Source organism: Bacteroides gallinarum DSM 18171 = JCM 13658 (assembly GCF_000374365.1).
GTDB classification, from domain to species: Bacteria; Bacteroidota; Bacteroidia; order Bacteroidales; family Bacteroidaceae; genus Bacteroides; species Bacteroides gallinarum.
Genome location: NZ_KB894136.1, coordinates 1 through 57671 on the forward strand (window position 1 = coordinate 1; position 57671 = coordinate 57671).

Below are 57671 nucleotides of genomic sequence, written 5' to 3' on the forward strand. Positions count from 1 at the left end.
AGGCCTGCGGCTTTTGCCATGCGTTCAAACGGGAACACTGAGTGAAGCCTGCCAAGCTCACTCTCATTAAAACTTTTGCGGTATTTTTCCAGAACATCAAATTCTGTGAAGCCCAAAGTTGGGTGAATTTCGGAAATATTTTGTATCTTAGCCATATCTTAGTCGGGGAATTTCCCCCGTTTTGGCCTTCAAACCTTATTTGCGGGGGAATACCTAAAGATACAAAAAAGCCAGCTAATTCGCAATATTTTGTGTATGAATTAGTTGGCTGATTTTATATTATTTACTGAATGTCCCTAAATAAGGTCAGAGTTCGCCGCGGATTATACGGAACTCTGACCCACTCTCATCTTTCCATTTATGCAATACGTACCACCTTCCTGTTTCATTTACCCGCCACACCGGGGCATTTCTTTAAAACAACTTTAGGCAATACAATCCTGACCTCTCCAGAATTGCTATCCTGCTTTCTCCAGAACACCACAAAGTTCACGGCAGCCTTGTGCAATCCGTATCCCTTTTCCTGCCACACCCTGATTACAGACTGAAACTTCGAGGAAAAGCGCAATACCTCGTTCTTATCGCTATCCGAGCATCCTTTCTCCGTTAGCAGTAACGGACTCCCGCTTCTCAACCTCCCGATTAAATCCTGCCGGAAAGGATACAGAAAGAAATCGAGCCAGACATCCGTGTGCTCCAATGAGAAATACAAATACTCCGGCACAGGATATTCATTGGTATCTACCTGAAAACTCGCATACTCCTTAGGCATGAGGCCGGCATAATAATCATTCAGATGTACCGACAAAAACTGCTTGCTACGGGTAATAGCCACATAAATCTCACGCAACCGGCTGGTGTATTTCTTGCAATCGTCATTCAACAACAGAAAGACGTTCTCGAACTCTTTTCCTTTCGCCTTATGAATAGTAGAAACATTTATCTCCTCACCCCTGAAAGTATAGAAATCCTCCAGCCTGGATTCGAACAGAAAAGCCTCCCAGTCCGAACGGTACTTCCGCTCCTCATAAAGCGATTCGAACTTCCTGATGATATTGCAGCAAACCTCCATGGAAGAAGCATTGAAAAACCTTTCTCTCAATCCCCTTTTCGCCGACTCCCACCGTTCTGCATCTATCAGGCAAGTATTTGCAGACAATCCCAGCAAGCTATTGAAATAATGAATTTCATCCAAATCGGTCAAGCGGAAGCCGTCGTTCGACTGAACGAGCCTGACGGGCATCCCCCTCTCTTTCAAAAGAAAGGCAATCAGCATGGCATCCTCATTCGTCAGCGTGAGCACACAAGTACTACCCGCCAGATTACTTTCGCACACATCCCGCACCAAAGGGAACACCATATTAGCCGATTTATAATGCGTGATGTGGATAATCCCGTCTTGCAAATCCTTGGAAATAACAGGCGAAGACTTCATCCGCCCGGCCAGCCGCGTTATAAACGCCCCCGCAAACTGAACCAGATTATTCTTGCTACGGTAGTTCGTCAGCAACTCGTAAGTATGCGCATCATACTTATCGACAAGACTTTTCATATACCGCGAATCGGAGCCGCGGAAGCCGTAGATATTCTGGTCGTCATCCCCCACGGCAATCACCCTGAGCTCCTCATTCTTCTCGATAAGCGCCTCTACCAAACCGAACTCATGCGACGTCATATCCTGCGCCTCATCCAACACCAATACGGTCTTGGTAATCCGGTTCTTCTCGACCTCGCCGCTCCTGATTCTCCTCACCGCATCCTCCACCACCGACTCAGCCCTTTTCAACGTACCCTGGCATCCTAACAAATCGAAACAATAAGAATGAAAAGTCTTTATCTCGATATATCCGACGGCATTACCGATTAACTTATACAACCTCTCCCTGAACTCACCGGCCGCCGCCCTCGAGAAAGTAAGCATCAGCAGTTGTTCGTGCTTCACATCCTCCATGAGCAACAGCGATGCCAGCTTATGGACAAGTACCCTCGTCTTACCGCTTCCCGGGCCGGCCAATACCACGATATGCTTCGACGAATTATCCTTGACTACCGCCAACTGCTTCTCGGACAACTCACCGAATACCTGCATATATTTAGAGCGCGTCATCTTCATCCCTATCTCATGGCGCCTGTTACCTGGGAAATACTTCTGTAAAAACGAAGCGTTATTAAGATTGAAATAATCATCCACAAACTGCAAGGCCGCCTGATAATCCTCCACCATTTTCTGCGCATACTCACCCACAATATGAATCTGCTGAATCTTGTTTTCATAAAACAGCTCCAACTTCCGGTAATCCTCCTGCTTATACTTTATCAGGTTATTAAGGATTATCCTATTGATGTAAAGCTTGTTATAAACCACCAGAAAACCGCCTTCAATCTGCAAAGCGCCGATACGCGAAAGATAGAAAAGCGCATCCTCCACATCCTCTGTCGAAACCGCCTGCCGAAACAAGCTTCCCCGCCGCCTTTCCTCCTTCTCGAATTCCTCTTTCAGTTCCAGCACGGAGAACTCTACCAGCACCTCCTCCCGGGATATTTCATCTTTATCACCCGTACCGGCCTTACCGAACAAGGCATTGATTATGAAATCCGACAATATATACCTGCGTTCCGCCTTTTCCCTGAATCGACTCCGGTTCTGTTCCGTCAGCACGATAGCGACATGGTTTTTCGCCGCATCCTGGTATTCGCGCTTCAACCAATCCTTTTCCGCCCAGAAGTTGATAAGCACCTTCAACTTATCGGGACTGACACTCCTCTCCATAGCCTGCTCCGCCTCCTCCCTCAACTCCTTCAGATTGTAGAGCCCTTCCCTTTCGGTGAAAGAACCGAGCAGGAACTTATCCAGCCGGTTGAAGAAACGGACTATCTCGAGCGAACGGTTGCACGACTCCGTCCGCTTTATATAAGCAGTCAAGTCCTGGGCATCGGCCAGTATTTTTTCCTCGCGCAACAATGTCACTACCTGTATCACATCCTCCCGGGTGATACCCAAATGGTCCGATATATAGTCTATTCGCGCTTCCGGTATTTCATTATTCAGATGCTTCCGGCTTTTGGTAGCTATCAGCTTCTTGATGATACGGATAGCCTGTTCCTCCTGCTTCCCGGAAAACCTTCCGGAAGCATTAATCCTGTCAATAGCTTCCTGGGCAGTCCTCGCCATAATGCTATTGGCAAATACACGCGGCATATTCTGGCCGCGATGTATATACCCCGCCTCCTCCAAGGCAGCGATAGCCGTGGTTACACGCGTTTCTATGTCGGCTATGTTGTCGTCCCACCCGGCCCTGCGCGCTATCTCGAGTGCAGACTGCGAAACGGTAGAACGAAAGCGGGTAAGCTCTTTTATCGCTTTCCACACCTGCTGTATCTCCTTCATATGCAGCTTCGTCTGGTTCAGCAAGATGAAGTGCTTGTTCAAATCCTCCTCATCGAAAAGAATAAAACAATCTGCCGTGATATGCTCGTCTCTACCAGCCCTTCCCGCCTCTTGCACATAATTCTCCAAAGAATCGGAAATCTCGTAATGCACCACAAGCCCCACATCCTTTTTATCCACTCCCATACCAAAGGCAGAGGTCGCCACCATAACCTGCACATCCCCGGCAATAAACGCATTCTGGTTATCCGTCTTTTCGCGCACATCCATTTTGCCATGATACGCCCTCGCTTCGATTCCGTCCTTCACCAACTGGGCGGCCAGCCCCGAAGCGGTGCGGGTACGCGAAACGTAAACGATGACCGGACAGGAATGCGCCTCTATAATCTCCCTTAAACTATTGTACTTCTCGCGCTTGTCACCGCGTTTGAATACCTTGTACCTCAAATTGGTACGGCTGGAACCGGCACGGAATAACTCGAAGTCGATATTCAACTTCACCTTGAAGTACTCCTTGATATCTTCTATCACCTTCTGTTTGGCCGTAGCCGTAAAACAAGACACGGGAATAGGCTCCACAAGCTTCTTTTTCTGTTGCAACTGCTTCAGAAAATCACCGATATAGAGATAATCCACCCTGAAATCCTGCCCCCATGCCGAGAAACAATGCGCCTCATCTATCACGAAACGGACTATTTTCCGTCCCAGTAACAACCTCTCGATGCTTCTCGAACGCAAAGACTCCGGAGAGATGTACAACATGGAGGCCGAACCGTCCTCTACCCTCTCGAACGAGTTTGCCCGCTCCACCGGGTCCAGCAGTCCGTTTATCGTCACAGCCTCCGTAATGTTATGTTTGCGCAGGTTGTCCACCTGGTCTTTCATGAGAGACTGCAAAGGCGAAATAACCACAGTGAGCCCCTTTACCGTTTCCCCGCACATAAGCGCCGGAACCTGAAACGTAATGGACTTGCCGCCTCCCGTAGGAAAGACGGCCAGTATAGACTTCCCTTTCACCGCCGCATCCACTGCCCCTGCCTGCAACGGCTCATTATTATAAAGCCGGTAAGAGCTGAATCCGAAATACTTTTTCAGCCCTGAATAAATATCGAAAGCCTTATTGCAATAAGGGCATCCCGCGGCACAATGCGTATTCCTTAACCGGGTCATCAGCCTGTCTACATCGGGAAATGCATGAAGCACCCACGGAGGGGTAATGGAATAGCGGTCTTCGCAATCTATCAAAGCCAATGTATAAGCCAGTTCCAGCGGATAACGCGCAGCCATTCCGGCCAGCGGAGCCGACTCGCAAATCTTCCCGCGAAACCTGCAACGCACTATATCCGGTAAACTGCCCGCCCTATCCGGATGATAATTTATAAAATGAAAAAAAGCGCCGAATTCAACCGTATCTCCCAGCAAGGAGTAATAAATGAACTGCAGGTCGTCGTCCAGCTTTTCAAACGCATCGACCTCTTCCCTAAACAATTCAAAAGCCTTTACCGAATCATTAAAAGGGTTATTGATACTATCCGTAAGCAATTTATCGTCTTTCAGGAGGCGGTGGTAAGGGCGTTCCGGAAATAACAGCGGAGACAGATAAAGGGTATCTATTACCTTAGGCAAACGAAGTGCTGCCTTCTCATACAAAGGAGCGAGATAAGTCAAATCGTGTTTCAATATATTATGCCCTCCCATGTACTCCACATTGCCCAGGAAATCGAGCAACTTTCCGAACGAATTCTCGTGAAAGCCCGCCCCGTCGCTGCGAACGGCTCCTATATCCTCTATCTGCAAGCAACCGGGAACGGTTTCTAAGTCGACAAATGCTATGTTCTTCATAAAAAGAGTCTATTTTACAAAGAAACAAAAGAAAAAAGATAATAGCAAATACTTCCGCTGAAAATACGTCGGCGCCGGGTTCCCATGGGACTGCTTCCGTTCCCACAAGGAGAAACGCCCGTTTCCATAGGGAGAAACTCCCGTTCCCATAAGGGGAAACCGGAGTTCCTATGCAGGGAAACGGGAGTTATTGTTAGTGGGAACGGAAGTTTCCATGCCTGGGAACGGGAGTTCCCTACCGGTAGGAAACTGCAACATACTGCCGTACAGAGTTATACCGTACGTAAAGGCACGGCAGATATGCGGTATCCGAAGGGTTAAAGGAGAGGGGACGGAGAAAACGGTCAATATCCCCAATCGTATCCGTCTACATATTCGTCGAAATAGTCGTCGAGCTGCAAGCCGAGGGACTTTGCCTGGCGAATGATATACTGCTGCGCGGCGGGATTGATGAGGTATTCGCCCTTACGGGCAAGATAGTAATTCTTGCGTCCGAAGTAAGAGATAAGACGCAGGCGGAACGTACCCGCCACATTGACCGTCAGCAACCCTGCCGTACGGGTAAAGCCGCGGGCATAGCGCACCGTCGTATCCGGGCAGTAATATTCGCACTTTCCCTTCATCGACGCCAGCTTTTGCGGAGTGAGCGTAGGCAGGAACGCATATTGCAGGGAGGCATGCTGCAAGGCTATGTGGCGCAGGCAGGTAGCGCTTTTCGGGCAATCGGCAGATGCACATACACCGAAGTTATAAGGAATCTGCATGGTTTCCGGGTTATTCATTTCGTTACGGATTAGTTTGTTTCAGCGCTTCATAAACAGCCGGATGCAGGAAGTAGCGCACATCCCTGCCCTCCTCCATAGCCCGGCGGATAAAGGTAGAACTGATTTCGAACAAGGGCGAGGAGGCCAATTTAGCGTTGCGGGGCAACGAATCCCCGTTTACCGCATAACCCGGACGGGGATAGATAAGGATAGGGTTTTCTGCAAGAATACGTTCCGACTGATACCAGCGGAGAAAGAGCGCCCAGTTGTCGGAGCCGATGATAAGGTGGAAAGTATCCTGCGGATAAGCCCGCTTCAACGCGTCGAGCGTACGGACGGTATAGGACGGGCGCGGCAAGTGGAATTCGAAGTCGGAAGCCCGGAACTTCGGATAGCCCGCAATAGCAAGACGCACCAGCCCGAGCCGGAATTCGTCGTCCATGAGCGATGCCTCCTCTTTCAACGGGTTGTGCGGGGTTACCATGAACCACACCTCATCCAGCCCTTCGTATTCGCAAAGGTAGTTGGCGAGTGCCAGATGCCCGATATGTACCGGGTTGAACGAGCCGCTGAAAATTCCTATCTCCATTCGATAAACTAAAGTTGAGGGTTGACAATCAAAACAAGAGGGGGCGTCAGCGCTTCCCTTTCAGGCGTTTCCAGCAGCCGTAGACGTTGGCTCCGCTTATGCCCATGACGATGAGCATCGCCACGGCAGGAGTATACTCCTTCAGGTTTACGTTCAGTACCGCCAGGACAATGGCGCCCAGAAACAAAACGATGTTCAGCACTAACAGCACCTTGTTGGCGCCCGGCGACAATTTTACGCTTCTTCTCTGTTTCATCGGTTCAAGAGTTCAGGAATCGGGTGATTACTTTCAATGCTTCCGCCTTGGCAGTTTCCAAATCGTCGTTCACAATCACCGTATCGAACTTGGGGGCGAAGCCAAGCTCGTATTCGGCTTTCGCCACACGGCTCTCTATCACGTCGGGCGCATCCGTACCGCGACCTATCAGGCGCTTGCGCAACTCTTCCACCGAGGGCGGCTGGATGAAAACGGACAAGGCGCGCTCGCCGTAGAACTTCTTGATGTTGCAGCCGCCCACCACATCCACGTCGAACACTACGTTCTGTCCGGCAGCCAGTTGCTTTTCCACCTGCGCCTTCAACGTTCCGTAGAAACGGTCTTGATACACCTCCTCGTATTCCAGGAACTCGCCGTTGGCTATGCGGCTCCGGAACTCATCGGGGGTGAGGAAGAAGTATTCCACGCCATTCCGTTCCGTACCGCGCGGCGGACGGCTGGTTGCGGAGATAGAGAAAGCCAGGTTCAGGTTCTGCGTCAGCAGGTAGTTGATGATTGTGGACTTGCCCGAACCGGAGGGAGCGGAGAATATGATAAGTTTGCCCATTGTATATTTACATTACATTCAGTACTTGTTCTTTAATCTGCTCCAGCTCGTCCTTCATCTGCACCACGATTTTCTGCATCTCGGCATGGTTGGACTTGCTGCCCAGCGTATTGATTTCGCGCCCCATTTCCTGTGCGATGAAGCCCAGCTTCTTGCCCTGCCCTCCCTCGCCGCTCTCGAGCGTGCTGATAAAGTATCTCAGGTGGTTGGAGAGGCGCTGTTTCTCCTCGTTGATATCCAGTTTCTCGATGTAGTAGATAAGTTCCTGCTCCAGGCGGTTCTTGTCGTAATCTATGCTCAACGTCTTTTCGAGGGCATCGGTGATGCGGTCTTTGATTTTGCCTACCCGCTCCTGCTCATACGGAGCGACCGTTTCGAGCAGACGGGCGATATTCGCAATTTTCTCCCGGAACTTCTGTTCCAAGGCAGCTCCTTCCTGCTTGCGGAAGTCGGTAAGATGCCTCACCGCTTCTTCCACCGCCCGATGAGCCACCACCCATTCTTCGTCGCTCAGCTCCTGGACTTCGTTCTTCGTCATCACGTCCGGCATGCGCAACAGGGTGGCGAACCAGTCGGCGGGCTCGGGAATGCCAGCCGCCGCCGAAATCTCTTTAATCCGTTTATAGTAAGCCTCTATCAGTTCCTGGTTGATAGGGGTAGCCAGTTGCTCCGCATCTTTCTTTTCAATCCAAAGGCTGAAATCCACCTTGCCGCGTTCCAGCATCTTGGATATCTCGTTACGGATTTCCATTTCCTTCTCCCTGTAAAGCGGGGCGATACGGGTGGACAAGTCCATTGCCTTACTATTGAGCGATTTAATCTCGACATTGATTTTCTTATCGGACAACTCGGCAGTCGCCTTGCCGTAGCCCGTCATAGATTGTATCATAATGTTATAGTTTTGCGCAAAATTACACGATTATTTTAATTAGTGAAAATAATCACGTAAATTTGCCACAATAAAATTCAGAAGAACAGAAGCTATGTCATATATCTTGCATATCGAAACGTCCACGTCGGCCTGCTCCGTAGCCGTGAGCGAGGACGGGCAGAACGTTTTCAGGAAGGAAGACCTGAACGGGCCTTCACACGCTGTATCGCTGGGAGTATTCGTGGACGAGGCGCTGTCGTTCACCGACAGCCATGCCATGCCGCTGGATGCGGTTGCCGTAAGCTGCGGTCCCGGCTCGTACACGGGGTTGCGTATCGGCGTGTCCATGGCGAAAGGTATCTGCTACGGCCGCAACCTGCCCCTTATCGGGTTGCCTACCTTGAAGGTGCAGTGCGTACCGGTGCTGCTCTACCACGACGAATTGCCGGACGATGCGCTGCTGTGTCCTATGATAGACGCCCGGCGCATGGAGGTGTATGCCGCCGTGTACGACCGTGCGCTGAAGCCGGTGCGCGACATTGCGGCGGATATCGTGGACGAGAACTCATACAAGGAGTTCCTGGACAGGCAGCCCGTTTACTTCTTCGGCGACGGTGCAGCCAAGTGCAAGGGGAAAATCGTACATCCCAACGCGCATTTCATCGACGGCATCCGTCCGCTGGCAAGCATGATGTTTCCGCTGGCAGAGAAGGCTATCGCTGAAAAGGATTTCAAGGATGTGGCTTACTTCGAACCGTTCTACCTGAAGGAGTTCGTGGCGAGCCAGCCCAAGAAGCTCCTGTAACGGCCGGTAAGCGCCAATCATTACTCACTGAATCATTAACCGTTAAGAAAATGCAATATAACACTCAACAAAAACGGATGCCCTTGCCCGAGTACGGCCGCAGCATCCAGAATATGGTAGACCATGCACTGACTATCGAAGACCGCTCCGAGCGCCAACGTTGCGCCAACACCATTATCAACATCATGGGGAGCATGTTTCCGCACCTGCGCGATGTGCCCGACTTCAAGCATAAGCTTTGGGACCACCTCGCTATCATGGCCGACTTCAAGCTGGATATCGACTATCCCTACGAGATTATCCGCAAAGACAACCTGAACACCAAGCCGGAGGCAGTTCCCTACCCCAGCACCAAAATCCGTTACCGCCACTACGGCCGTACCCTGGAAGTGCTGATTCAGAAGGCTTGCGAATTTCCCGAAGGCGATGAGAAGCAGAACCTGGTAGCGCTGATTTGCAACCACATGAAGAAGGATTATATGGCGTGGAACAAAGATACTATCGACGACCGCAAAATAGCCGACGACCTCGAAGAGCTCTCCGGCGGCAAACTGCAAATGACCGATAGCCTGCTACGCCTGATGTCCGAGCGGATTGAGCAGAACTACCGTCCGAAAACGAATAACCAAAACAACAGGAACAACAATAGGAATAATAAAAGAAAATACTGAATTTAAAGCGATTAGCGGTTAACAATTAGTGATTAGCGTTTATGCCATACGACATCACCACGCTGCCACTAATTATTAACAGCTAATCACTAACCGCTAATCATTAACCACTACTTTCATGGCCTCATTTGTAATAGAAGGTGGACATAGTCTTTCAGGAGATATCTATCCGCAGGGAGCGAAGAACGAGGTTTTGCAGATTATCTGCGCCACGCTGCTTACCGCGGAAGAGGTGACGGTGCACAACGTACCGGACATACTGGACGTCAACAACCTTATCCAACTGATGCGGGATATGGGTGTCGCGGTATCGAAGAAGGGTATCGACACGTACAGTTTCCGGGCAGCCGATGTGGATTTCGCCTATCTGGAAAGCGACGAGTTCCTGAAAAGGTGTTCCAGCCTGCGCGGTTCGGTTATGCTGGTAGGCCCTATGGTGGCACGCTTCGGCAAGGCTATGATTTCCAAGCCGGGAGGAGACAAGATAGGACGCCGCCGGCTGGATACGCATTTCATCGGCATACAGAACTTGGGGGCGGAATTCGCCTACAACGAGAAACGGGAGGTTTACGAAATATCCGCACAGCGGTTGCAGGGCAGCTATATGCTGCTGGACGAGGCATCCGTAACGGGAACGGCGAACATCGTCATGGCGGCGGTGCTGGCAAAAGGCAAGACGACCATTTACAATGCCGCATGCGAGCCTTACGTACAGCAGTTATGCCGTATGCTGAACCGCATGGGTGCCAAGATAGAGGGTATCGCCTCCAACCTGCTCACTGTGGAGGGGGTGGACGAGCTGCACGGAACGGAACATACGATTCTTCCGGACATGATTGAAGTGGGGAGCTTCATCGGCATGGCCGCCATGACGAGGAGCGAGCTTACTATCAAGAATGTATCGCACGCCAACTTGGGCATCATCCCCGACAGTTTCCGACGGTTGGGTATCAAAATGGAGCAACGCGGCGATGATATTTATGTGCCGGCGCAGGAAACCTACCAGATAGAGTCCTTTATCGACGGTTCTATCATGACGATTGCCGATGCGCCCTGGCCGGGTCTTACCCCGGACTTGCTGAGCGTATTGCTGGTGGTTGCCACGCAGGCGAAGGGTAGCGTGCTGATTCATCAGAAGATGTTCGAAAGTCGCCTGTTCTTCGTAGACAAACTGATAGATATGGGTGCGCAAATTATTCTGTGCGACCCGCACCGCGCCGTAGTAATAGGGCACGACCACGGTTTCAAGCTGCGCGGCGGCAATATGACTTCGCCGGACATCCGTGCCGGCATCGCCCTGCTGATAGCTGCCATGAGCGCCGACGGCATCAGCCGTATCCACAACATCGAGCAGATAGACCGGGGATACCAGGATATTGAAAGGCGGCTGAATGCGTTGGGTGCGAGAATAACGAGGATATGAAGATAGAGGCGGTAGAGCGGCAAAGCCGGTGAAACGGCAGGATGTGCGATAAGCGATAAGGCGGTAAAACGATATGATACGAAAAGAAGAAGTATATAAGATAGGTATATTCAACAAGCCTCACGGCATTCACGGAGAGTTGTCATTCACCTTTACGGATGATATTTTCGACCGCACGGAGGCGGAATACCTTATTTGCCTGCTGGACGGGATATTCGTGCCGTTCTTCATGGAGGAGTACCGTTTCCGCTCGGACACCACGGCTCTCGTCAAGCTCGAAGGAGTAGATACGGCAGAACGTGCACGCATGTTTACCAATGTCGAGGTGTACTTTCCCGTGAAGCATGCCGAGGAAGCCGGGGCAGGAGAACTCAGTTGGGATTTCTTCGTGGGTTTCTGCGTGGAAGAAGTGCATCACGGCAAACTGGGCGAGATTACGGAGGTGGATACCTCTACCATTAATACCTTGTTCGTAGTGGATTACAAGGGGGAGGAATTGCTGATTCCGGCGCAGGAGGTTTTTATCGCAGGCATCGACCGGAAGCATAAAGTTATCACGGTAGACCTGCCGGAAGGGTTGCTGGCTTTGGACGAAACGGAAGAAGTGTAAAACGGCAACCGGGAACGGACAACCGGACGGCAGGACGGCGGACGGACGCCACCCGGAGGTGGTGAGTATTGATTGAATGAACGATAAACAGTTAAACAAGAGTTTATAAGTGACGGCAAATAAGAAGAAAAAAAGAAGAAAAGCTTTCTGGAGTAATATCAAGTTCAAGTACAGGCTTACCATTACGAATGAGAATACCCTCGAGGATATTATCACGCTACGTGTATCCAAGCTGAACGGTTTCTCCGTATTGCTTTCCGTGCTGACGGTACTCTTCCTGATTGCTTCCCTGATTGTCGCTTTCACCCCGTTGCGCAATTACCTGCCCGGATATATGAACAGTGAAATTCGTGCCCAGGTGGTAGAGAATGCCTTGCGGGTGGATTCGCTCCAGCAACTGGTAGCCAGGCAGAACCTATACATCATGAATATCCAGGATATTTTCCAGGGCAGGATAAAGACCGACACGGTACATTCTATCGACTCCCTTACCACCGTGCGGGAGGATTCGCTCATGGAGCGCACGCAGCGCGAGGCGGAATTCCGCAAGCAATACGAGGAAACGGAGAAGTACAACCTGACAAGCATCACCTCGCGCCCCGAAGTAGACGGACTGATATTCTACCGTCCTACCCGCGGCATGATTTCGTCTCCTTTCAATGCAGAGAAGAAACACTTCGGAACGGACATAGCCGCCAACCCGGGAGAAAGCGTACTGGCTACCCTGGACGGAACGGTTATCCTAAGTACTTATACCGCTGAAACCGGTTATCTAATCGAGGTGCAGCACAACCAGGACTTCGTATCCGTTTACAAGCATTGCGGTTCCCTGCTGAAACGGGAGGGCGATAGCGTAAAAGGCGGCGAAGCCATTGCTTTAGTAGGCAATACCGGACAACTGACTACCGGTCCTCACCTGCACTTTGAGCTATGGCACAAAGGAAGAGCTGTCAATCCGGAACTTTACATCGTGTTTTAGCAGAAAGGCGGGAGGAAGTATCAGATTATAGAAGGTATAAGAAAGAAAACATAAAACATAAGATAGAAAGTATAAAGCATTAAGATATAAAGTATAAAGTATAAAGCATTAAGAAATAAAACATTAAGAAATAAAACATTAAGAAATAAAGCATAAAATAAAAATCATAAATCTAAAATCATAAAATCCCCAATCTTATCCAATGAAGAAACAAATTGCCATACTCGGCTCTACCGGTTCAATCGGTACGCAGGCGTTGCAGGTTATCGAGGAGCACCCCGACCGGTACGAAGCCTATGTGCTGACTGCCAATAACCGGGTGGACGACCTGATTGCCCAGGCACGCAAGTTCAAGCCTGAAGCGGTGGTAATAGCAAACGAAACGAAATACCGGCAACTGAAAGATGCCCTTGCCGACCTGCCTATCAAAGTGTATGCCGGCGAGGATGCCTTATGCCAGATTGTAACGGATGCCTCTATCGATATGGTGCTGACCGCTATGGTAGGCTATGCCGGACTGAAACCTACCATGAATGCCATTCGTGCACGCAAGATAATAGCCCTTGCCAACAAAGAAACCCTGGTTGTGGCGGGCGAGCTTATCAACGACCTGGCACGTTTCAGCGGCACTCCTATCCTACCGGTAGATTCCGAACATTCCGCCGTATTCCAGTGTTTGGCAGGAGAAGCGGGCAATACCATTGAGAAAGTCATACTGACGGCTTCCGGCGGCCCGTTCCGTACCTGTACAATGGAGCAGCTCGCCACCGTGACTAAGGCGCAGGCCTTGAAACATCCCAACTGGGACATGGGAGCCAAAATCACGATAGACTCCGCCTCTATGATGAACAAGGGTTTCGAGGTAATCGAGGCGAAGTGGCTGTTCGGCGTACGTCCCGACCAGATAGAAGTGGTGGTGCATCCGCAATCCGTCATTCACTCAATGGTACAGTTCGAAGACGGGGCGGTGAAGGCGCAACTGGGCATGCCGGACATGCGCCTGCCTATCCAGTACGCATTTTCCTACCCGGAACGTCCCAAAGCGTCTTTTCCGCGGCTGGACTTCCGGCAGTGTACGGAGCTGACCTTCGAGCAGCCCGATACGGCACGCTTCCGCAACCTGGCGCTGGCATACGAGGCGCTGCACCGTGCAGGAAACATGCCGTGCATCGTCAACGCCGCCAACGAAGTGGTGGTGGCCGCTTTCCTGCGGGACGGAATATCGTTCCTCGGCATGAGCGATGTCATTGAAAAGACAATGGAGAAGGTGTCTTTCATACAGAAACCTACTTACGAGGATTATGTGGCTACCGATGCGGAAGCCAGGCGGATAGCGGAAGAACTGACCGCATCCGGCAGTTTCCGGTAACCGCGACAGGTGAATAATAAATTGTAAATCATAAAACAGTAAAAACAGTAAATTAGTAAATTAATGGAAACATTCTTGATTCGTACCCTACAACTCATAATGAGCCTTTCGCTGCTCGTCATTGTCCATGAAGGAGGGCACTTTCTTTTTGCCCGCTTATTCAAGACACGAGTAGAGAAGTTCTGCCTTTTCTTCGACCCGTGGTTCACATTGTTCAAGTTCAAACCGAAAAACAGCGAGACGGAATACGGCATCGGCTGGTTGCCTTTAGGCGGGTATGTGAAAATTGCAGGTATGATAGACGAGTCCATGGATACCGAGCAGATGAAACAGCCCGTGCAGTCGTGGGAGTTCCGTGCCAAACCGGCATGGCAACGACTGTTGATTATGGTGGGCGGTGTTCTGTTCAACTTCCTGCTGGCATTATTCATCTATTCTATGATACTTTTCACCTGGGGAGATGAGTATGTACCTTTACAGAAAGCCCCGCTGGGTATGGACTTCAACGAAACAGCCAAAGCAATAGGCTTTCGTGACGGCGATATACTGGTATCTGCCGACGGTGTGCCTTTGGAGCGCTACGGTGGCGACATGCTGACAAGCATCGTCGATGCACGCCAGGTTACCGTACTGCGCAACGGGCAGGAAGCCTCCGTGTATATCCCCGAAGATATGATGGAACGCCTGCTTGCCGACAGCATCCGCTTCGCATCGTTCCGCTATCCGTTCGTAATCGACAGCATCGCACCGGGACGCCCCGCCGCACTTGCCGGCTTGCAACCGGGCGACAGCGTTACGCAACTGGACGGGCGCAACATCGCCTACTTCGACTTTAAGGAAGAGATGCTGAACCGCCAGAAGGCCGCAACTCCCGACAACCGTCTTATCTCCCTGACTTATGTAAGAGCCGGAGTGACGGATACGGTGACGCTGGCAACGGATTCTTTGTACCAGATAGGTATCGTGGCGTCCATGCAGACGGACAGGCTGCTGCCCGTTGTGAAGAAGGAGTACGGTTTCTTCGCATCTATCCCCGCCGGAGTAACTCTGGGAGTGAATACCCTGAAAGGATATGTGGGGCAGATGAAGTACCTCTTTTCCAAGGAGGGCGCCAAGCAGCTCGGCGGTTTCGGAACAATCGGCAGCATTTTCCCCGCAACATGGGACTGGTATCAGTTCTGGTACATGACGGCATTCCTCTCCATTATCCTCGCTTTCATGAATATACTGCCTATTCCGGCATTGGACGGCGGGCATGTCTTATTCCTGATTTACGAGATTGTAGCGCGCCGCAAGCCCAGCGACAAGTTTATGGAACGTGCGCAAATGGTGGGTATGTTCCTGCTGTTCGGCCTGATAATCTGGGCAAACTTCAATGATATACTCCGGTTCCTATTCTAAAACGGCAAGACATAAAAAGACGGGGATGTGTCAAAACTCCCCCTTTACCGAAATCACCCTCGCTACAACTGACTGTGGCGAGGGTGATTTTTAGTTTGTGAGAGTTTCGACACACCCTCGTTTTTATTGAGGGGGGGTGCCGAAGCCACCCGCTTCTTTTATAGCCTTATACCAAGTGTGCAATCCACTCCTCGCGGTCGCCCGGCAGAAGGTCGATAACCGGAATTTCGACCATTGTGTAGCAGCCCGGCTGCTGGCGCATGGCGGCACGCGCTACGCATACCAACACCTGTGCGGTGAGGGCGGGGTTATTGATACGCATGTTGAACTCGAACAGTTGGTTCTGCGTCTTTCCCGAAACGCCTTTACGGGTAAGGTTCACACCGTGCCCCATATCGAGCAGCGCGTCCACGCTCGGAACGAGTTTCACGTGGGTTTCGTCGTTTACGAAATATGGGTCTGCCTTGATAGCGGCGGCTACCTTGTCGAATTCGTATCCCTCTTTCAGTTCGATATAAACCATGCGGCGGTGTATTCCCGTACCGGTAGGAATGGTCATCGAGAGGGCTGCTTTCACGCCTTCAACGGCTTTTACCGCTACCGTATGCCCCATGCTCATGCCCGGTCCGAAGTTGGTATAGGTAATGCCTTTCGGTGCAATGGCTTCCAGCAAGGTGCGCACAACGGAATCGCTCCCCGGGTCCCAGCCGGCAGAAATGACGGACACGGTGTTATGTGCCTTTGCCTCCGCATCCAACGTGCGGCGCAATGCCGGGATACCGGTATGGATGTCGAAGCTGTCTACCGTATGGATACCTAATGCCAGTATCTCCTTGGCATATTTTTCGACACTGCGGGTAGGGGTACAAAGGATAGCGACGTCTACGTCCTTCAATTCCCTGATATCTTTCACTACGGAATATTCACTCAACTCTGCCGGGCGGTTCTCTGCTCCTGCACGGCGCACTACTCCGGCGATTTCAAAATCGGGAGCTGCTTGCAGCGCCTCAAGTACATAATGTCCGATATTGCCATATCCAACAATGGCTGCTCTTACTTTTTTCATTCTTTTATCGGTTTTAGTTATCAACTTTCTATTTTATCGGCACAAAAGTAAGCATTTTCATTTATATCTTAGTATAGAAGCCTGCAAGTTTCACAGAGTTTTTTCTTTTTTTAAAGACTAAAAGTCGATAATAATTCCTACATTCGCAGGCAAAGAGTAACAAGACGGTAAAGCGACAAGGGTTTACCGCGCCATATTCGTAAACATATGATAGAATACATTAAAGGTGAAATTGCCGAGCTCGGTCCGGCAAACGTAGTCATAGACTGCAACGGCCTGGGATATGCCGCAAACATTTCCCTGAATACGTATGCTGCCATACAGGGGAAAAAGAATTGCAAATTATACATTTACGAGGCTATCCGCGAAGATGCCTACGTTCTTTATGGCTTTGCGGACAAACAGGAGCGTGAATTATTCCTGCTGCTGATTTCCGTATCGGGTATCGGCGGCAATACGGCACGCATGATTCTCTCGGCCTTATCGCCGGCAGAACTAATCAATGTCATCAGCACGGAGAATGCCGGCCTGCTGAAAACGGTAAAGGGTATCGGCCTGAAAACAGCCCAGCGTATCATAGTCGATTTGAAGGATAAGATAAAAGCCGGAGGAACCGCTGCCGGAACAGCCGGCATGACCGGGATTTCCTTTACCGCCGCCAATGCGCAGGTACAGGAAGAAGCCGTAGCCGCCCTTACAATGCTGGGGTTTGCGCAGGCTCCCTCGCAAAAAGTGGTAACGGCCATTCTAAAAGAGGATGCCGATGCTCCGGTAGAGCAGGTTATCAAACTGGCGCTGAAAAGACTGTAACTCTTACATACATAGTATTCACATTAAAGCAAACAAACAATGAATCCAGCTCCCATTCTCATGAAACAATGGCTAGGCGCCAATGAACGTACACGCATTCTACCCGGCGACCAATGGTATCTTAATTTTGCCGTAAAGCTTCTTCCGGCAGTGAAACAGTCCGTTTTGTTCAAAGGAAACGACTACGAACAGAAGGACGCTGCGATTTCGCTCTGCATGTATTTTCAGGACGCCATAGCGCAGTCGGGAGGCTGGAAGACATTCTCCGGGCTATATCACTCGCTGTATGGCACGTACCTGCCTTTTTACCGGTTGTCCGGCGACTATGTTCCCGATGAAATCAACCGGGAAGATGTGGCATTCGTACTGTGGACGTTGAAATCGCAGTTCGCCCTGTACGAGGAAGGGTCGTACACGCTGCAAGACCCGCACGATAAGGATTTACTGGCTTTAGCCCAGGAGGCGTACGAACTCATGGACGAGGCTTTCGAGGACGCTCCTATCAATGAGAAACCGTCCTCGTCCTTGTGGGTAATGGGTCCCGACTTGTTGGATATGCCCGTAACTCCCCTGCCGGAAGTCGTACCCGGAACAAAATTAAGCAAGGATGCGGAACGTTGCCTGGAATACAGCGGAGGAAAACCGTTGCTGTACTTCGCCACTTACAAAGAGTTGTGCCGGTTCTTCGTCGAAGTATTGAAGTGGGAGAATTCTCCCTCTGCCCTGCTGCCCGACCTGCAATATAAAAAGGAATTCGTGATATACGCCAATGCCAAAGGTATGCTGGTAGCCCATAACGTAGCCGCCTATTTTTGCGAGGAGCACAATCCGATGTACGATGCCGGGCGTGCCGCTGCCGAAGGCTACAAACTATTTTGCCGTCCGGGAGCCTGCCCGTTCGACCTGGTAAAGTATGGAATGCTCAAGGGTATATTGCCCGATGTACAGTTTCCTTTCCCCAACGGCAAAGAAGTGCTGCACGGGAACTGGGACTTTATCGCCCGCTATTATCTATGCGAGTATTACGAGGGAGAGTAGAAAAAAAGGTGGTAAGGCGATGCTTGTCATCGCTTTCTTACCACCTTTTCCGTTTTATCAAAGCTCTATGATTTCTTCTTTGCAGAGTGTCAGCTTTTCCAGCCCTTCCGCCGTTACAGCCCAGGAGTTTTCGATTCCCACAGGGCCTATGCCGGGCAAAACGATTTTGGGCTCCAGCGCAAACACCATACCGGGCTCCAGTTCCTGCTTCATACGGGGAGCCAGTACAGGCATTTCATTTATCTCCAGCCCGATGCCGTGTCCGATGAATTTCGCTTTCTGGCCGACTCCCATAAAGTAGTCTGCAAAACCTGCCTTGGTTATTATCTCGACTGCTTTGTCGTACATATCCTCGCATACAGTACCCGGCTTAGCCATTGCAACGACGGCTTCCTGTACTTCTATGCACGCCTGATGTGCGGCATATGCCTGTTCCGGCAACTTGCCGACAGAGAATACGCGGCTCATATCTCCCATATAACCGTAGAAGTTTCCGCCCATATCCACCATGAAGCATTGCCCTGCCTGCAAGAGCGTACCGCTTACGCCACCGGGCAACGACGGGTCGAGTCCCTTGCCACCCAAAGCAAAATCGTACGGAGAGGGAACGGCAGCATTGTCGCCTGCCAAAAGGCTGCCCATAAAGATTTCCATACTCTGCCCGAATACCCGGAAAATACCCAGGCAACCTTCCAGGCGCATCAGCCGTTCTATCTCGATAGACAACTGGCGGTCTGTCATTCCCGGCCGGTAAACGGAGGGTATCTGCTCGTACGCCTTCGCATGAGCAGCGCCGGAACGGCGGAACATTTCTATCTCTATCGGTGTCTTTACGCTCCGTGCCCGGCGAATCAGTGCCGTACCGCAAGGCACGACCTCCGCTTCGGGAAAACAGGCGGCCAAGCGGTTGTACTCCGTAAAAGGCAGCTCGTCGCCTTCCAGCATCAATTTTGCCGGCAGGGGCAAGCCGCATTCTTTCAACAAGCCGGGCAGTTGTTCCGGCTTGCGGAGGGGATGTACATGCTCGCCCTCTATATCGTTGGGGCGTTTTATGAACAAACGTGCAGGGGCATCCAACGGCAGATATAGATAGCCGCTGACAACGCGTCCGTACGTATAGATTAAATTTACATTACAAGTGATAAGAGCGGCATCGATTCCCTGTTGAGCCATGAGGGCACGTATCTTATCACGTCTCAGTTTCAATTCCGGTTGTAACATTTCTTGGTTATTTATGATTTTCGAGCAGCAAAGGTACTAATTTTAGATGCAACGAAACCATTATTCGGGCACATAAATAATCTCGCCGTTATCCAGCTCGTAAGCAATCCCCACCTTTTTACCTTTTTTGCCGCTTTTGGCATCCTGGTTCTCCGACGGAGTGTACTTATTGATTTTCTGGCCTTCTTTCGTAATAATCTCCATGTTCTCTTTTCCGGGATTCTTTACCATGGTGAAATCTTCCTGGCTGAACATTTCGGTCATATTGTAACGGCTCACCAATGCCACCATCAGCGCTACGGCAAATACCATTGCAACGTCGAAAAGGTTGCTTACCACGCTCATCGGGTCGCTGTCCTCTTCTTTTCTCAGCAAACGTCTTTTCATTGTTCTTTCCGGTTTTGGTTCAACAATTCAGAGAGGAATTCGAGATTAGTCATGTCCTGCAAATACCAGCGCTGCTTGACTTGCTGTGTTATAAACCCGATAGCACTGGAGAACAGCCCGACAACCGTAGTGGCGAATGCCACCTGCATATTGTATGCCATTGAAGCGATGTCGCCGGTAGAAAGTCCTACAAGTGCCGGACCCATTGGTATCAGCGTTCCCATTAGTCCCAGCATCGGTCCCATTTTGGTTAAAGTCTTGGATATTGCCAAGTCTTTGTCCGCTGCTATTTCAAAATCGGCCAGCAGACGTTGCACGTGCGCCGGGCTGTCTTTCATCTCGAGAATACGGTGAATATAAGTAACCACTAAAGAGCTGTTCTTCTTGGGGAGGTGTTCGCCTAGCCCTGAAACGGTTTCAGGGGTCAGCGCATCCAGCTCCTTGCGCAGCAGGGCATCGGTCTTACGGATAGCCAGGTATTGCCCGAAGAAGTTTCCGATGAGCAAGACCGAACGTCCGAAAAGAATAATCAACAATACGATAACAGGAACCAGGAGGCCTGTAGATATCCAGTAGAGAATGTCTGAAATGTAATTCATAATTTTTATTTAATTAGTTAGTTTGTCTTTTCAATTTCACTTTTCTTAAAATCATTCCAACGAATGCACCGGCAACAAGCAGGATTACCAAACCTGCCAATGCTCCCCAGTCTACCTCGTCTATTCCTTTCACTGCCGTACGGCCGTTGACAGTAGCGATAATTCCCAAAATGGCAATCAGGGCATTAGCGAGGAAAAGCAATTCCAGCCGAAGTTCTTTTTCGGGCAGTAGCCAGCGCAAAAGGAAGCTCCCGGCAGGTATCAATACGAATACCGCCGCTGCCATGCTCCAGGCAATCAGGGAAAAGGATGCGCCGGGAAAGGAGAATATCAATGCGACCAAGCCGCAGAACAGTACCGGAAATACTAAAATACCCGGAAACCAGCGCAGTGCCTTGTAAGCCCATAGCACGCGTTTCTTCACAGGTCCGGCACTTTGGATATGTGCAGCCAGCATACAGAAGGTCATCTGTAGAACCACTTCCACGCTCAGTACAACGGAGGTATCGAGCATCAGGGCAGGATTAGCCAGCCAGTCGGCAATCTGGGTTTTGGACTGCTCGATAGCATAAGGCCACATCAGCCCTACGAACAAGGCGCAGATGACGGATATTACCAGTACCGACCTTAATTTACGATAAGTTTGCTTCAACATGAAGTTGAAGCAAACCAATATCATAAGTACAAAAACAACTGTCTCCATTATTCCTGTAGTTTTTTACGACGATGACGGACGAGCAACAGCAGTACGACGATAGCAAGCACTACTACCAAACCTACTATCGTATTGCTCAGTACATTGGTCTGTTCTTCTGCGGTAGAAGATACCTCCTCTTTTTTCATCACCATTCCTTTCTTGTCGTCGGATGCGACAGCTTCGCGTATCTGGGTGATGTTTTTCTTATATTCCGCCGCTGCCTGCGCATCGGTTTTCGAGGCGATGAACTGACGCAACTTGGCATTGTCGCAAACAAAGCCGGAACAGGAGGGTTTGTACTTATTGACCAAATCGGTATGCAGCTTGGCTATATCGGCTACTTGCTGCTCGCTGGCTTTCCACATTCCCTTGCGCACAGTTTCCAGCATGACGGCGGTCATTTCTTCCAAAGCTGCCGGATTCTGTTTCTCGAAATATTCCTGCAAGCCCAAACCGAACTTATCCTTTACGTACACATTATATATCTCATCCCACATTTCCTTATCGATAGCTTTGGGCTTCATCACATTCCAGCCATATGTGTTTTGTACAATCTCGGCAAATGTATTCGCAGCACCTGCTTCTCCTTTCATTTTCTCCTTGATATAGGTAGGATTGAAGATAGTCGTACGGCTCTCCACTCCGATAGCTTCCTTGACCTCCTGCATGCGGAAGTTGTTGCGGTTGCGGTAATCGCTCAGGTAAGCATCCGGGTCTTTTCCCGTCACATTACGGACAGCCAGGTTGAGCCCGCCCATAAACTCGTACACATGGTCGAGGCTCAATGCTCCCCACGTATTGCTCTGGCGGGGCTGTATCACTGCATCCGTACGTGTCAGCGCAGCTTCGAAAGCGAATTGACGGAAGGCTTCCCAGTTCTTTTCACTGCCGTAGTAAGCTCCCATATTGTTCAAATAGGTATCTGCTATTTCTTTCTCGCTTTCCCAACGGTCACCGCTCATTACCATACCTTGAATACCGGTTCCATAACCGCCGTTAGCTCCTCCGAACACGCGGAATGTCGAAATCTCCCTGGCATCTTTAGGAGTCAGGCCTTTTTCTATCAACACCCGTTCTGCCTCGACCACTCCGGCGGCTACCTGGTTTTCGTACTGGTCGTCTTTTGCATGGGCAGCCATTTCTACCGCGCGGTTAATAAGGAACAGGCGGGAAGCTGCAATGTCCCTCAACTGCCCGCTCGTCTGTACTACCACATCGATACGTGGGCGTCCCAGCTCTTTCGAGGGGATGAGCTTCAAATCCGTAACACGGCCGAAAGCATCTCTCAGAGGTTCCACACCCAACATATAAAGTATCTGGGCGATAGTGGCTCCTTCCGTCTCGATGAACTCGCCGCTCCACAACGTATAGCTTACTTTACGGGGAATGCTATCGTTGTGCCGGCGTTTATACATCTCGATTGTATTATTTGCCAACTGTATGCCTTTCTCCCATGCCGCCTCGCTCGGGGTAGCCTCTGCATTGATTCCGTAGAGGTTGCGTCCGGTAGGCAAGGTATTGGGATTTACTATCGGGTCACCTCCCGGTGAAGGCTGGGTATATCCGCCGTTCAACGCATTCGTCATGCTGAGTAGTTCTTTTTTCGGACTTTCTATAAGCTCCTTTTTATATTCTCCGACATTTTTAATCGTGCGCTCGACTTCCATTACTGCCAAAGCAAAAGTGATTTCTTCTTTGGTATATTCTACGGCAGAAGGCATTTTCTTCATTGGGGCTTTCTCTCCACCTTCGGCTTTCTTCCCTTTTGCCATGCTTTCTTCCATTTTCTTCAAAGCTTCCGGACTCGTCCCCATTTTCTTTGCAAGTGCCATTACCTTTTCAGGGTCCATGCCTTTAGCCATTTCCTTCATCTTTTCTTTCATAGCAGCCGATATCGGAGCTTGGGAGGTTTTCGCACCTTGTGTACCGGCCGTTTTCTTGTCTCCTGCCGAAGCTCCGTCTCCCATAGCCATCATCATTGCCATCATGCCCTGCGGCGCATTACGCGATTTTTCTATCTTCCGGGCTTTGGCAAGTTCGTCGGGCGTGATATCCGCCACACGACAGATGAGTTCGTCCGTTCCCAAAGCCGGGTTAGCCAGCAACCGGGTTACTAAAGCACGGGCGGGATTCAAATAATGCTGCGTGAACAAAGCGCGGTGTTTCACCGTTTTTTCGTCGGCGCGTTTGCGGAGTTTGTCCAGGGCAAGCAGGCTGTATGCAATCGGTTCGGTAGCCATGGCGTACACGCTGCTCTTGATACGCGCATCTTCATAAGGAACGCCCATTGTATAAAGCTGTCCCGTTATTTTCTCCGTAGCCAGTTCCTCGGCAAAGTTCTCGATACGCAAAATCTCGTCTTCCGTATAAGGAACGGTGAGTACGCTGTCCAGTTCCAGTTCGCGGTGGATACCCAGTTTCACCGCCGCTGCTTTCACCGCCAAGGAGGCACGGCGCAAATCGGCTTCACTGCGCGTATCTTTCCGGGCTTCGTCTTCGTGCTCGCCGCAAGAACAAGCGCCGGTGGTATTATTGTATATCTTGATTTTTTCCATTAGCTCGCGATAGATGCCACGGACGCTGCTTTCAAGAAACGGAGGGGTAAGGTAGGACTGCAAGCCTGCATATGCCCTGCGTTTGGCTATCATGCCTTCGCCCACATTTCCTATCGAATAGATATAGAAATGAGGCAAAGCGCCTACCAACCGGTCAGGCCAGTCGTTACTGCTCAAAGCAACCTGTTTCTTCGGTGTAAATTCCAGACTGCCATGAGTACCGAAATGAATCAGTGCATCGGCCTTGAAACCGAACTGCGTCCACAAATAAGATGCAATGTAAGTGTGAGGAGGTGCGGCATCCGTGCCATGGGCAATCTTAAACGCATTGTCTCCCTTTCCGGCGGCATTTTGCGGTAACAGCACCACATTCCCGAACTGTAAGCGGGCGACTCCCAGGCGTCCGTCGTCGGTAGCCATGTACTCACCGGGAAATTCTCCGAAGGAAGATACTACCTCTGCATATTTTTCCGGTCTGATTACTTTCTTTACCCAGCTTTCATATTGTTCTTTGGTAATCAGTTCGGGACGCCCGTTCTTCATGAAGTTGTCGAAAGCTCCTTCCGCATACGTTCCGAACACAGCTCCCTGTGCCTGTATCATACGTTCCAGTTCTTTGGAAGAGGCTGGCAAGCCGTCTACCTTATATCCTTCTTTCTTCAAGTGAACCAGCAGGTTGTAAAGCGAGGGGGCGACTTCCATGCCGGCGGCAGCCATTGCATTCTGTCCCGGGCCTTTATAATAATAAATCGCTACGCGCTTTTCATTATTGGGCTTGTTCTGCAACCCGATATAGTTATTGACCGTCTCTACAAAAGTCTCCAAACGCTCGGGAATGGCAAAAGCATGTTGCAACCCTTCTTCATCCTTATAATGTCCGAACAGGGCAAAAGGACGGATAGCCCCGTCTATTTCGGGGGTTACGACACTCTGCGAGAGAAATCCGCCGCTCATTCCCATTTTGTCATTCTCCCATTCTTCTACGAGCCGGTTTACATTCAGCGGAGTGAACAACGGGATATTCTGTTGTGTCAGGTAGTCTACGATATAGTCTCCCATGCGTCCGTGTGCCATATTGATAACTGCCGAAGGGGATACCGAATCGATATGGTGCTTGCTAATGAAGCTTTTCATACTCCGCACCGGATAAACGACATTGCCCGTCTCTTCCAATTTCCGGATAAGGTCCGCCGGTTCTCCCATCATACCTGTGATTATGATACGGGGAGCTCCCTCTTTCAACAGCCCGTTTTCCTGCAGGAAAGCATTGTACTCGGCTACCGTATTGAAACCGAGTTCTTCATCATCCGGCTTCTTCGGGTCGGCATGATATATCATATCATTGGAACGTTCTATCACAGCTTCGGGTTCGTCTACCGACATAATCTTGCCGTCGATATGTTTACGCACATAGTTCAGCATGCTGCGATAGTTGCGGCGTCCGCCATTCCCCAGGTAACTCCTCAATGTGTCGGCTTGAATGGAGTCCAGCGAGATTATTTTATTGGCAGGATTGGTTGCGGAAGTGGTCAGAATGGGCAAGCCGCCGTCGGCAGCCTTCTGTATCTGTGCACGCTGTTCTTCCGTTATCCTCATTCCCATGGCATTGATAAATACCATGTCGTAGGAAGTCAGTTTATCCAGTTCGTCGGTACTGACTTCTGCTATCTTTATAAACGAATTATCATTAGCCTTGGATATTTGTCCGAGACTAATGACTTGATAATTGACAAATGCTACTCTTGTGGAACTGAACCACAAGTTCCAGACACCTATAAGCAGCAACACGAGGACGACTGCACAGCCGCCCCCCAGTAGTTGTTTTTTCTTCATATCAATATTTTAATATTTATAACCCGAACATATCAGCAATATTAAGATTTACGGTTCCTATTACACTGATTCCTTTTTGCGGAACTTGCAGGGAACTATCGGCAGCCTTGTCTTTATAATTGAACAGGTTGTCGATACCCAGATTGAGGGATATGCCTTTCGGAAGGGTAACCCCGGTATTCAACGAGCACATCGTACGTGCATCGTAAGTGGTTATTTCATAGGCATAAGTACCGTCGTCATTCTGGTTTCTGGTATAAGTATCGAACTTTGCCCCCCACTGCCCGTTCAGCGAACAGTTAAAACCTATCTTTCCGAACTTATGCGAATACATGGCATTGAAAGTTGCCGTATGCGGACGTACCAAAGAAGCATTCCGCCCGTCGACCTCTTCGTAATCGTTCGTATAGGCATAGGAACCGGTCAATATCAGCCCGAAACCGAAACGGTAGCGCAAAATAGTCTCTAAAGCCGTGGTTTTGGCGTTATCGGCATTTACATATTGCATGTCGCTCGAACCGTCGCCCAATGACATATAGGCTATCTTGTTCTTGAAACGGTTGTGGGCAAAAGAAACCGACATGTTCAGCCCTCCCTTGGTAAACTCGCCGGACAGAGAGACTTGATTGCTGGTTTCCGGTTTCAAATCCGGATTACCGTACAGCATGAACCAACCCATACCGCCCATATCGTATGCCTGGTAGAGTTCTTTCAGAGAAGGCGAACGGAACCCTTGTGCATAACCGGCACGGAAAGAGACATGGTCGCAAAAATGCCACAGTAAAGAAACCTTCGGAGTGACATGCCAATGATATTTCTCATGATAATCGGCACGTACTCCCGCCACGATATTCAGCTCATCGAGGATATCCCAGTCTTCCTGCGCATAGAAAGCATACAACTGGTTGTTGACATGGGAGCTGTCTTCCAGCATATAATGTTTCAAGTATTCGAAGTTACCTTCGAACCCGACACTGATAGTATGCTTACCGAATGTTCCGGTATAATCGATACGCGGCGTCTGCTTGATATTACGGTAGTCCGTGGTTTTCTTTCCGGATAAGAAATAATCCTGGCTTTTCTGATAATTGTCATAAACATACCCTATTACAAGCTGCTGTTTTTCTCCGGGAAGATACTTTACCTTACCGCTCAGAGCATAATCAAGGAATATGTCCTGGTACATCTTACCCTCACGCTTGTCGCGTTTGTTATGGTAAAACGAACCTTTCAAATCCGCACTTAATTTCTCGTTGCAGGTATAGCCTATTTTTTGTGAGAAATCCCAGATATTGTATCCGTAGACCGTAGTGGAACTGGCCTCAGCCTGTTCCGCTGCCGTGGAGCCGTCGCTTCCTTCCGTTACAGTGGTCTTACCTACCTCGTCGCCTATCTCATAGGTATCTTTTGTGCGGTAGGTAAGGCTGGTATAGGAAGTAAGGCGGTCTTTCTTAACACCGGCAGAAGCTGTATATTTCTGCCCGTTGGAACCGGCATAACGCGCATTCAAATTTCCACTAAAGGGGCGATTGGCTGTCTTTGTAATGATATTGATAACCCCTCCCAAAGCATTGGAACCGTAGATTGTAGACTGGGCTCCCTTAATGACTTCTATACGTTCAATGTCGTCTACATTGAAACGGGTGAAATCGACATTATGGTCGGCTCCCTCGCCACTTACACGTTCGCCGTCTATCAAAAACAACATGTACTCTCCGTCCATACCTTGATAAGATATCTCAGGCATCTGGCTCATGGAGTTATACCCAATCTGCAAACCCGGCAGCTCGTATTGCAGCAAAGTTTCGACATTCATCGGATTGAGCGCCTGAATTTCCTTTTGAGAAATTACACGCGTCAGCACAGGCACTTCCTTCAACGGTTTTTCAATAAACGAACCGGTTACTACCACATCATTCAATTGATTGGAAGAGGGCACTAATCGGATATGCAGCCGGGACGGACGTACAGCCGAAACTGCCTTTACCTCCTGAGGCTCGTATCCTACGAATGAAACCAACAGCGTATATTCCTTTGCACTTTCCAGACGGATAACGAATTCGCCGTCGCTATTCGTACCAGCTCCGAAAGTAGTTCCCTGTACCCTGACCGTAGCTCCAGGCATCGGTTGCCCGTTTTCATCTACGACATCTCCCAATATGGAATAGCGATAACGGTCGCTATCCCTTTCATTCACTTCCTCTGCAAAGACAGTGGACGCTGCCACTGTCAATAAAGAGAGCAAGAAACAAAGAACTCGTTTCATTCTTATTTAATCGGGATGAATTCGTAATTGAATGTAACAAAACCGCTCTTATTCGTTTCAGAGTTTCCTGCAACCGTAAATTGAAGTTTCGCCCAACTTCCGTCCTTGCATTTTAAGACCATTACATGCTTTGTCGGCTCATAAATAGTAGGAGGCATACTACCTGTTTCCGTCTTTTTCACCCAACCGCACAGCACTTTGTTCACAGTTGCAGTTTTAGCGTAACCGACGTTGCCTTGCATCATTTTGCTCATATCGGTAATAATGGCATATTCTTCATCCTCGTTTGTTATGCTTTCATCTGCTTTATAGTCTCCTTCGGGCAACTCCGTAATTTCATCCATATTTGTTTTCTCCGTTTCGAGAACCATGCCGCCGTTTGTTTTTATCTCATAACGGTGTATGGCGATATGCCATTCGATGCCGATAGTTTCCTCCGCTTTTGGCTCGCTTACAGAACCATCCGTATAAATCCACTCGCTCGTATCCAAATGCGTTTCCGTTTCTCCCGTCTCCAGGTTTATATAAGTCCATTTATCATAGGCGGATACATCCAAATTCGTTTTCGTATTCTTAATTCCGTCTCCCCATTGATTACCCTTATCGTCATCATCGCTACATGCTGCTCCCAGCAAACCGATGGTCATCATGACCAATACATTTTTAATCTTCATTTTACCTTATTTCTTTTTAGCGTTAATAAATTAATTTTCACGCTGCAAAATTAGATAGTATAGATAGGTGGCGCAATACCAACAAATAACTATATTAATAAGATAAAAAAAACAATAATACCCACAAATAGTAAAAAAGTGCTGCCTGCACCTTCACAGGCGCAGGCAGCACAAACCACAAATACAAATACAACTAAACAAAGTTTTTCCTTAGATGATACCCTGCCCCATCATGGCGTGGGCTACTTTCATGAAACCGGCAATATTAGCACCCTTCACATAGTTGATATAACCGTCGGGCTCTGTTCCGTATTTCACGCACTGGGTATGGATGCCGTGCATAATGGCATGCAGTTTCTCATCCACTTCGGCAGCGCTCCAGCTAAGGTGCATGGCGTTCTGTGACATTTCCAGCCCGCTGGTAGCCACACCGCCGGCATTCACAGCCTTACCCGGCGCATACATAATCTTATTTTCAATAAAGAGGTCGATAGCTTCGGGGGTACATCCCATATTGGAGATTTCGCCTACACAAGTTACCTTATTATCAATCAAATGCCGTGCATCTTCGCCGTTCAGCTCATTCTGCGTTGCACAAGGCAAGGCTATATCGGCCTTCACTTCCCACGGACGTTTGCCGGGAACGAATGTAGAGCCGGGGAATTCGTCGGCATACGGAGCTACGATATCATTGCCCGATGCACGAAGTTCCAGCATATAATCTATCTTTTCGCCGCTGATGCCGTTGGGGTCGTAAATATAACCGTCCGGACCTGAAATCGTAATGACTTTAGCTCCCAGTTGGGTAGCTTTGGTAGCAGCACCCCAGGCTACATTGCCGAAACCGGAAATGGCGACCGTCTTACCCTTAATGTCGATGCCTTTGGTTTCCAGCATCTGGTGTACGAAGTACAACCCGCCGAAACCCGTTGCTTCGGGACGTATCAACGAACCGCCGAACTCCAGTCCCTTGCCGGTGAAGGTTCCGGTAAACTCGCGCGTCAGCTTCTTATACATACCGAACATATAGCCCACTTCACGACCACCTACGCCGATATCACCGGCAGGCACATCCATATCCGGTCCGAGATGACGCCACAACTCCAGTATGAAAGCCTGGCAGAAACGCATAATCTCGGCATCACTCTTACCGCGCGGAGAGAAGTCGGAACCGCCTTTGCCGCCACCCATAGGCAGGGTAGTCAAAGCATTCTTGAAAGTCTGTTCGAAGCCCAAGAACTTCAAAATGGACAGGTTTACGGAAGCATGGAAACGGATACCGCCCTTGTACGGGCCGATAGCGTTGTTGAACTGTACACGATAACCGAGATTAGTCTGTACCTCGCCCTTATCGTCTACCCATGTAACGCGGAAAGTAAAAATACGGTCGGGCTCAACCAACCGTTCTATAATCTTCGCTTTCTCGAACTCTGGATGCTGATTGTAGATATCTTCGATAGAAAGAAGTACTTCCTTTACGGCTTGAAGATATTCAGACTCGCCGGGATGCTTTGCCTCCAAAGAGGACATGATACGTTCGATATTCATAATATTACGTTTTAAAGGTTTTTACCTCGTCAGCTAATTGTCTTCCGGACAAAATGTCAACGAATTACACTGCAAATATAGGAAAACTTTTCAAACCACCTAAACTTTATGATAATATTTTGATTAAATAATAATAAAACGTCAGATTAGAGAAAAAAGAGAAATCGGAGGATAACGAATCGCCCTGCGGGATACACCCGCGCGTACAGCCTAATTCTTCATCCTTCCTTCCGCTTTCTTCATTTTAATTGTTACTTTTGTCCTCCGAACGAATAAACCATGAGAGAACATGCTTAGCAAGTTTAAATTAAACCAGTTATATTTCAAGGATACGCAATTTGCCAACCTCATGACGCGGCGTATCTTCAACGTGCTCTTAATCGCCAATCCTTACGATGCTTTCATGCTGGAGGACGACGGACGCATCGACGAAAAAATCTTCAACGAATATACGTCTCTTTCCCTGCGTTACCCGCCGCGTTTCACACAGGTATCCACCTACGAGGAAGCATTGGCGCAACTGTCGTCCATGCCGTACGACCTTATCATATGCATGCCGGGTACGGGAGACAACGAAGGGTTCGACGTGGCACGGAATATCAAAGGGCAATACGGGCATATTCCTATGGTAATATTGACGCCGTTCAGCCACGGTATCACCAAGCGCATCGCCAACGAAGACCTCAGTCCGTTCGACTACATCTTCTGCTGGCTGGGAAATACCGACTTGCTGGTATCTATCATCAAGCTAATCGAGGATAAGATGAACCTGGAACACGATGTAAGCGAAGTCGGCGTACAGGTCATTCTCCTGGTGGAAGACGGCATCCGTTTCTATTCCTCTATCCTGCCCAACCTCTACAAATTCGTATTGAAGCAGAGCCAGGAATTCTCTACCGAGGCATTGAATGCCCACCAGCGCACACTACGCATGAGGGGGCGTCCTAAAATAGTCCTCGCACGTACCTACAACGAGGCAATCAGCATATACGAAAAATACAAGAACAATATACTGGGAGTTATTACAGACGTCCGTTTTCCCCGCGTGGAACGGGGCGAGAAAGATGCACTTGCAGGCATAAAGCTATGTGCAGCCATACGTAAGGAAGACCCGTTCGTTCCATTGATTATCCAATCTTCCGAGTCGGAGAATGTCTCATACGCAGCCAAATACGATGCGGCATTTATTGACAAGAACTCCAAGAAAATGGACGTAGACTTACGCCGCATCGTTTCGGACAACTTCGGTTTCGGCGACTTCATCTTCCGTAATCCCGATACTATGGAAGAGATTGCCCGTGTCAAGAACCTGAAAGAACTCCAGAACATCCTTTTCGCCGTACCGGCGGAATCGTTCCTTTACCATATCAGCCGCAACCACGTCAGCCGCTGGCTTTATTCGCGCGCCATGTTCCCCATAGGCGAGTTCCTGAAACCGATTACATGGAACAGCCTGCAGGACGTAGATGCACACCGTAAAATCATCTTCGAAGCAATCGTGAAATACCGCAAGATGAAAAACCAGGGTGTGGTGGCAGTCTTTAAGCGCGACCGTTTCGACCGTTATTCGAATTTCGCCCGCATCGGCGACGGTTCATTAGGCGGCAAAGGGCGCGGCCTGGCATTCATCGACAATATGGTGAAGCATCACCCGGAGTTCGATGAATTCGAAAATGCCCGCATCGCCATACCCAAGACCGTAGTACTCTGTACGGACGTATTCGACGAATTCATGGATACCAACAACTTGTACCAGGTAGCCTTGTCCGATGCAGACGACGACTTGATTTTGCGCTATTTCCTGAAGGCCAAGCTACCCGACCGGCTGGTCGAGGACTTCTTTACTTTCTTCGACGTAGTAAAGTCGCCTATCGCAATCCGTTCGTCCTCCTTGCTGGAAGATTCCCATTACCAGCCATTCGCCGGCATATACAATACTTATATGATTCCTTACCTGGACGACAAGTATGAAATGCTCCGTATGCTCAGCGACGCTATCAAGGGAGTATATGCCTCTGTATATTTCCGTGATTCCAAAGCCTACATGCAAGCCACGAGCAACGTCATCGACCAGGAAAAAATGGCCGTTATCCTGCAGGAAGTGGTCGGCAACCAATATGGCGACCGCTATTATCCCTCCATGTCGGGGGTAGCGCGCTCGCTCAACTACTACCCTATCGGAGACGAAAAGGCAGAAGAAGGCATCGTAAACCTGGCACTCGGCCTGGGCAAATATATCGTAGACGGTGGCATGACCCTCCGTTTCTCTCCCTACCACCCCAACCAGGTACTGCAAACCAGCGAAATGGAGATTGCGCTCAAAGAAACCCAGACCCGTTTCTATGCGCTCGACCTGCGCAATGCCGGTCATGCCTTCTCTATCGACGACGGTTTCAACCTGTTGAAGCTGCACGTAAAAGAAGCCGAAAAAGACGGTTCGCTCAACTACATCGCTTCCACTTACGACCCATACGACCAGATAATCCGCGACGGCTTATATCCGGGCGGCCGCAAGGTCATCACCTTCGCCAATATCCTCCAGCACGACGTATTCCCGCTTCCCCGCATCCTGCAACTGGCGCTGAAATACGGGCAGCAGGAAATGCGCCGTCCCGTAGAAATCGAATTCGCAGCCACCATGAGCCGTGAAAAAGATAAAACCGGTACATTCTACCTGCTTCAAATCCGTCCGATTGTCGACAGCAAGGAAATGCTCGATGAAGACCTCACGGCTATCCCCGACGAAAAGGTACTGCTCCGTTCCAACAATTCACTGGGACACGGAATAATGAACGAACTGCAAGACGTAATCTACGTAAAGACCGACAATTACAGCGCCTCCCACAACCAAGAAATAGCCTGGGAGATAGAGAAGCTGAACCAGCAATTCCTCGACGAAGGAAAGAACTACATCCTGATAGGCCCGGGACGTTGGGGCAGCAGCGATTCATGGCTCGGCATCCCCGTGAAATGGCCTCATATCAGCGCAGCACGTATCATCGTAGAAGCCGGGCTGACAAATTACCGTGTCGACCCCAGCCAGGGAACGCACTTTTTTCAGAACCTGACCTCTTTCGGAGTAGGTTACTTCACTATCAATGCATTCATGAACGACGGTGTATACAATCAGGACTTCCTGAACGCACAACCCGCCGTGCATGAAACCGATTACCTGCGCCACGTACATTTCGGACATCCGGTAACAGCCAAAATGGACGGAAAGAAAAAACAAGGAGTAGTATTGCTGCCCGAACCTTGACATCCGATTATTAAAAATAAGCTAAAAAATACATTTATCAACTCTTCTTTTTTTGTAGGAAATGGGACAAATGATGTCCCATTTTTCATTTATCGCTGTAAAAGAGAGCCTTACACCGTTACTTTATCGTCAGGATTTTATATCTTTGCAAACAGGTTTCGAGTTTTAACAGGTAAAAAAAATAATTAAGTAGTGTCAATGGGCAAAATATACACCACCATTCTGACCCTGTTTACAGTAATAAGCATCACATTATCGGGATGCGAACGGGATGACGGACAAATATCGAACCGAGGCAAGATTAATCTGAAACTGACCGCCGATGCAAGTGTGGAAAGAACGGTCACACGCGTTGCTGCAGGCGAAGCAGCGCTACCCGATACCGACGACTTCTCTGTTGCAGTTCTCCAAAATAACAATGTACAGCTCTCATGGGATAAATATGCCGACTTTACAGACGGCACAGAGCTGCCTGCCGGTAACTACACACTAAAAGCCGCTTACGGGAACATAGAGACGCAAGGTTTCGATGCGCCGTATTACGAAGGCACGGAAGATTTCTCTATCAAAAAGAATGAAAGCACGGATGTATCGGTTACCTGCTATCTTGCCAATGTGAAGATTACAACGGAATATACCGACCTCTTCAAAGAGTATTTCACAGACTATACTGTAAACATACGTCCTGCCGGTAGCCCGGATATATCATTCGATAAGGACGAAACACGGGCTGCGTATGTAAAACCGGGTAAAATCACTGTCTACCTGTCCGGAAGCAAGCAGCAAGGAAGCAAGGTTACATTCGAAGCCGCCACCATAGATAACGCCAAGGCACGCCAGCACTACCGCTTGAAATTCGATGTGAAAGCAGGCGGAACGGAACTGCACATATCCTTCACGGACGAAACGGAAAGAGTGCCGGTAACTATCGACATATCGGACGAGGCTTTAAATACCCGTGCCCCGTTCTTTACCCCGACGGGGTTCGAACCGGGAGTAACCCGGGAATTGATAGAATGGACGGAACCCGAATCCACCCTGTCAGCCCTCTTGACAGCCCGCGGCGGAATATCCAAATGCGTGTTGATAACTCACTCCCCTTCTTTACTGAACAAAGGGTGGCCTGCCGAAATCGATTTGGCCGAACCGGACCCGAGTATCCTTGCCACCTTACAAAATTTAGGACTGGCATTAAAAGGATTAAGCGCCAATATCGATAAAATGGCGGTAGTAGACTTCACCAAAGCATTAGCCAACCTGTCTTACTCGGAAACGGAGGCAGAAAATACATTCACTCTGATTGCAACGGACAAACTCGGCAAAGTAAACGAAGAACCCTTAATACTCAGAATAAAGTCCCTATCCAACGGATTCGACGTGGCGCAGCCCATGAATGCAGGGCGCGGCAGCACATCCGTACTATTGACCGTTACCCTGAAAGGAGACATCTCCCGGGTCGAATACCGATACCAGGCATACGGCTACTGGCAATCCCTAACCCCTACGAACGTGAAAAGCGATGAATACACACATCAGGTAACGCTTGCATTCAAGGACGGCCTGCAAGAACCACAACAACTGAAAGTAATTGCGGGTGACAAGGAAAAGACCGTAACGGTAGAAATCGGCGAATCTTCGTGCTCGTTATCCGCACCCGAAGGAAACGTCTGGGCAAAGTCGGCCACAATCTACCTGACCGGAGACACGGACGGAACAACGGAATTCCTGAAAACAGTCAAAGACATCACCGTACAATGCAGGAAAGAAACAGGGGACTGGTTCTCTCCGGTACAGGAGAAGGTAAAGAACACAATCGAGATTACCGGATTAGAACCCGACACCCGCTACACCTTTAAAGCAACCATAGGCGGAACCAACACGATTACCGTCAACAACGAAGTAACCTTAGAAACGGAAGAAGCTTTGCAGATACCCAACTCCGGCTTCGAAGAATGGTACACGGACTCCGACACGCGGTGGTCTGCCGGGACGTTCGGTAATTTCACCCATTACTTCTACTACCCTTACAGTAAGGATGCCACCGACATATGGTGGAATACGAACAACAAATACTCCCAGGCATGGACCGTAGCCCCCGTACAAACGACAACCTGCCCCGCTGTAATCTATGTGAAAGATGCCAAAAGCGGTAACAAAGCGGCTGAAATTCATACAGCCGGCTCCGGCGGGGAATATTCGAGCACCCCCAGCTCCATGTACCCCCAAAGCGCAAGAGCCGGACGTTTATTTATAGGAACCTATAACTGGAACGATAAAAAAGAAACCGTAACCACGGGACACGCTTTCGCCTCCCGGCCTCGTGAAATGAAATTCTGGTATAAATACACCCCCTACCAGGCAGATAATTTCAAGGTCGAGATAGAGATACGCAGCAACGGTAAAGTCATTGCAAGCGGCTCGTACATACCGGATGCCACAAGCACCGCAGACACCGAATACCGGGAAGGAAGCATCACCCTCGACTATAACGGCCATATGGAAAAAGCCACCGGCATATACGTCGATATCCTGTCGACTACCAAGACCTCCTTTACCAGCGACGACTTGCAGAAAGCCGGAACTATCGACCTGACGGACTGTGCAACAGGCTGGACTACACACTTAGGCAGCCGCCTCAAAATAGACGATTTAGAACTTATATACGAATAACGGAATATGAAGAAGCCAATCACCTTATTTACCCTCGTCCTTTTTGCTATCCTTGCGCTCCCGTCCTGCAACCGCGAGCAATGGGGAAGTGACCCGGAAGTTTCCGGTAACACAGACAACCGTGCCGAAGGACAAATAGGGCTGTCCACCCTCAAAGTTTCGGTAAACGAACATGCTTCCGCCACTGTTACCCGTGCAGAAGTCGGCACGGACGATTTCATTATCCGCATTTACGATATAGATAAGGAAGGGAAAATGGTGCAGGAATGGAAATACAACGAGATACCCGAAATATTCACTTTAAAAGTCAGCCATTACAGCATCACGGCAATGTCTCACGAAGTACAGCCGGCAGAGTTCGAGAAGCCCTACTACTTTTCCAAGCAAGACTTCGAGATAAAAGAAAATACAGTAACCGATTTGAAAGAGTTGGTTTGTTCCCTGAACAACATCAAAGTAAGGATATCCTATGAAAACGACCTCAAAAACTTGTTGGGCGACGACTCCAAAGTCAACGTTTCCATAGGTGAAGGACGTCTGGAATACGCGAAAGACGAAACACGCGCCGGCTATTTCAAGTCTATCGGTGAAACCAACATACTCATTGCCGACCTGAATGCAACCGTCCAGGGAGAGAAAGTAACCATGTCCAAAGCATTCATCGACGTGCTGCCCGGTGAAGAACGCATCATAAAATATTCGCTGAAACAAGACAGCGACGGCGACGGCGACAACGGAGAGATTGGAAAAATCGACATACAGATAGATGCCACGTGCGAAGTTGTAGAGAAAGACATTACCATAGACCCGGGCAACGAGGAGCCCCTCCCCGACCCCGACCCTAATCCGGAACCGGAACCCGGTCCCGCAACCCAACCGACTATCACCGGCAAAGGCTTCGACATCACCAAGAGCATAACCATACCGCCCGGCACTTCCATGGACAACCCCTATCCCGTAATCGTAAAAATCGCAGTGCCGGAAGGCATCCGGAACCTGGAAATAGGGATTACCTCCGGCAGTACCGACTTTGCAGGTGCCATTGCCGACCTGGGACTTACGAATTTCGATTTGGCAAATCCGGGGTCGTTAACCGATACGCTTAAGAACTTAGGCCTGCCCTACGGAGACGCAGTAACCGGCCAGACCGACATCGATTTCGATATCAGCGGATTCACCGGACTGCTGACAGGCTTCCCCGGCACTCACCGGTTTACCCTGAAAGTTACGGACAACAAAGGAAATACGGCATCCGCTATCCTGGCGCTTATCGTAAATTGAGCAAAGTACGATGACAAAGAGGCGCTTATCGTAAATTAAGCAAAACACGATGACAAAGAAATACTTTAAATACCACCTGCTATCCATAGCGCTGATTTCATTCATCGCCTGTACGGAGAGGGATACCCTGGGCGGGGAAGGGACACTTCATCTGAAAGTCGGCGTTACCGACCGGGTGAAAGTCACTACCCGCACCATGACCGACGAGCTGCAAGACTCCCTGCAACGCCATTGTACAATCGGCATCCTCAACGGAAAGGGAACCGTCCGCCGCTATGAGGGAACGGACGAACTTCCGGAAGCCCTTTACCTCGCTGCCGGAAGCTACACGGCGCAGGTAACGGCAGGAGATTCGGTTCCCGCATCCTTCGAAACCATATACTATAAGGAAGAACGCCCCTTCGATATCAACAGCGGAGAAACCACGAACCTGGAACTGACCTGCGGTATAGCCAATACAGTAGTGGCAGTACGGTACGATGAAACATTGAGTTCCGTTTTCCAGACTTATAAAGTTACGGTTTCCACAACGGGCGGAAGCTTGGACTACCTTCCCGAAAGCAAAGACTCTATCGGCTATTACATGCTGCCGGCAGACGACAACAAGCTGCTATGGCATCTGGAAGCCACTATGCCCGACGGCACGGGCTACACAAGGAAAGAGAGCATTCTGGACGTAAAACCCGCCTACCGTTACGACCTGTTCTTCAACTTCGTGCCGACCGACTACAAGGACGGCGGCGGCACGGTAGAAATCAGCGTCAATGCCAACCCGATAAGGGAGATTACCGACGAAGTGCAAATCTACCAACGCCCGGTTTTCCGCGGCGAGGACTTCGACATAACATCGTCCGCATTCTATGAAGTAGGTATGGGCAAAGAGCTGTCGTACACAGTAACCGCCACATCCGTGCTCAACGAACTGTCCATGCACTGCGAACAATTCACGCAATGCGGGCTTCCCGCCCGGATGAACCTTATGAAACTGACGGAAATGGAAAGAGGACGCCTGGAAACCGCCGGGCTATCATTCAAATCCGAATACAACGCCGGCAACAGCGTGGGCATTACACGCGTAACCTTCTCCGACGACCTGATGAAGAAAATCACCGGAAAAGAAGGAACTTACAACATAACACTGCATGCAACCGACGCCCGCGGCCGTACCAACGAAAGAGTGCTCGCCATATCCGCCTCCGATGCGGTGGTGCTGACTAAAGATGCCGCAGAGGGCGATATATGGACTTCGAAAGCCGTCCTGCGGGGTGGTCTGATGAAAGACACTTCCGACCCGCTGATATTCCGTTACCGGACAGCCGGCTCATCTGCATGGAAAGAAGCGCCCGCTACGCTAAACGGTAAGGAAATGACAGCCTCAATCACCGGATTAAAAGTAGCCACCACCTACGAATACGTAGCGGTAGCCGGCCCAAAAGCCTCCTCCGTAGTTTGCAGGTTCACGACCGAAAAGGCAGCCCAGCTTCCGAATGCCGGGTTCGAGAACTGGCACGGTTCCAAACCCACCTACGTCTATGAATCCGGCGGAACGATGTTCTGGGATACCGGCAACCACGGTTCGCAAAAGGCCGGTACGGACATCACTACCGCAGACGGTTCCGTAGCGCATAGCGGCAACTACTCAGCCAAGTTGGAATCCAAGTTCGCCAGCATGTTGGGCATCGGGCAATTCGCTGCCGGCAACATATTCTCCGGCAAATACCTGGCTACCAACATGGACGGTGTCGTCGGGAACGGCGTACTGGGCTGGGGACGTCCGTTCGCCTCCCGCCCCACAGCGCTGCGCGGATATATACGCTACCTATCCAATACGGTAAACTACAACAATAAATGCGAATTCATCAACCAGGGTGACCCGGACATAGGAAGCATCTTTATCGTGCTGGGCAACTGGCCGGGCGAGACTTACGGCGGAGAAACATGGCCGGTAGTAGTCAAGACCAACTACAAAAACCTGTCCCAAGCCCAGTTGTTCGATGTAAACAGCGAATACATCATAGGTTACGGTGAAAAGAACTTCACTGCCTCGACGGAAGGAGAAGGAATGATTGAATTCGACATCCCGGTCGACTACCGTTATACCAACCGGAAACCGACAGCTATCATCATCGTAGCCTCATCCAGCAAATACGGCGACTATTTCAGCGGCGGAACAGGAAGTACGATGTGGCTCGACGACCTTGAATTAGTTTACGAATAAAATCATCCGTGAAGTGAAACAAAAAGCAATCATCATAGCATTAGCCCTGGCAGCTATCGTATGCGGCAAAGTGCGGGCGCAGGAGTTCAAGCGCCAAATAGAACAAAGCACATTCGTGCCTAAGGGACAGTGGATAGCGGGAAGCTCGATATCCTACTCCGAACATACCGAGGACAACTACCAGTTCCTGATTATCGACGGCTTCAAGTCCGACGGCTATACATTCAAGGTCAGCCCCCTGGTATGCTATGCATTTAAGGACAACATGGCAGCCGGCGGCCGGTTCGCATACAGCCGTTCATTGATAAAATTAGACGGCTTGACGCTGAACATCGACGACGACAACCAGTTCGACATCAACGATTTGTATCAGTTGAAACATACATATTCCGGCATGCTGATTCTGCGCAACTACATCAGCCTGGGCAAAAGCAGGCGGTTCGCACTATTCAATGAAACCCAATTGGAATGGTCGGGCAGCCAGTCCAGGGTGATAAACGGAAAAGACGAATCCGTTACCGGCACTTTTGCCACTACCACCGGAATGAGCATCGGAGCAGCTCCAGGCATCGTTGCATTCATCAACAACTATACTGCCGTAGAAGTCAGTATCGGTGTGCTCGGGCTGAATTTCAGCAAAACCAAACAGGTTACGAACCAGGTGTACCAAGGCGAACACTCGTCGAACAGCGCCAACTTCAAGATAAACTTATTTTCCATAGGGCTGGGACTGGCCTTTTATCTGTAAACGAGGATGAAGAAGCTACTTATATATATGGTGTACATCATGGCGGGCACGGGAGCGGCCGGCGCACAAGAAATGCGGCAGGCAATGCCCCAAGCGCAAGACTCGATACGGGTACACACGGTTTACGTACACGACACGATATACATCGGGCGGCCGGCAGCAGAAGCAACCCGACCGGACAGCTCGGAGATTATCTATACCAAACCAGTCGGACGCTTCGACCGGGGAATTATCAACTACCGCTTTATCCCCAAAAAGAAATGGGTGGGCGGGCTGACATTCTCCTATATAAACTACGATGGCGAAGACAGCCGGATGCTCTTTTCATTGATAAAAGACTTCGATTGCAACTTCCGCACACTGTCCGTCAAACCGTTTATAGGCTACGCCTTTAAAGACAACATCGTAATCGGGCTGAAAACCGGCTATAACCACACCGTAGCCGACCTGGGCAACATATCGCTGAGCATCGACGACGATTTGAGCTTCGACCTCAAAGACATACGCTACTCGGAAGACTCGTACAGCATCGCCCTGTTCCACCGCTCGTACGTAGGGTTGGATAAAGGCAAACGCTTCGGCTTCTTCAACGAAAGCTCGCTCTCCTACACCAACGGAAGCAGCACCTTCACCCGCGGAAGGGACGAAACATTGAAACGCACGGAAACCACCATACACGAGATACACCTGGGGCTGAACCCCGGCGTTGCCGTATTCATAATGGAGAATGTATGTGCCGAGATGTCGTTCGGCGTCGTCGGATTCAAGTACAGGATAGAGAAACAAAAGAACAATGAAGGCGAAGTAGGAAAGCGCAATACCAGCGGTGCAGACTTCAAAATCAACCTGTTCAACATCAATATAGGAATTACACTTTGCTTGTAAAATCAATGAAGAAAATACGTACATATACAACCGGACTGTCCCTGGCACTGGCAAGCCTGCTGGCCTCGTGCATCGAGAACAATGTGCCCTACCCCACTATAAAGCTCGACATCACCGCGCTCGAAGTAGAGGGGCAGACCGCCGGCGCGGTTATCAGCACGGAGAACCGCACGGTGACGGTAACCCTGGCCGACACCGTAAACATGAAAAAAGTATATATCAAGAAAGTGGAAATGACGGAAGGCGCAAGGAGCATCCTGCGCCCGGATACCACTTTCGACCTGACAAATCCCCAAACGGTTATCCTATCCCTCTACCAGAACTATCCGTGGGAAATCATAGCCAAGCAACCTATCGACCGTCGTTTCGTGGTGGAAGGGCAAATCGGCGAAGCCGTTTTCTACGTAAGCGAGAAAGAGCGGAGAGCTATCGCCTACGTAAGCAAAGAACACGATTTGTCCGAAATCAGAATCAAGGAATTAAAGTTAGGGCCTACCGGCTCCACCATACACGGCTACGACGGCAGCTCTGCGGTAATGAACTTCACGGGCGGGCAGCCGCAAATCGTAATCGTCACCTACCGGGATATACTGGAAGAGTGGACGCTCAACGTATTCGAGACGGATGCCGTTAAGCTGACGGCGGCAGACGGCTGGGTCAATGTAGCCTGGCTGTACGGAGAAGGGCTCGAAGGCGAAGACAACGGTTTCGAAATACGCGAGGAAGCCACCGGAGAATGGCAGAAAGTCGATGCCTCCTATATGATGACTACCGGCGGAACCTTCTCCGCCCGTATCCCCCACCTCAAAGCCTCTACGACCTATGCCTGCCGCGCCTATTCGGGAACCTCCGTAAGTACGGAAAAGACCTTTACCACTACAACCGCCGTAGAACTGCCCAACGCCTCCTTCGACTACTGGAGCATGGACGGCAAAGTGGCTAACCCGTGGGAGGAGAACAGCACGCCGTTCTGGGACACCGGCAATACAGGCGTAACAACCGCCAGCCAAAGCAACTCCACCTCTACCGACGACACGGCCACAGGAAGCGGCAAGGCAGCCAGACTGGAATCGAAGAACGTAATCGTGAAATTTGCCGCCGGCAACTTGTTTACAGGTAAATTCGTCAAGGTAGACGGCACGAACGGCATCTTAGACTTCGGCCAGCCGTTTACGGGACGCCCCACGAAGCTAAGGGGATACTACAAATACACCACCGCGCCTATCACCGATTTGCCCAAGGAAGGCAGCCAGGACTATACGCGTTTCCAGGCCTACAAAGGGGTGCCCGACACATGCGCCATTTACATCGCCCTGGGCGACTGGAACGAGCCGATAGAAATACGTACCCGCCCGGAAAACCGGAAGCTGTTCGACAAGAACGACGAACATGTCATTGCCTATGCCGAACTGTACAACGGAACTACGACTACGGAATACAAGAAGTTCGAATTGAATTTGGAGTACCGTGCCACCGACCGCGTACCCACCTACATCGTCATCGTATGCTCCGCAAGCAAATACGGCGACTACTTCGTAGGCGGCAGAGGGAGTACGCTCTGCGTAGACGAGTTCGCCCTGGATTATGATTACTGACAATAAGAGAATATGAGAAACGGAATGCGATACATATTGATACTGTGCCTGTTCTTCGGGAGCATAAGCTGCCAGAAAGACAGCTTGCAGCCTCCGGGCAAAGGCAAAGGACGGCTCGTGCTGAAAGATGTAGAGATTTCGGTAGAAGCCTCTACGGAAGTAATCACCCGTACCCCAAGCACCTTTACAGCACCGGCAGCCTCCGAATTGACATACCGGGTAACCGACACGCAGACGGGAGAAACCGTATATGACCGGACGGGAGAGTTTACGTCATTAGTATTGGACGAAGGTTCCTACCGGTTAGAAGCATCGTACGGAACGGAAACTATGGGAACAGCCCCTTACCTATATGCCGCAACCGAGGAATTCCAAATTGTAAAGACTACGGAGATAGTCCGAAGCCTTTCTGTAAAACTATCGTGCGCAATCGTACATCCGGCAATAACGGACAAGCTGCTCGAGCAGTACAGTATATACAAGATAGAGGTTTCCGACGGAACAACGACGCAGGAAATAACCAACAATACCGACTTCTTCGTACCGGCAGGCAAGGATTATACACTGACGCTATCAGGGACAAATGCCTTGAACGAAGCCCAATCGAACTCCTGGGAACTGAAGGGAGTACTTGCAGCCAACCGCTATACACTGAACTGCAATCCGGACTTGCCCTCGTTCACCCTGCCGGAACAGGCGGAAGGAGACGTATGGAGCACATTCATATACATTACCCCCATGACGGCAGCCGATATGAGCTCCAAACCGGAAATGACGGAAAAGGTATTGGCTAATATCGTGTACGAAGCTTCGTCGGACGGGACAAACTGGATACAAGCCGTCCACGACAATGGAAAAACCGTTATAAAAGAGCTTATCCCCGGCAGCCGATACACTATCCGTTCGCGTTTCGGGGCTGTTACCTGTTCCAATGCGCAGATTGTAACGACAGAACAAGCCCGGCAATTGGAGAATGGAGATATGGAGACATGGGAAAAAGTAGAATTTGCAAAAGCATATGATGATTACTTCTACGACTATTTTTTAGGAAGCCAATCCAATCATATATGGGAAACCAACAATACCGAAGGTCTAAATGGTGCAACAACCCATGCAACCAGTAATATAGGAACTTATTGGAGGTGGTGTGCAGGAACCCAAAGCACCTCCGATGTATCAGCCATAGATACCGATATCCAATCGGCAAGTGCAGCGGAAATATCCACTTTGGCATTCTATAACGATAAAATCACAGGCTGGTACGTAGGGACTATAAGTTCCAACAAGATTATCAGCAACTGGTTATCATCCAGTCATCGGGAATGTATAGGATTGCTTTATACAGATATGACTCCCATAACCTCAAGACCTCTTTCCATATCGTTCGATTGCAAATACGCCCCTATAACAGGAGACTATGCCCCTATAACCATATCCATTTACGACAATGACAAAAATAAGATAGCTACGGACATATCGCACAATATTACAACGGAAATCAGTGAATATACAAAAGTCACATTAAAAATAAACTATACCGACTTACAACGGAAGATTGCCTATATAAGCATACGGTTCCAGTCGGGTGTAAATACAAATTACACGCTTATGCATGTTTCGCAAGGAAGCTATAATTCAAGCCCCAGAGTAAGAGACCGCGTTGTGGGCAGTGTCCTCAAAATAGACAATGTTGTCCTGAACTATAATTACGAATAATAAAACTCGAATATAACAATGAAAAAACTTTTAACTTTAGCAGGAATCGCCCTGATAGCAGCAGCCTGCACCGGCAATGACGAACCCGCACAAGAATGCGGACAGATTAACCTTACTTTGGAGAACTCCACCGCTCCGGAGATAGAAGTGAACACCCGTACAATAACAGACCTTACGGAAACAGACGCAAAGGATTACAACATACAAGTACTCCAGGACGGCAGTGTCAAGCTGGAATCGACCAATTACCTGACTTTCAAGAATACAACCTTCATCTTTCCCATAGGAAGCGGCTACACAGTGACGGCAGAAAGCTGCACGGAAGAAAATGCCAAAACGGCCAATGACGGAACGGGGCAAATACGCTATTTCGGAACAAGCGACCCCTTCGTTATCCAAACCAACGAGGTAAGCAACGTCAAAGTTACCTGTACCATGGCCAATGCCAAAGTAAGTATAGACTACGATGAAGTATTCGCACAGGTTTTCAGCGGTTACACCGTTACAGTCTGCACGGAAGCAGACCCCTCACGGGAAATGATATTCGACAGCGACGGTAAATGCAAGGACACGCACGATGCCGCATTCTTCAATATAGACACCCAGAACCCCAACCTGAAATGCACGGTTTCCGGCTCGTACAAAGGCAACACACGCACAGCCACGCAAACCATTCCACTCGAAGCGGCAAAATGGTATAAGCTGAATATCAAGACCAGTGCCAGCGGCCGAATCGATATGGGCATTTCCGTTGACGATACCGTGGAAGAAACGACACAAGATGTAGAAGTCAACCCCTATTTATAGTCGAAATTCTTTTTCACCGCAGATTACGGTTACACTGATTAACACAGATTATTTTTCGGATTACCCGATAACGAAAATAAAAATATACAAATCTGTATTAACCGGTGTAATCTGTGGTGAATTATGTAATCAGCGGTGAACCTCGCCCGTTACGCGCTCATTCCAGCCGCCGCAGCGTAATCACCGCCACCTCGCTCGGTGCAAACAGACGGATGTTCTTGCTGGAAGTGCCTATGCCATTGGTTATAATCACCGGAGTGCCGTTAGAGTTATACCTCAACCCGGTAAGGAAGCGCTGCCCGTAATGGGACGGAACGACAGGGGCATACAGGCCGAACAAAGTAACCTGCCCGCCATGCGTATGCCCGGCAAGTACCAAATCGGCATTGGTCACGGGGACATCCTCCGCATAGTCGGGAGTATGCGTCAGAAGCACGACAAAGTCATCGGAAGACAAGGAGAGCGTGGGCGACTGCCCGTTCTCTCCCAGATTGAAAGGGTTACGTACCCCCGCTATCAAAATCCGCTCACCGCCCCGTTCCAGGGTATCGACCTTATGCTCCAGCAAACGGATGCCCTGGCGCTCCATTTCCTCCAGAATATCATCATAACAAGCCTCGTAATCGTTATTTCCGAGAACGGCATAAGTACCCAAAGGCGTTTTTACCGCCCCCAGCGCCGCTACAACAGCCGGAACATATTCGCAACCCTCGTGCAAGTCGCCCCCTATCAGCAGGGCATCGGCATGTAAATTGTCCAGCAGGCGGGTAACATCCCTCAGCCCTTTTTCCTTAAGCAAACTCCGGTAATGCAAGTCGGATACAAAAGCCAGCCGGCAACCGTCGAACGCGGCAGGGACATCACGGTGTGCAAACTCATACTGCCTGACCCGCTTCACATTCTTATACCCGGATGCGGAAACCTTAGACACCCGGACGGAATATTCGCCGGGTAGAGGCGAACTGAAATGCTGCACAGAGCGGCAGGAAGCGAAAAGCCACAACGCCAAAACGGAAAGATACAGCAGGCTCCCGAACTCTTTACAAGGCGATATCCGATACATAGACCAATCTTTATTCGATGAAACAAACAATTTTACCCGGAGAGAAGCACAAAGATAACAAATCCTTTGCTTATCTTTGTCCTATAACTTGCTAAAAACGGAACATGAAAGCAATCTAAAAACAGGATATGAAAGCAATAACCGCCAACTCACTCCGCGCATGGATACTCGCCGCCCGCCCCAAGACGCTAACGGGAGCCCTTATCCCCGTACTGATAGGTTCTTCCCTGGCATTTGCCGACGGCAGTTTCGATATGATACCGGCATTGCTGTGCGCATTGTTTGCCGGAGGCATGCAGATTGCCGCCAACTTCATTAACGACCTTTACGACTACCTGAAAGGCAGCGACCGCACAGACCGCCTGGGCCCGGAGCGCGCCTGCGCACAAGGCTGGATAACTCCCATAGCCATGAAACGGGGAATAGCCGGCATGCTCGTATTCTCCTGCCTCATGGGGTGCGCACTGCTGCAACAATGCTGGGGACGGTTGCCCCACGGCGGTTGGGAATTGATTCTGCTGGGATTGCTCTGCGTAATATTCGCATTCTTATATACCACTATCCTCTCCTACCGGGGGTGGGGAGACTTGCTGGTGTTGGTTTTCTTCGGCTTCATCCCCGTAGGCGGAACTTACTATGTACAGGCACACACCATTACGGCCGACGTATGGGTGGCCTCGCTCATCTGCGGGCTGGTAATAGATACCTTGTTAGTCGTCAATAATTATCGCGACCGCGAGCAGGATGCCCTCAGCGGCAAGCGCACGCTGGTTGTACGTTTTGGAGAACCTTTCGGACGGTATCTGTACCTCGGACTGGGTGCGGCGGCCGTCCTGCTCAGCATGTGGTTCGTATATGCCGGTAAGATAGAACCGCTCGCCTTTATCTGGGCTCCTTGCGCCTATCTGTGCCTGCATGTCCTGACCTGGCGCAGAATGGCGGCTATACGAAGCGGAAAGAAGCTGAACGGCATATTAGGCGAGACTTCGCGCAATATGCTGTTCTTCGGACTACTGCTAAGCCTTGCGTTGGCTCTATGAACAAGGTGGCAGGGCTGTCCGCATCCCCGGACGGGGCGGGATGCACCTACGGTCGAGGTATTATTAAAAGCCTTCTAATATAACATTAAAAGCCTTTTAATCTGCAATTAAAAGGCTTTTAATTATTCATCACCTCAGGAAAGAGGGTTTATCGCTTCCCGTACATCTTCTCGTAATAGTTCTGGTAATCGCCGCTGGTAACTTCTTCCACCCAGTCCTGGTTATTCAGATACCATTCGATAGTCTTTACGATACCGGTTTCGAACTTCGTTTCGGGATACCAGCCCAGCGCATCCGTTATCTTGGTGGGGTCGATAGCATACCGCTGGTCGTGGCCGAGGCGGTCTTTCACGAACGTTATCAAGTCCTCGTTTATCCAACTGATGTCTATCTGGCCGTCGACGCCCTTGCTTTGCTTCTTCAAGACGGAACGGTACTTCGGCTCTTCTTCCATGAGACGGCGGATAGTGGCGATAGTGAGCTTCACAATCTCCAGGTTGGTCTTTTCGTTGTGGCCGCCTACATTGTAAACTTCGCCCTCCGCTCCTTCGCGCACCACAAGGTCAATAGCCTTGCAATGGTCTTCTACATACAGCCAGTCGCGTACATTGCTGCCGTCGCCATATACCGGAAGGCTCTTTCCTTCGAGGATGTTCTTTATAATGAGCGGTATCAGCTTCTCCGGGAAGTGATACGGGCCATAGTTATTGGAGCAGCGGGTAATGGTAACAGGCATCTTGTAAGTATCATGGTATGCCATTACCACCATATCGGCACTGGTTTTGGAGGCACTGTACGGACTGTGCGGGCAAAGCGGCGTTTTTTCCGTAAAGAAGCCTTCCGCTCCCAGCGAACCGTATACCTCGTCGGTAGACACCTGGTGGTAGCGCACTCCCTTGCGCCAGGTAGGATAGCCGGATTCGTCCTTACCCGTTACCCATGCACGGCGGGCGGCGTCGAGCAGGTTTTGAGTGCCCAGGATGTTCGTTATCAGGAAAAGCTGGGGATTCTCGATACTGCGGTCTACGTGGCTTTCGGCGGCGAAGTTCACCACATAGTCGAATTTGTACCGGGCAAACAGCTCGTCGGCAAGGACACGGTCGCAAATGTCGCCCTTGACGAAGAAACAACGCTCGTCATCGATGTCTTTGGCAATCGTACCCAGGTTTCCGGCATAAGTCAGGGCATCCAATATCACCACGATTATGTCATCGTGCTTTGCCAGGATATATTTAATATAATTGGCTCCGATAAATCCGGCAGCACCGGTTACAAGATAAGTCTTCATTGATTTATAATTTATGGGTTATTTCATTATATAAGCTACTGGCTCTCGAGCGCCGTACTTACTGGAATTTCAGCTTACTGGCGGTAAGAGGCGGCAAGTTCCATCAGGTATTTGCCGTATTCCGTCTTGCCCTGTTGTTCGCCGAGGCGATAGAGCCGGTCGACGTCTATCCAGCCTTTGCGCCAGGCAATCTCCTCGATGCAGCTCACGCGAAATCCCTGACGGTTCTGTATGGTGGCAACGAAATTGCTTGCTTCGAGCAGGCTGTCGCAATTGCCCGTATCGAGCCAGGCGAAACCACGGCCGAAAAGCTCCACTTTCAGCGTGCCTTCTTCCAGGTAAAGACGGTTGAGGTCGGTAATTTCGTACTCGCCACGGGCGGACGGTTTCAGAGCGGCGGCTTTTGCCGTCACCGTAGCGTCGTAGAAGTATAAGCCGGGAACTGCATAATTGCTTTTCGGATGTGCGGGCTTCTCTTCAAGGGAAACGGCCTTGCCGTCGGCGTCGAACTCCACCACTCCGTAAGCGCGGGGGTCTTTTACGTAGTAGCCGAAGATGCACGCGCCTTTTTCAATGGAGGCGGCACGCTTTAGCATCGCCGAGAAGCCTTGTCCGTAGAACATATTGTCGCCCAGGATAAGGCAGCCCGCCCCGCCGTCCAAGAATTCCGCTCCGAGCACAAATGCCTGCGCCAGTCCGTTGGGCTTCTCTTGTATCTTATAGGAGAAAGACATTCCGAGCTCCTCGCCCGTCCCCAACAATTCGCGGAACATAGGTAGGTCGCGCGGAGTGGAGATAATAAGCACTTCACGTATTCCGGCCAGCATCAATGTAGAGAGGGGGTAGTAAATCATGGGCTTGTCGTAGACCGGCATAATCTGCTTGGAGATAGCCTTGGACAATGGATAGAGACGAGTGGCGCTGCCACCTGCAAGAATAATTCCTTTCATATTTCAGTTCTTTATTGGATTGACTTCAAATGTAGAATAAAATAAGAAGGAGGACTATGCCCCACGGCTCTCGTTGCTATTCAAGGGTGCAAAGTTCAGAAAAAGTTCTGACATAGCAAAATTATAGGGACATAAATCAGCCTGCGAGCTCTATGACTTCAAGGTCTTTGAACACGCCGCCGTCTATGACGAAGCGTACCATGGTACGCACTTTATGGAAGCCGTAAATGCCTGCCGCACCGGGGTTTATATGGAGCATGCCCAATGTCTTGTCGAACTTTACCTTCAGGATATGGGAATGTCCGCTGACGAACAGCTTGGGCGGACGCACCATGATGCTGCCTTGTATGGAGGGGTCGTACTTGCCGGGATAACCGCCGATGTGCTTCATCAGCACTTCCGCACCGTCTACCGTAAAACGGAGCACCTGCGGGTAAAGCCGGCGCAGGTCTTGCCCGTCTATGTTGCCGTACACCGCACGGAACGGGCGGAAAGCCGCCAGCTTCTGTGCAACTTCCAATGTACCGATGTCTCCCGCATGCCATATCTCGTCGCACGGCTCGAAGTATTGCAGGTACTTCTCATCCCAATATCCATGCGTATCCGAGAGTAAACCAACTTTTGTCATCTTTCCTTTGTTTATATGTGCAAAGGTAACTATATTTGGAAAATAAACCTAATCTTATATGGAAAGCAGATATTTCAAACGCGACATCAGTTGGCTGTCATTCAACTACCGGGTATTGTTGGAAGCAGAAGACGATACGCTGCCGCTGTATGAACGCATCAACTTCATATCCATATATTCGTCCAACCTGGAGGAGTTCTACAAGATACGCGTAGCAGACCATAAGGCCATAGCGACCGGCGCTGCGCACAGCGATGAAGAAAGCGTACAGTCTGCCGTACAGTTGGTAGCCGAAATAAACGAGGAGGTAAACCGCCAACTGGAAGAGCGTATCCGCATTTACGAACGGAAGATATTGCCCGCACTGCGGCAGCATCACATCATTTTTTACCAGAGTCGCAATGTAGAGCCTTTCCATAAAGATTTCCTGCGGAGCTTCTTCCGGGAAGAGATATTTCCGTATCTCTCTCCCGTGCCCGTCAGCAAGGATAGGGTTATCTCATTCTTGCGCGACAACCGCCTTTACCTCGCCGTGCGTCTGTATTTGAAGGGGGTTCCCCAGAACGCCCCCAACCGTACGCAATATTTCGTAATGAAGTTGCCTTACAGCAAGGTTCCCCGTTTCATCGAACTCCCCAAGCATGGAAAGAATTATTACCTGATGTTCATCGAGGATATCATCAAGGCCAACCTCGACACGATTTTCCCCGGTTATGAGGTAGACAGCAGCTATTGTATCAAGATTTCGCGGGATGCGGACATCCTGATAGACGAGTGTGCCAACACGTCCGAGATTATAGAACAGGTAAAGACGAAAGTAAAGAAGCGCAAGATAGGGGCTGTATGCCGCTTCGTGTACGACCGCGCCATGCCGGACGATTTCCTGGATTTCCTGGTGGATGCTTTCCGCATCAACCGCCAGGAGCTGGTTCCGGGCGACAAGCATCTTAATATGGAAGACCTGCGGCATCTGCCCAACCCGAATCGCGCCGTACGCCCTATCCGCAAGCCCCAGCCTATGAAGCTGACTTGCCTGGACGAACGGGAGTCTATCTTCAAGTACGTGGAAAAGAAGGATTTGCTGTTGCATTATCCGTATCACTCTTTCGAGCATTTCATCCACTTTCTGTACGAGGCGGTGCACGAACCGACCGTGCGGGAAATCATGGTAACCCAATACCGCGTTGCAGAGAATTCCGCGGTTATCAACACCCTGATAGCCGCCGCGCAAAACGGTAAGAAGGTAACCGTTTTCGTAGAGCTCAAGGCGCGTTTCGATGAGGAGAACAACCTGGCAACCGCCGAGATGATGAAGGCTGCCGGTATCAACATCCTGTTCAGCCTGCCCGGACTGAAGGTGCATGCCAAAGTAGCCCTTGTGCTGCGCCGCGACAGGCAAGGGCACAAGCTGCCCAGCTATGCCTATATAAGTACGGGCAATTTCAATGAAAAGACTGCCACGCTTTATGCCGACTGCGGGCTGTTTACCTGCAACCCGGTACTTGTAAACGACCTGCACAATCTGTTCCGTACTTTCCAGGGCAAGGAGAATCCGGTGTTCCACCGTTTGCTGGTGGCGCGTTTCAACCTGATACCGGAGCTTAACCGCCTCATCGACTATGAAATAGAGCTGGCAAAAAAGGGCAGGCAAGGGAGGATTATCCTCAAAATGAATGCCCTGCAAGACCCCGCCATGATAGAGCGGCTGTACGAGGCTTCGCAGGCCGGCGTAAAGATAGACCTTATCGTGCGCGGCATCTGCTGCCTGATTCCCGGACGGAAATACAGCCGTAACATCCGTGTAACACGTATCGTGGATACTTTCCTCGAGCATGCCCGCGTATGGTACTTCGGAAACGGCGGGAAACCGAAGCTGTTCCTCGGCTCGCCGGACTGGATGCGCCGCAACCTGTACCGCCGCATCGAAGCCGTAACTCCTATCTTAGACCCGGACTTGAAGCGGGAGCTGTCTGATATGCTCTCCATTCAGCTATCGGACAAGCGCAAGGCTTGTTTCGTAGACGACTGCCTGCGCAACCGTTGGAAATCAGCCCGTCCGCAAAAGGAGAAGATACGGTCGCAATATACGTTCTATGAATATTTGAAGAAGTGAAAACCGGAGGGGGGGAAGCCTGGCTGTGCGTTAACATAATGTACTGCCAACCTTCGACTTCGAGCTTTCTTGTAACATTTCTGTAACATGTATGACATTTCCCTGCAATACGAAAATCGTTTCTTTGCGGCCAGAAACAAAATACATATTATGGAAACTATCTACTTATGCATTGTCATTTTCCTGTTCGTCCTCGCGGTTTTCGACCTCGTGGTAGGTGTCAGCAATGACGCAGTCAACTTTCTACAGTCCGCTGTCGGAGCAAAGGCGGCATCGTTCAAGACCATACTGTTCATTGCTGGTGTGGGTGTATTTATCGGTGCTGCCCTGTCCAACGGAATGATGGACATCGCCCGCCACGGTATTTACCAACCGGAGCATTTCTACTTTGCGGAAATCATGTGTATCCTGCTGGCCGTCATGCTTACGGACGTAGTGTTGCTGGACGTATTCAACACTATGGGAATGCCTACATCCACCACCGTATCCATGGTTTTCGAGCTGCTGGGCGGTACATTCGCTCTGTCGCTCATCAAGGTTTACCAGAACGACGGCTTAGGATTGGGCGACCTCATCAACACAGACAAAGCACTGTCCGTTATCATGGCGATTTTCGTGTCCGTAGCCATTGCGTTCTTCTTCGGTATGCTGGTACAATGGCTGGCGCGTGTGATATTCACCTTCAACTATACCAAGAAGATGAAGTACAGCATCGGTATCTTCGGCGGTATCGCAGCTACTTCAATCGTTTACTTCATGCTGATAAAAGGGTTGAAGGACAGCTCTTTCATGACACCGGAGAACAAGCATTGGGTACAGGAAAACACGACCATGCTTATCGGCTGTTTCTTCGTGTTCTTCACCGTATTGATGCAGGTGCTGCACTGGTGCAAGGTAAATGTATTCAAGGTCGTGGTACTGCTGGGTACTTTCGCCCTTGCCCTCGCCTTTGCCGGCAACGACTTGGTTAACTTTATCGGTGTACCCCTCGCCGGCTACTCTTCTTTCGTTGATTATACCGCAAACGGCAGTGCCGCAGGCCCGGACGGTTTCCTGATGACCTCTCTGCTCGGTCCCGCCAAAACTCCGTGGTATTTCCTTTTCGGTGCGGGCGTTATCATGGTTTATGCGTTGTGCACTTCCAAAAAAGCTCATAACGTAATTAAAACTTCCGTAGACCTTTCACGCCAGGACGAAGGCGAGGAAAGCTTCGGAAGCACTCCCATAGCGCGTACGCTGGTGCGTTTCAGTATGACGATAGCCAACGGGATTTCCAGGGTTATGCCCGAGAGCGGCAAGCGCTGGGTTGAAACCCGTTTCCAGAAGGACGAAGCCATTATCGCCGACGGCGCCGCATTCGACCTGGTGCGCGCTTCCGTGAACCTGGTACTCGCCGGTCTGCTGATTGCTCTGGGTACTTCATTAAAGCTGCCTCTTTCTACTACCTATGTTACGTTCATGGTAGCCATGGGTACTTCCCTTGCCGACCGTGCGTGGGGACGCGACTCCGCCGTATTCCGCATTACCGGCGTACTGAGCGTTATCGGCGGTTGGTTCATCACTGCCGGAGCAGCGTTCACTATCTGTTTCTTCGTTACCATAATTATCCACTTCGGCGGAACTGTTGCCATTATCGCTCTTATCGCCCTGGCGGTATTCATGCTGATTCGCAGCCAGGTAATGTACAAGAAGCGTAAAGAGAAAGAGAAAGGCAACGCCACTATCAAGCAACTGATGCAGAGTACGGACAATATGGAAATCCTGGAACTGCTGCGTAAGCATACCCGCGAGGAGCTCGGCAGAATCCTGGAATTTACGGAAGATAATTTCGAACGCACCGTTACTGCCTTCCTGCATGAGAACCTGCGCGGATTACGCCGGGCAATGGGTTCCGTGAAATTCGAGAAGCAGTTGGTGAAGCAGATGAAACGTACCGGTACTCTTGCCATGTGCCGCCTGGATAATAATACGGTACTGGAGAAAGGACTTTACTATTACCAGGGCAACGACTTTGCCAGCGAGCTGGTTTACAGTGTAGGCCGCCTTTGCGAACCGTGCCTGGAGCATATCGACAATAACTTCAAACCGTTGGATACAATCCAGAAAGGCGAATTTGCGGATGTAACGGAGGACATCGTTTACCTGCTTCAAGTATGCCGCCACAAGCTGGAGGTGAACGATTATACCAATATCGAAGAGGAAATACGCAAGGCCAACGACCTGAACGGCCAGCTCTCCCACCTGAAACGCGAAGAGTTGCAGCGTATTCAAAGTCAGTCCGGCAGCATCAAGGTGAGCATGGTGTACCTGACGATGATACAGGAAGCACAGAATATAGTGACTTACTCTATCAACCTGATGAAAGTAAGCAAGAAGTTCCAGGCGGAGGAATAAAAGAGGGTGTAAAAGCTCTCTTTTACCGCAGGATTACATGGCTTGACATGGATTTCTTGGGGACATTTACTGAATATCCCTTTTTAATTACTTAGCGAAATGATGTAGATTTCACTGGTTTTATTTTGGACAGAAGAACAAAAGAGCTGGTTTCTCTCTTTTTGTTCTTCTGTTTTTCTTTTCGTTCTTCTGTCTGAAAAATAAAATCCGTGTCAATCAATCTGCAATGAGTGTGTCACCCCTCCCGCTTTACCGTTGTTTAAGCCCCATTTTTTCTGCCCGTTGCAACATAAATGCGCGGGCAGCTTCGTATTCGTTAGGGATGACGCCGTCCAATATGGCATCTTTGATAGCGCTTTTCAATGCGCCTACTTGCTGGCAGGGGGGCAAACCGAATATCTTCATAATCTCCTCACCGCTGACAGGGGGCTGGAAGTTACGGATGCGGTCGCGCTCTTCCAGGTCTTTCAGTTTCTGGCGTACCAACTGGAAGTTGTTCAGGAAACGCTGCTTGCGCTCCATGTTTTTGGAGGTAATATCGGCTTCGCACAGTGTCATAAGGTCGTCTATGTCATCGCCTGCCTCGAACAGCAAACGGCGGACAGCCGAGTCGGTCACCACATCATCCGCTATCACGATAGGACGCATATGCAGCCCTACCAGTTTCTGCACATATTTCATCTTCTCATTCATCGGGAGCTTCATTTTCCGGAAAATATCGGGTATCATCTTCTCGCCGATGAAATTATGGTTATGGAATGTCCAGCCGGCACGGGGTTCCCAGCGTTTGGTAACCGGCTTGGCTATATCGTGCAGGAGGGCACTCCAACGCAGCCAGAGGTTATCGGTCTTTTTGCTGATATTGTCGAGCACTTCGAGCGTGTGGTAGAAATTGTCCTTATGCGCCCTTCCGTTACGGGTTTCAACGCCTTGCAGGGCAACCAGTTCCGGAAAGATAAGTTGCAGCAATCCGGAACGGTCTAAGTCTATAAATCCTTTGGACGGAACGGGAGACAGCAGTATCTTGTTCAGTTCGTCCGCAATGCGCTCTTTGGATATGATAGAGATGCGCTCTTTGTTACGGCACAAGGATTCGAAAGTATCGTCATCGATGTAGAAATTCAGTTGGGTGGCAAAACGGATGCAACGCATCATGCGCAACGGGTCGTCGCTGAAAGTGATGTCCGGGTCGAGCGGTGTGCGAATGGTTCGCTCTTTCATATCTTCCATACCGCCGAAAGGGTCTACCAACTCTCCGTAACGTTGCCGGTTCAGGCAGACAGCCAGCGCATTGATAGTGAAATCCCGCCGGTTCTGGTCATCTTCCAGCGAGCCGTCCTCTACGACAGGTTTGCGCGAATCGTGTGTGTAGGATTCCTTGCGCGCACCCACGAATTCCACTTCCGTTCCACGGTATTTTAACTGCGCCGTACCGAAATTCCTGAAAACAGAAAGATGCGCACCGCGCCCCAAGCGTTTGGCAAGAGCCTCGGCCATTACAATGCCGCTGCCTACTACCACCACATCGATATCTTTGGAAGGGCGTTGCAGGAATATGTCACGCACGTAGCCGCCGACTACGTAACATTCCAGTCCCAATTCGTCCGCCGTTTCGGAAATCCGTTTAAATATGTCGTCGCTGAAACGTTGCTTCAGTTCTTCTGTCGTCAATTCAATCATTTGCCAATAAATCATTTTGAGGGTGCAAAGATACGGATATTATTTTTTATTTTTGTCCCCGCTAACATCAAGAATCAAAAATATGAAGAAAGCAGCATTCTTTGCGTGCCTCTGCTGCACGCTCTTCTCTTGCAGCAATGTAGAGAAAAAAGCAAGCGAGAAACTTCAGGTAGCCCGCGAGGCCTTCGAACGCGGAGATTACAGCGAAGCGAAGATACAAATCGACAGTATCAAGATACTCTACCCGAAAGCTTTCGAAACACGGCGCGAGGGTATAGGGCTAATGCGGCAAGTGGCACTGGGAGAGCAGGAAAAAACGCTTCTCTACCTGGACAGCATGCTCCAAGAGAAACAGAAAGCGGTAGATGCAATCAAGGAGAATTATGTTTTCGAGAAGGATGCCGAATACCAGAAAACAGGCAATTACCTGCATCCTTCACAAGTAATAGAAAAGAACCTGCACCGCTCTTACCTGCGTTTTCAAGTGGACGAAAACGGGGTTATGAGTATGACTTCTATCTATTGCGGTCCGTATAACATTCATCATACGGCGGTAAAAGTAACCGCCCCCGACGGCAGTTTCGCCGAGACTCCTGCCGCTAAGGACAGCTATGAGACGACCGATTTGGGAGAAAAGATAGAAAAGGCCGATTATAAGTTGGGAGAAGACGGCAATGTAATCTCTTTCCTCAACCTGAACAAAGACAAAAACATCCGTGTAAAGTATCTCGGCGAACGCCCTTATTCCACTACCCTATCCCCGAACGACCGCAAAGCGGTAGCCGCCGTTTACGAACTGGCGCAACTGTTGTCTTCTATCACAGAGATTAAGAAGAATATGGAAGAGGCTAACCTGAAGATTGAATTCATAAAACGTAAGATAGCGGAGGAAGAGAAGAAAGAGGCGGAATAGTAAGGGGCGGAGTTCGGTTCACCGCAGATAATACGGGTTAGCACAAATTACCGGTTTTGATAGTCAATTACTTGGTTTCAATTTGTGCTAACCCGTATTATCTGCGGTAAAAGAGAGTTTTGATACCCTCCATTGCTTTAGAAATCCAATGCCTTATCCGTAAAACGCGGATGTGCGAACGGCCTGCCCGGAG

The 57671-nt window shown here is 49.9% G+C and carries 44 protein-coding genes and 1 pseudogene (1 of these 45 running past the window's edge); 23 read left to right on the forward strand and 22 right to left on the reverse strand.

Features of this window, described 5'->3' with window-relative positions; translation table 11 throughout:
- Positions 1-155 (reverse strand): annotated as a pseudogene (locus C233_RS0112950) (DDE transposase); the annotation flags it as partial.
- Positions 156-385: 230 nt separating this feature from the next.
- Positions 386-5230: a RecQ family ATP-dependent DNA helicase gene (locus C233_RS0112955; protein ID WP_018667996.1), complete on the reverse strand. Its 4845-nt coding sequence runs from the start codon at positions 5228-5230 to the stop codon at positions 386-388.
- Between the two features lie 84 nt (positions 5231-5314).
- Between C233_RS0112955 and C233_RS0112960 the strand changes: the two genes are divergently transcribed.
- Positions 5315-5551 carry a hypothetical protein gene (locus C233_RS0112960; protein WP_018667997.1) on the forward strand — a complete coding sequence of 79 codons (237 nt, stop codon included), beginning with the start codon at positions 5315-5317 and terminating at the stop codon, positions 5549-5551.
- Positions 5552-5574: 23 nt separating this feature from the next.
- On the opposite strand, the gene C233_RS0112965 is transcribed toward C233_RS0112960, so the two are convergent.
- Genes C233_RS0112965 through C233_RS0112985 form a run of 5 tightly spaced genes read right to left on the reverse strand, consistent with a single transcriptional unit; the run spans position 5575 to position 8296 of the window.
- Positions 5575-6012 carry a DUF6078 family protein gene (locus C233_RS0112965; RefSeq protein WP_018667998.1) on the reverse strand — a complete coding sequence of 146 codons (438 nt, stop codon included), beginning with the start codon at positions 6010-6012 and terminating at the stop codon, positions 5575-5577.
- Positions 6013-6016: 4 nt separating this feature from the next.
- On the reverse strand, positions 6017-6583 hold the full coding sequence (nadD, locus tag C233_RS0112970; protein ID WP_018667999.1) for a nicotinate (nicotinamide) nucleotide adenylyltransferase: 567 nt from the start codon (positions 6581-6583) through the stop codon (positions 6017-6019).
- Positions 6584-6629: 46 nt separating this feature from the next.
- The gene (locus C233_RS0112975) at positions 6630-6839 is read right to left on the reverse strand and encodes a hypothetical protein (RefSeq protein ID WP_018668000.1); all 210 of its coding nucleotides are present in this window, start codon (positions 6837-6839) and stop codon (positions 6630-6632) included.
- A 4-nt stretch (positions 6840-6843) separates the two neighbouring features.
- Positions 6844-7407, reverse strand: coding sequence for a guanylate kinase (gene gmk / locus C233_RS0112980; RefSeq protein WP_018668001.1), 564 nt, complete (start codon positions 7405-7407; stop codon positions 6844-6846).
- A 7-nt stretch (positions 7408-7414) separates the two neighbouring features.
- Entirely contained in the window at positions 7415-8296 is an 882-nt protein-coding gene (locus C233_RS0112985) for a YicC/YloC family endoribonuclease (RefSeq protein WP_025068835.1), read from the reverse strand.
- Between the two features lie 94 nt (positions 8297-8390).
- Here C233_RS0112985 and tsaB point away from each other — a divergent pair, with 94 nt between their 5' ends.
- The 7 genes from tsaB (at position 8391) to rseP (ending at position 15536) form a co-directional block, all read left to right on the forward strand.
- The gene (gene tsaB / locus C233_RS0112990; protein WP_018668003.1) at positions 8391-9083 is read left to right on the forward strand and encodes a tRNA (adenosine(37)-N6)-threonylcarbamoyltransferase complex dimerization subunit type 1 TsaB; all 693 of its coding nucleotides are present in this window, start codon (positions 8391-8393) and stop codon (positions 9081-9083) included.
- 50 nt (positions 9084-9133) lie between these two features.
- Entirely contained in the window at positions 9134-9754 is a 621-nt protein-coding gene (locus C233_RS0112995) for a DUF4290 domain-containing protein (RefSeq protein ID WP_025068834.1), read from the forward strand.
- 118 nt (positions 9755-9872) lie between these two features.
- Complete coding sequence (murA, locus tag C233_RS0113000; RefSeq protein WP_018668005.1) at positions 9873-11177, forward strand: UDP-N-acetylglucosamine 1-carboxyvinyltransferase; 1305 nt, start codon at positions 9873-9875, stop codon at positions 11175-11177.
- Between the two features lie 73 nt (positions 11178-11250).
- Positions 11251-11787, forward strand: coding sequence for a ribosome maturation factor RimM (gene rimM, locus C233_RS0113005; protein WP_018668006.1), 537 nt, complete (start codon positions 11251-11253; stop codon positions 11785-11787).
- Positions 11788-11896: 109 nt separating this feature from the next.
- On the forward strand, positions 11897-12766 hold the full coding sequence (locus tag C233_RS0113010; RefSeq protein ID WP_018668007.1) for a M23 family metallopeptidase: 870 nt from the start codon (positions 11897-11899) through the stop codon (positions 12764-12766).
- Positions 12767-12968: 202 nt separating this feature from the next.
- Positions 12969-14135 carry a 1-deoxy-D-xylulose-5-phosphate reductoisomerase gene (locus C233_RS0113015; RefSeq protein WP_018668008.1) on the forward strand — a complete coding sequence of 389 codons (1167 nt, stop codon included), beginning with the start codon at positions 12969-12971 and terminating at the stop codon, positions 14133-14135.
- A gap of 63 nt (positions 14136-14198) precedes the next feature.
- The gene (gene rseP / locus C233_RS0113020) at positions 14199-15536 is read left to right on the forward strand and encodes an RIP metalloprotease RseP (RefSeq protein ID WP_025068833.1); all 1338 of its coding nucleotides are present in this window, start codon (positions 14199-14201) and stop codon (positions 15534-15536) included.
- 166 nt (positions 15537-15702) lie between these two features.
- On the opposite strand, the gene C233_RS0113025 is transcribed toward rseP, so the two are convergent.
- On the reverse strand, positions 15703-16602 hold the full coding sequence (locus tag C233_RS0113025) for a diaminopimelate dehydrogenase (protein ID WP_018668010.1): 900 nt from the start codon (positions 16600-16602) through the stop codon (positions 15703-15705).
- A gap of 207 nt (positions 16603-16809) precedes the next feature.
- Between C233_RS0113025 and ruvA the strand changes: the two genes are divergently transcribed.
- Together ruvA and C233_RS0113035 are read left to right on the forward strand one after the other, a co-directional pair.
- Entirely contained in the window at positions 16810-17412 is a 603-nt protein-coding gene (ruvA, locus tag C233_RS0113030; RefSeq protein ID WP_018668011.1) for a Holliday junction branch migration protein RuvA, read from the forward strand.
- Between the two features lie 39 nt (positions 17413-17451).
- Positions 17452-18450, forward strand: a complete 999-nt coding sequence (locus C233_RS0113035) for a DUF3843 family protein (protein WP_025068832.1) — start codon at positions 17452-17454, stop codon at positions 18448-18450.
- A gap of 57 nt (positions 18451-18507) precedes the next feature.
- On the opposite strand, the gene C233_RS0113040 is transcribed toward C233_RS0113035, so the two are convergent.
- From C233_RS0113040 to gdhA, 8 genes are all read right to left on the reverse strand, one after another.
- Positions 18508-19671, reverse strand: a complete 1164-nt coding sequence (locus tag C233_RS0113040; RefSeq protein WP_025068831.1) for a M24 family metallopeptidase — start codon at positions 19669-19671, stop codon at positions 18508-18510.
- Between the two features lie 60 nt (positions 19672-19731).
- Positions 19732-20058 carry a DUF2149 domain-containing protein gene (locus C233_RS0113045; protein ID WP_018668014.1) on the reverse strand — a complete coding sequence of 109 codons (327 nt, stop codon included), beginning with the start codon at positions 20056-20058 and terminating at the stop codon, positions 19732-19734.
- Positions 20055-20657, reverse strand: a complete 603-nt coding sequence (locus C233_RS0113050; protein ID WP_018668015.1) for a MotA/TolQ/ExbB proton channel family protein — start codon at positions 20655-20657, stop codon at positions 20055-20057. Before C233_RS0113050 ends, C233_RS0113045 begins: the two co-directional genes overlap by 4 nt.
- 13 nt (positions 20658-20670) lie before the next feature.
- Positions 20671-21360 (reverse strand): hypothetical protein, encoded by a 690-nt coding sequence (locus tag C233_RS0113055; RefSeq protein ID WP_018668016.1) that lies wholly within the window; start codon positions 21358-21360, stop codon positions 20671-20673.
- A complete protein-coding gene (locus C233_RS0113060; protein WP_018668017.1) occupies positions 21360-25742 on the reverse strand; it encodes a cobaltochelatase subunit CobN in 4383 nt (1460 codons plus the stop codon). The genes C233_RS0113055 and C233_RS0113060 overlap by 1 nt, the downstream gene beginning before the upstream one ends.
- 16 nt (positions 25743-25758) lie before the next feature.
- A complete protein-coding gene (locus tag C233_RS0113065) occupies positions 25759-28008 on the reverse strand; it encodes a TonB-dependent receptor (RefSeq protein WP_025068830.1) in 2250 nt (749 codons plus the stop codon).
- Between the two features lie 2 nt (positions 28009-28010).
- Positions 28011-28682: an HmuY family protein gene (locus C233_RS0113070; protein ID WP_018668019.1), complete on the reverse strand. Its 672-nt coding sequence runs from the start codon at positions 28680-28682 to the stop codon at positions 28011-28013.
- A 210-nt stretch (positions 28683-28892) separates the two neighbouring features.
- The gene (gene gdhA, locus C233_RS0113075) at positions 28893-30230 is read right to left on the reverse strand and encodes an NADP-specific glutamate dehydrogenase (protein ID WP_018668020.1); all 1338 of its coding nucleotides are present in this window, start codon (positions 30228-30230) and stop codon (positions 28893-28895) included.
- Between the two features lie 289 nt (positions 30231-30519).
- Between gdhA and C233_RS0113080 the strand changes: the two genes are divergently transcribed.
- From C233_RS0113080 to C233_RS0113120, 9 genes are all read left to right on the forward strand, one after another.
- Entirely contained in the window at positions 30520-33489 is a 2970-nt protein-coding gene (locus tag C233_RS0113080; RefSeq protein ID WP_018668021.1) for a PEP/pyruvate-binding domain-containing protein, read from the forward strand.
- 198 nt (positions 33490-33687) lie between these two features.
- Positions 33688-36159, forward strand: a complete 2472-nt coding sequence (locus C233_RS0113085; protein WP_018668022.1) for a DUF4493 domain-containing protein — start codon at positions 33688-33690, stop codon at positions 36157-36159.
- Positions 36160-36165: 6 nt separating this feature from the next.
- Positions 36166-37440, forward strand: coding sequence for a DUF4493 domain-containing protein (locus tag C233_RS0113090; RefSeq protein ID WP_018668023.1), 1275 nt, complete (start codon positions 36166-36168; stop codon positions 37438-37440).
- Between the two features lie 49 nt (positions 37441-37489).
- Positions 37490-39658, forward strand: coding sequence for a DUF4493 domain-containing protein (locus C233_RS0113095; RefSeq protein WP_018668024.1), 2169 nt, complete (start codon positions 37490-37492; stop codon positions 39656-39658).
- Positions 39659-39671: 13 nt separating this feature from the next.
- On the forward strand, positions 39672-40406 hold the full coding sequence (locus C233_RS0113100) for a hypothetical protein (protein ID WP_018668025.1): 735 nt from the start codon (positions 39672-39674) through the stop codon (positions 40404-40406).
- Between the two features lie 6 nt (positions 40407-40412).
- Complete coding sequence (locus tag C233_RS0113105; RefSeq protein ID WP_018668026.1) at positions 40413-41291, forward strand: hypothetical protein; 879 nt, start codon at positions 40413-40415, stop codon at positions 41289-41291.
- A 5-nt stretch (positions 41292-41296) separates the two neighbouring features.
- On the forward strand, positions 41297-42886 hold the full coding sequence (locus C233_RS0113110; protein WP_018668027.1) for a PCMD domain-containing protein: 1590 nt from the start codon (positions 41297-41299) through the stop codon (positions 42884-42886).
- Positions 42887-42898: 12 nt separating this feature from the next.
- Positions 42899-44602, forward strand: a complete 1704-nt coding sequence (locus C233_RS0113115; RefSeq protein ID WP_025068829.1) for a DUF4493 domain-containing protein — start codon at positions 42899-42901, stop codon at positions 44600-44602.
- 18 nt (positions 44603-44620) lie between these two features.
- A complete protein-coding gene (locus tag C233_RS0113120) occupies positions 44621-45409 on the forward strand; it encodes a DUF4493 domain-containing protein (RefSeq protein WP_018668029.1) in 789 nt (262 codons plus the stop codon).
- Between the two features lie 157 nt (positions 45410-45566).
- Here C233_RS0113120 and C233_RS0113125 read toward each other — a convergent pair whose 3' ends face one another.
- Entirely contained in the window at positions 45567-46472 is a 906-nt protein-coding gene (locus tag C233_RS0113125) for a metallophosphoesterase (protein WP_018668030.1), read from the reverse strand.
- A gap of 128 nt (positions 46473-46600) precedes the next feature.
- On the opposite strand from C233_RS0113125, the gene menA reads away from it, so the two are divergent.
- A complete protein-coding gene (gene menA / locus C233_RS0113130) occupies positions 46601-47512 on the forward strand; it encodes a 1,4-dihydroxy-2-naphthoate octaprenyltransferase (RefSeq protein ID WP_018668031.1) in 912 nt (303 codons plus the stop codon).
- A 148-nt stretch (positions 47513-47660) separates the two neighbouring features.
- Here menA and rfbB read toward each other — a convergent pair whose 3' ends face one another.
- The 3 genes from rfbB to C233_RS0113145 all read right to left on the reverse strand — a co-directional run bounded on the left by rfbB (position 47661) and on the right by C233_RS0113145 (position 50378).
- Positions 47661-48800: a dTDP-glucose 4,6-dehydratase gene (rfbB, locus tag C233_RS0113135; RefSeq protein ID WP_018668032.1), complete on the reverse strand. Its 1140-nt coding sequence runs from the start codon at positions 48798-48800 to the stop codon at positions 47661-47663.
- Positions 48801-48874: 74 nt separating this feature from the next.
- Positions 48875-49750: a glucose-1-phosphate thymidylyltransferase RfbA gene (gene rfbA / locus C233_RS0113140; RefSeq protein WP_018668033.1), complete on the reverse strand. Its 876-nt coding sequence runs from the start codon at positions 49748-49750 to the stop codon at positions 48875-48877.
- A 136-nt stretch (positions 49751-49886) separates the two neighbouring features.
- The gene (locus C233_RS0113145) at positions 49887-50378 is read right to left on the reverse strand and encodes a metallophosphoesterase family protein (RefSeq protein WP_018668034.1); all 492 of its coding nucleotides are present in this window, start codon (positions 50376-50378) and stop codon (positions 49887-49889) included.
- Between the two features lie 58 nt (positions 50379-50436).
- On the opposite strand from C233_RS0113145, the gene C233_RS0113150 reads away from it, so the two are divergent.
- Positions 50437-52491 (forward strand): RNA degradosome polyphosphate kinase, encoded by a 2055-nt coding sequence (locus tag C233_RS0113150; RefSeq protein WP_018668035.1) that lies wholly within the window; start codon positions 50437-50439, stop codon positions 52489-52491.
- A gap of 150 nt (positions 52492-52641) precedes the next feature.
- On the forward strand, positions 52642-54885 hold the full coding sequence (locus C233_RS0113155) for an inorganic phosphate transporter (protein ID WP_025068828.1): 2244 nt from the start codon (positions 52642-52644) through the stop codon (positions 54883-54885).
- Positions 54886-55134: 249 nt separating this feature from the next.
- Here the strand turns inward: C233_RS0113155 and C233_RS0113160 are convergent, their stop codons facing one another.
- Positions 55135-56565 (reverse strand): CCA tRNA nucleotidyltransferase, encoded by a 1431-nt coding sequence (locus C233_RS0113160; RefSeq protein ID WP_025068827.1) that lies wholly within the window; start codon positions 56563-56565, stop codon positions 55135-55137.
- 82 nt (positions 56566-56647) lie between these two features.
- Between C233_RS0113160 and C233_RS0113165 the strand changes: the two genes are divergently transcribed.
- Complete coding sequence (locus tag C233_RS0113165; protein WP_018668038.1) at positions 56648-57478, forward strand: hypothetical protein; 831 nt, start codon at positions 56648-56650, stop codon at positions 57476-57478.
- A 137-nt stretch (positions 57479-57615) separates the two neighbouring features.
- On the opposite strand, the gene C233_RS0113170 is transcribed toward C233_RS0113165, so the two are convergent.
- A protein-coding gene (locus C233_RS0113170; protein WP_018668039.1) for a M64 family metallopeptidase crosses the window boundary here: on the reverse strand, positions 57616-57671 show its final stretch. The gene runs 1579 nt beyond the window's last position; only the last 56 of its 1635 coding nucleotides appear in the window; the start codon falls outside the window, past its right edge — the gene reads right to left on this strand; the stop codon is at positions 57616-57618.

Coding starts and splice junctions, on each gene's coding strand:
- C233_RS0112955 (WP_018667996.1), bottom strand. CDS start 5,230: ATGAAGAACATAGCATTTGTCGACTTAGAAACCGTTCCCGGTTGCTTG.
- C233_RS0112960 (WP_018667997.1), top strand. CDS start 5,315: ATGGGACTGCTTCCGTTCCCACAAGGAGAAACGCCCGTTTCCATAGGG.
- C233_RS0112965 (WP_018667998.1), bottom strand. CDS start 6,012: ATGAATAACCCGGAAACCATGCAGATTCCTTATAACTTCGGTGTATGT.
- nadD (WP_018667999.1), bottom strand. CDS start 6,583: ATGGAGATAGGAATTTTCAGCGGCTCGTTCAACCCGGTACATATCGGG.
- C233_RS0112975 (WP_018668000.1), bottom strand. CDS start 6,839: ATGAAACAGAGAAGAAGCGTAAAATTGTCGCCGGGCGCCAACAAGGTG.
- gmk (WP_018668001.1), bottom strand. CDS start 7,407: ATGGGCAAACTTATCATATTCTCCGCTCCCTCCGGTTCGGGCAAGTCC.
- C233_RS0112985 (WP_025068835.1), bottom strand. CDS start 8,296: ATGATACAATCTATGACGGGCTACGGCAAGGCGACTGCCGAGTTGTCC.
- tsaB (WP_018668003.1), top strand. CDS start 8,391: ATGTCATATATCTTGCATATCGAAACGTCCACGTCGGCCTGCTCCGTA.
- C233_RS0112995 (WP_025068834.1), top strand. CDS start 9,134: ATGCAATATAACACTCAACAAAAACGGATGCCCTTGCCCGAGTACGGC.
- murA (WP_018668005.1), top strand. CDS start 9,873: ATGGCCTCATTTGTAATAGAAGGTGGACATAGTCTTTCAGGAGATATC.
- rimM (WP_018668006.1), top strand. CDS start 11,251: ATGATACGAAAAGAAGAAGTATATAAGATAGGTATATTCAACAAGCCT.
- C233_RS0113015 (WP_018668008.1), top strand. CDS start 12,969: ATGAAGAAACAAATTGCCATACTCGGCTCTACCGGTTCAATCGGTACG.
- rseP (WP_025068833.1), top strand. CDS start 14,199: ATGGAAACATTCTTGATTCGTACCCTACAACTCATAATGAGCCTTTCG.
- C233_RS0113025 (WP_018668010.1), bottom strand. CDS start 16,602: ATGAAAAAAGTAAGAGCAGCCATTGTTGGATATGGCAATATCGGACAT.
- ruvA (WP_018668011.1), top strand. CDS start 16,810: ATGATAGAATACATTAAAGGTGAAATTGCCGAGCTCGGTCCGGCAAAC.
- C233_RS0113035 (WP_025068832.1), top strand. CDS start 17,452: ATGAATCCAGCTCCCATTCTCATGAAACAATGGCTAGGCGCCAATGAA.
- C233_RS0113040 (WP_025068831.1), bottom strand. CDS start 19,671: ATGTTACAACCGGAATTGAAACTGAGACGTGATAAGATACGTGCCCTC.
- C233_RS0113045 (WP_018668014.1), bottom strand. CDS start 20,058: ATGAAAAGACGTTTGCTGAGAAAAGAAGAGGACAGCGACCCGATGAGC.
- C233_RS0113050 (WP_018668015.1), bottom strand. CDS start 20,657: ATGAATTACATTTCAGACATTCTCTACTGGATATCTACAGGCCTCCTG.
- C233_RS0113055 (WP_018668016.1), bottom strand. CDS start 21,360: ATGGAGACAGTTGTTTTTGTACTTATGATATTGGTTTGCTTCAACTTC.
- C233_RS0113060 (WP_018668017.1), bottom strand. CDS start 25,742: ATGAAGAAAAAACAACTACTGGGGGGCGGCTGTGCAGTCGTCCTCGTG.
- C233_RS0113065 (WP_025068830.1), bottom strand. CDS start 28,008: ATGAAACGAGTTCTTTGTTTCTTGCTCTCTTTATTGACAGTGGCAGCG.
- C233_RS0113070 (WP_018668019.1), bottom strand. CDS start 28,682: ATGAAGATTAAAAATGTATTGGTCATGATGACCATCGGTTTGCTGGGA.
- gdhA (WP_018668020.1), bottom strand. CDS start 30,230: ATGAATATCGAACGTATCATGTCCTCTTTGGAGGCAAAGCATCCCGGC.
- C233_RS0113080 (WP_018668021.1), top strand. CDS start 30,520: ATGCTTAGCAAGTTTAAATTAAACCAGTTATATTTCAAGGATACGCAA.
- C233_RS0113085 (WP_018668022.1), top strand. CDS start 33,688: ATGGGCAAAATATACACCACCATTCTGACCCTGTTTACAGTAATAAGC.
- C233_RS0113090 (WP_018668023.1), top strand. CDS start 36,166: ATGAAGAAGCCAATCACCTTATTTACCCTCGTCCTTTTTGCTATCCTT.
- C233_RS0113095 (WP_018668024.1), top strand. CDS start 37,490: ATGACAAAGAAATACTTTAAATACCACCTGCTATCCATAGCGCTGATT.
- C233_RS0113105 (WP_018668026.1), top strand. CDS start 40,413: ATGAAGAAGCTACTTATATATATGGTGTACATCATGGCGGGCACGGGA.
- C233_RS0113110 (WP_018668027.1), top strand. CDS start 41,297: ATGAAGAAAATACGTACATATACAACCGGACTGTCCCTGGCACTGGCA.
- C233_RS0113115 (WP_025068829.1), top strand. CDS start 42,899: ATGAGAAACGGAATGCGATACATATTGATACTGTGCCTGTTCTTCGGG.
- C233_RS0113120 (WP_018668029.1), top strand. CDS start 44,621: ATGAAAAAACTTTTAACTTTAGCAGGAATCGCCCTGATAGCAGCAGCC.
- C233_RS0113125 (WP_018668030.1), bottom strand. CDS start 46,472: ATGTATCGGATATCGCCTTGTAAAGAGTTCGGGAGCCTGCTGTATCTT.
- menA (WP_018668031.1), top strand. CDS start 46,601: ATGAAAGCAATAACCGCCAACTCACTCCGCGCATGGATACTCGCCGCC.
- rfbB (WP_018668032.1), bottom strand. CDS start 48,800: ATGAAGACTTATCTTGTAACCGGTGCTGCCGGATTTATCGGAGCCAAT.
- rfbA (WP_018668033.1), bottom strand. CDS start 49,750: ATGAAAGGAATTATTCTTGCAGGTGGCAGCGCCACTCGTCTCTATCCA.
- C233_RS0113145 (WP_018668034.1), bottom strand. CDS start 50,378: ATGACAAAAGTTGGTTTACTCTCGGATACGCATGGATATTGGGATGAG.
- C233_RS0113150 (WP_018668035.1), top strand. CDS start 50,437: ATGGAAAGCAGATATTTCAAACGCGACATCAGTTGGCTGTCATTCAAC.
- C233_RS0113155 (WP_025068828.1), top strand. CDS start 52,642: ATGGAAACTATCTACTTATGCATTGTCATTTTCCTGTTCGTCCTCGCG.
- C233_RS0113160 (WP_025068827.1), bottom strand. CDS start 56,565: ATGATTGAATTGACGACAGAAGAACTGAAGCAACGTTTCAGCGACGAC.
- C233_RS0113165 (WP_018668038.1), top strand. CDS start 56,648: ATGAAGAAAGCAGCATTCTTTGCGTGCCTCTGCTGCACGCTCTTCTCT.